The sequence below is a fragment of the Kangiella spongicola genome, from assembly GCF_003194565.2.
In the GTDB taxonomy this organism is placed as follows: Bacteria; Pseudomonadota; Gammaproteobacteria; order Enterobacterales; family Kangiellaceae; genus Kangiella; species Kangiella spongicola.
Window position 1 is genome coordinate 230686 of sequence record NZ_QICH01000001.1, and the last position, 57671, is coordinate 288356.

The 57671-nt window shown below is 44.4% G+C and carries 45 protein-coding genes (1 of these 45 running past the window's edge); 19 read left to right on the forward strand and 26 right to left on the reverse strand.

Annotation, left to right across the window (positions count from 1 at the left end; translation table 11 throughout):
* Positions 1 to 86: 86 nt before the first annotated feature.
* Positions 87 to 719 (forward strand): hypothetical protein, encoded by a 633-nt coding sequence (locus tag DL796_RS00975; protein ID WP_110199105.1) that lies wholly within the window; start codon positions 87 to 89, stop codon positions 717 to 719.
* 222 nt (positions 720 to 941) lie between these two features.
* Positions 942 to 1100, forward strand: coding sequence for a hypothetical protein (locus DL796_RS00980; protein WP_170114193.1), 159 nt, complete (start codon positions 942 to 944; stop codon positions 1098 to 1100).
* Positions 1101 to 1303: 203 nt separating this feature from the next.
* Here the strand turns inward: DL796_RS00980 and fadJ are convergent, their stop codons facing one another.
* The 8 genes from fadJ to DL796_RS01020 form a co-directional block, all read right to left on the reverse strand.
* Positions 1304 to 3454, reverse strand: coding sequence for a fatty acid oxidation complex subunit alpha FadJ (gene fadJ / locus DL796_RS00985; protein WP_110199107.1), 2151 nt, complete (start codon positions 3452 to 3454; stop codon positions 1304 to 1306).
* Positions 3454 to 4803 carry an acetyl-CoA C-acyltransferase FadI gene (gene fadI, locus DL796_RS00990; protein ID WP_110199109.1) on the reverse strand — a complete coding sequence of 450 codons (1350 nt, stop codon included), beginning with the start codon at positions 4801 to 4803 and terminating at the stop codon, positions 3454 to 3456. Before fadI ends, fadJ begins: the two co-directional genes overlap by 1 nt.
* A 319-nt stretch (positions 4804 to 5122) precedes the next feature.
* A complete protein-coding gene (locus DL796_RS00995) occupies positions 5123 to 6028 on the reverse strand; it encodes a Kiwa anti-phage protein KwaB-like domain-containing protein (RefSeq protein ID WP_110199113.1) in 906 nt (301 codons plus the stop codon).
* Positions 6029 to 6135: 107 nt separating this feature from the next.
* Positions 6136 to 6402 carry a hypothetical protein gene (locus DL796_RS01000; protein ID WP_146205061.1) on the reverse strand — a complete coding sequence of 89 codons (267 nt, stop codon included), beginning with the start codon at positions 6400 to 6402 and terminating at the stop codon, positions 6136 to 6138.
* Between the two features lie 167 nt (positions 6403 to 6569).
* Positions 6570 to 8552, reverse strand: a complete 1983-nt coding sequence (locus tag DL796_RS01005) for an N-6 DNA methylase (RefSeq protein ID WP_110199117.1) — start codon at positions 8550 to 8552, stop codon at positions 6570 to 6572.
* Between the two features lie 2 nt (positions 8553 to 8554).
* Positions 8555 to 10678 (reverse strand): GmrSD restriction endonuclease domain-containing protein, encoded by a 2124-nt coding sequence (locus DL796_RS01010; protein WP_110199119.1) that lies wholly within the window; start codon positions 10676 to 10678, stop codon positions 8555 to 8557.
* A gap of 2 nt (positions 10679 to 10680) precedes the next feature.
* Positions 10681 to 13068: an EcoAI/FtnUII family type I restriction enzme subunit R gene (hsdR, locus tag DL796_RS01015; protein ID WP_110199121.1), complete on the reverse strand. Its 2388-nt coding sequence runs from the start codon at positions 13066 to 13068 to the stop codon at positions 10681 to 10683.
* Positions 13069 to 13182: 114 nt separating this feature from the next.
* Complete coding sequence (locus DL796_RS01020) at positions 13183 to 13530, reverse strand: hypothetical protein (RefSeq protein ID WP_110199123.1); 348 nt, start codon at positions 13528 to 13530, stop codon at positions 13183 to 13185.
* A 556-nt stretch (positions 13531 to 14086) separates the two neighbouring features.
* Here DL796_RS01020 and DL796_RS01025 point away from each other — a divergent pair.
* The 7 genes from DL796_RS01025 to DL796_RS01055 all read left to right on the forward strand — a co-directional run bounded on the left by DL796_RS01025 (position 14087) and on the right by DL796_RS01055 (position 22006).
* A complete protein-coding gene (locus tag DL796_RS01025) occupies positions 14087 to 15046 on the forward strand; it encodes an AAA family ATPase (protein ID WP_110199125.1) in 960 nt (319 codons plus the stop codon).
* Between the two features lie 15 nt (positions 15047 to 15061).
* Positions 15062 to 16054 (forward strand): DUF58 domain-containing protein, encoded by a 993-nt coding sequence (locus tag DL796_RS01030; protein ID WP_110199127.1) that lies wholly within the window; start codon positions 15062 to 15064, stop codon positions 16052 to 16054.
* A complete protein-coding gene (locus tag DL796_RS01035) occupies positions 16055 to 16672 on the forward strand; it encodes a DUF4381 domain-containing protein (RefSeq protein WP_110199129.1) in 618 nt (205 codons plus the stop codon).
* Positions 16665 to 17675, forward strand: coding sequence for a vWA domain-containing protein (locus DL796_RS01040; RefSeq protein WP_110199131.1), 1011 nt, complete (start codon positions 16665 to 16667; stop codon positions 17673 to 17675). Before DL796_RS01035 ends, DL796_RS01040 begins: the two co-directional genes overlap by 8 nt.
* Positions 17668 to 19413, forward strand: coding sequence for a VWA domain-containing protein (locus DL796_RS01045; RefSeq protein ID WP_110199133.1), 1746 nt, complete (start codon positions 17668 to 17670; stop codon positions 19411 to 19413). The genes DL796_RS01040 and DL796_RS01045 overlap by 8 nt, the downstream gene beginning before the upstream one ends.
* A gap of 15 nt (positions 19414 to 19428) precedes the next feature.
* Complete coding sequence (locus tag DL796_RS01050; protein WP_170114194.1) at positions 19429 to 21171, forward strand: BatD family protein; 1743 nt, start codon at positions 19429 to 19431, stop codon at positions 21169 to 21171.
* Positions 21172 to 21247: 76 nt separating this feature from the next.
* The gene (locus DL796_RS01055) at positions 21248 to 22006 is read left to right on the forward strand and encodes an SDR family NAD(P)-dependent oxidoreductase (protein WP_110199137.1); all 759 of its coding nucleotides are present in this window, start codon (positions 21248 to 21250) and stop codon (positions 22004 to 22006) included.
* Between the two features lie 42 nt (positions 22007 to 22048).
* Here the strand turns inward: DL796_RS01055 and DL796_RS01060 are convergent, their stop codons facing one another.
* The 9 genes from DL796_RS01060 to DL796_RS01100 form a co-directional block, all read right to left on the reverse strand.
* Positions 22049 to 22216, reverse strand: a complete 168-nt coding sequence (locus DL796_RS01060) for a hypothetical protein (RefSeq protein ID WP_170114195.1) — start codon at positions 22214 to 22216, stop codon at positions 22049 to 22051.
* A 186-nt stretch (positions 22217 to 22402) separates the two neighbouring features.
* Entirely contained in the window at positions 22403 to 27208 is a 4806-nt protein-coding gene (locus tag DL796_RS01065; RefSeq protein ID WP_227592920.1) for an NAD-glutamate dehydrogenase, read from the reverse strand.
* A 177-nt stretch (positions 27209 to 27385) separates the two neighbouring features.
* Positions 27386 to 29998, reverse strand: coding sequence for an efflux RND transporter permease subunit (locus DL796_RS01070; protein ID WP_110199141.1), 2613 nt, complete (start codon positions 29996 to 29998; stop codon positions 27386 to 27388).
* A 12-nt stretch (positions 29999 to 30010) separates the two neighbouring features.
* Positions 30011 to 31024 carry a WD40/YVTN/BNR-like repeat-containing protein gene (locus DL796_RS01075; RefSeq protein WP_110199143.1) on the reverse strand — a complete coding sequence of 338 codons (1014 nt, stop codon included), beginning with the start codon at positions 31022 to 31024 and terminating at the stop codon, positions 30011 to 30013.
* Positions 31025 to 31087: 63 nt separating this feature from the next.
* Positions 31088 to 32464: a DUF1329 domain-containing protein gene (locus DL796_RS01080; protein ID WP_110199145.1), complete on the reverse strand. Its 1377-nt coding sequence runs from the start codon at positions 32462 to 32464 to the stop codon at positions 31088 to 31090.
* Positions 32465 to 32482: 18 nt separating this feature from the next.
* Positions 32483 to 34396, reverse strand: a complete 1914-nt coding sequence (locus DL796_RS01085) for a DUF1302 domain-containing protein (protein WP_110199146.1) — start codon at positions 34394 to 34396, stop codon at positions 32483 to 32485.
* A 489-nt stretch (positions 34397 to 34885) separates the two neighbouring features.
* Positions 34886 to 35845 (reverse strand): hypothetical protein, encoded by a 960-nt coding sequence (locus DL796_RS01090; protein ID WP_110199150.1) that lies wholly within the window; start codon positions 35843 to 35845, stop codon positions 34886 to 34888.
* The gene (locus tag DL796_RS01095) at positions 35842 to 36729 is read right to left on the reverse strand and encodes an ABC transporter ATP-binding protein (RefSeq protein WP_110199152.1); all 888 of its coding nucleotides are present in this window, start codon (positions 36727 to 36729) and stop codon (positions 35842 to 35844) included. Before DL796_RS01095 ends, DL796_RS01090 begins: the two co-directional genes overlap by 4 nt.
* Positions 36722 to 37096 (reverse strand): GntR family transcriptional regulator, encoded by a 375-nt coding sequence (locus tag DL796_RS01100; protein ID WP_110199154.1) that lies wholly within the window; start codon positions 37094 to 37096, stop codon positions 36722 to 36724. The genes DL796_RS01095 and DL796_RS01100 overlap by 8 nt, the downstream gene beginning before the upstream one ends.
* A 254-nt stretch (positions 37097 to 37350) precedes the next feature.
* On the opposite strand from DL796_RS01100, the gene DL796_RS01105 reads away from it, so the two are divergent.
* The 4 genes from DL796_RS01105 to DL796_RS01120 all read left to right on the forward strand — a co-directional run bounded on the left by DL796_RS01105 (position 37351) and on the right by DL796_RS01120 (position 40372).
* Entirely contained in the window at positions 37351 to 38295 is a 945-nt protein-coding gene (locus DL796_RS01105) for a YeiH family protein (RefSeq protein ID WP_110199156.1), read from the forward strand.
* A 17-nt stretch (positions 38296 to 38312) separates the two neighbouring features.
* Positions 38313 to 39239, forward strand: coding sequence for an NAD(+) diphosphatase (nudC, locus tag DL796_RS01110; protein ID WP_110199158.1), 927 nt, complete (start codon positions 38313 to 38315; stop codon positions 39237 to 39239).
* Positions 39240 to 39402: 163 nt separating this feature from the next.
* A complete protein-coding gene (locus tag DL796_RS01115) occupies positions 39403 to 39780 on the forward strand; it encodes a hypothetical protein (RefSeq protein ID WP_110199160.1) in 378 nt (125 codons plus the stop codon).
* A gap of 238 nt (positions 39781 to 40018) precedes the next feature.
* Positions 40019 to 40372, forward strand: a complete 354-nt coding sequence (locus tag DL796_RS01120) for a hypothetical protein (RefSeq protein WP_110199162.1) — start codon at positions 40019 to 40021, stop codon at positions 40370 to 40372.
* Positions 40373 to 40392: 20 nt separating this feature from the next.
* On the opposite strand, the gene epmA is transcribed toward DL796_RS01120, so the two are convergent.
* The 3 genes from epmA to efp all read right to left on the reverse strand — a co-directional run bounded on the left by epmA (position 40393) and on the right by efp (position 42568).
* Positions 40393 to 41346, reverse strand: coding sequence for an EF-P lysine aminoacylase EpmA (epmA, locus tag DL796_RS01125; RefSeq protein ID WP_110199164.1), 954 nt, complete (start codon positions 41344 to 41346; stop codon positions 40393 to 40395).
* Positions 41347 to 41361: 15 nt separating this feature from the next.
* Positions 41362 to 41784, reverse strand: a complete 423-nt coding sequence (locus tag DL796_RS01130) for a hypothetical protein (protein WP_110199166.1) — start codon at positions 41782 to 41784, stop codon at positions 41362 to 41364.
* A 220-nt stretch (positions 41785 to 42004) separates the two neighbouring features.
* The gene (efp, locus tag DL796_RS01135) at positions 42005 to 42568 is read right to left on the reverse strand and encodes an elongation factor P (protein ID WP_110199168.1); all 564 of its coding nucleotides are present in this window, start codon (positions 42566 to 42568) and stop codon (positions 42005 to 42007) included.
* A gap of 26 nt (positions 42569 to 42594) precedes the next feature.
* Between efp and epmB the strand changes: the two genes are divergently transcribed.
* The 3 genes from epmB (at position 42595) to DL796_RS01150 (ending at position 47714) form a co-directional block, all read left to right on the forward strand.
* On the forward strand, positions 42595 to 43635 hold the full coding sequence (gene epmB / locus DL796_RS01140; RefSeq protein WP_196597936.1) for an EF-P beta-lysylation protein EpmB: 1041 nt from the start codon (positions 42595 to 42597) through the stop codon (positions 43633 to 43635).
* Between the two features lie 84 nt (positions 43636 to 43719).
* The gene (locus DL796_RS01145) at positions 43720 to 45504 is read left to right on the forward strand and encodes a hypothetical protein (RefSeq protein ID WP_110199170.1); all 1785 of its coding nucleotides are present in this window, start codon (positions 43720 to 43722) and stop codon (positions 45502 to 45504) included.
* Between the two features lie 137 nt (positions 45505 to 45641).
* Positions 45642 to 47714 (forward strand): EAL domain-containing protein, encoded by a 2073-nt coding sequence (locus DL796_RS01150; protein WP_227592921.1) that lies wholly within the window; start codon positions 45642 to 45644, stop codon positions 47712 to 47714.
* Positions 47715 to 47768: 54 nt separating this feature from the next.
* Here the strand turns inward: DL796_RS01150 and serB are convergent, their stop codons facing one another.
* On the reverse strand, positions 47769 to 48701 hold the full coding sequence (gene serB / locus DL796_RS01155) for a phosphoserine phosphatase SerB (protein ID WP_110199174.1): 933 nt from the start codon (positions 48699 to 48701) through the stop codon (positions 47769 to 47771).
* A 124-nt stretch (positions 48702 to 48825) separates the two neighbouring features.
* Here serB and DL796_RS01160 point away from each other — a divergent pair, with 124 nt between their 5' ends.
* Positions 48826 to 49908: a hypothetical protein gene (locus DL796_RS01160; RefSeq protein ID WP_110199176.1), complete on the forward strand. Its 1083-nt coding sequence runs from the start codon at positions 48826 to 48828 to the stop codon at positions 49906 to 49908.
* A gap of 10 nt (positions 49909 to 49918) precedes the next feature.
* On the opposite strand, the gene parC is transcribed toward DL796_RS01160, so the two are convergent.
* The 5 genes from parC to DL796_RS01185 all read right to left on the reverse strand — a co-directional run bounded on the left by parC (position 49919) and on the right by DL796_RS01185 (position 56175).
* On the reverse strand, positions 49919 to 52177 hold the full coding sequence (gene parC, locus DL796_RS01165) for a DNA topoisomerase IV subunit A (RefSeq protein WP_265090334.1): 2259 nt from the start codon (positions 52175 to 52177) through the stop codon (positions 49919 to 49921).
* Between the two features lie 17 nt (positions 52178 to 52194).
* Positions 52195 to 54090 carry a DNA topoisomerase IV subunit B gene (gene parE, locus DL796_RS01170; RefSeq protein ID WP_110199178.1) on the reverse strand — a complete coding sequence of 632 codons (1896 nt, stop codon included), beginning with the start codon at positions 54088 to 54090 and terminating at the stop codon, positions 52195 to 52197.
* A 157-nt stretch (positions 54091 to 54247) separates the two neighbouring features.
* A complete protein-coding gene (gene cpdA / locus DL796_RS01175) occupies positions 54248 to 55072 on the reverse strand; it encodes a 3',5'-cyclic-AMP phosphodiesterase (protein WP_265090335.1) in 825 nt (274 codons plus the stop codon).
* A 42-nt stretch (positions 55073 to 55114) separates the two neighbouring features.
* Positions 55115 to 55570 (reverse strand): DUF1249 domain-containing protein, encoded by a 456-nt coding sequence (locus tag DL796_RS01180; protein WP_110199182.1) that lies wholly within the window; start codon positions 55568 to 55570, stop codon positions 55115 to 55117.
* 5 nt (positions 55571 to 55575) lie between these two features.
* The gene (locus DL796_RS01185; protein WP_110200675.1) at positions 55576 to 56175 is read right to left on the reverse strand and encodes an NUDIX domain-containing protein; all 600 of its coding nucleotides are present in this window, start codon (positions 56173 to 56175) and stop codon (positions 55576 to 55578) included.
* 206 nt (positions 56176 to 56381) lie between these two features.
* Here DL796_RS01185 and DL796_RS01190 point away from each other — a divergent pair, with 206 nt between their 5' ends.
* Together DL796_RS01190 and DL796_RS01195 are read left to right on the forward strand one after the other, a co-directional pair.
* The gene (locus DL796_RS01190; protein WP_110199184.1) at positions 56382 to 57050 is read left to right on the forward strand and encodes a protein-L-isoaspartate O-methyltransferase family protein; all 669 of its coding nucleotides are present in this window, start codon (positions 56382 to 56384) and stop codon (positions 57048 to 57050) included.
* A gap of 43 nt (positions 57051 to 57093) precedes the next feature.
* Positions 57094 to 57671, forward strand: partial view of a TolC family outer membrane protein gene (locus DL796_RS01195; protein ID WP_110199186.1) — the beginning only. 796 nt of this gene lie beyond the right edge of the window; 578 of the gene's 1374 nt are visible here — the first part of the coding sequence; its start codon is at positions 57094 to 57096; its stop codon lies off the right edge, out of view.

The window sequence follows — 57671 nt, forward strand, 5'->3', positions numbered from 1 at the left end:
AGGCTTTGTTAAAGCCTTAGTTTCTCAAGGGAAAGCTTTATAGTACACTAGCACAAATTTTAGGCATCAATCTAAGACAGACAACAATGAAAAAAACACTTATTTCTACAGCTGTGGCGCTAATGGCAATCACCACCACTTCAGCCCAAGCCAACGATAAAATTCGTTATGACTACGTAGACTTTGGCTATATTCACAGCGAAGGTGAACTGACTAGCGACAAAACTGGCTACAAGTTCAATATTTCGCAAGCCTTTGACGAAACTTGGTATGTCGCAGCGTCTTTACAGTCGCAATCTGCCGATGTCTGGGCTGCTGGCAATAAAGGCAATGTAACCGCTAAAGAATATTCGATGGCCCTTGGCTTTCACGTACCAACAACACGTACCGACGATTTCTTTATGGAAGCGGGTTACGTAAAGTTTGATGGTGACGGCATTATTGATCAATCGACTTACGGCAATGACGAAGACGGCTTTTTAGTCAATCTAGGTTTCCGTGGGCGTTTATCCACCAACTGGGAATACAAACTTTTCGCCGGTTACAAAGATTTCGACTATTCAGAGTATGTTGATGAAGCGAATCATGAAGATTCAGATTCAACAACTTACGGCATAGAAGGACGTTATTACTTGTCAAAAAACTGGTCGTTTGGGGTCAAAGCATCGCAAGAAATCACTGGCTTAACCTCAGGCTTCGATTTCCGCTACAACCTGTAAGGCAGCAATAAATCAAAGGGTTACATAGTTAGTTATGACTAACTTCGGTTTTTGAGTCGGCTTGTAAATAAAGCTGACGCTAAAGTTGCCCCTTTTGCAAACTTGTTCACACAATATCAAGGTTCTGTGAGACTTATGCCACAGAACCTTTTTTTGTAACTGTTAAAATTTCAGACAGTCATAAATAACACGTTCCAGTTGCAAAAGGTTGAGGTATAAATCATGAAATATGTGCTTGCTGTCATTCTTGCTGTGGTAGGCATTAAGTTTTTGTTAAACGAGCCAATGATATGGGAAGTTGCCCAGCAAAATAAAGAATTATTAGGTGCTGTCGTTTTAACAATTTTAGCGAAGCCTCTACTAAAAAGAATTTTTGAGTAATTCAGTTCTCCCTATAGAACTTTGAAGGTGGCTTTGCCACCTTTATTTTTGCCCGTCATTTACATCTGATAATTGGCGGTCATAAAAAAGCCCTGAAACCATACAGTTCCAGGGCTTTTTTGTTGCTTTAAGTTACCAATAAAGCGACTAGAGAGAACTTTCTAATGGTAAATCTCTAGTAGAAAGTCTCTAATGAAGAGCTTCTAATGAAAAGTCTCAGAGTTATCCTTCATCTTCACTAGAATCTCAGCTGGCGCAAAGCGATCACCATGTAACTTCTGGTAATACTCTAAACGCTCGACCACTTTATCGATACCGAGTTTATCCATATAGCGGAATGGGCCACCATGGAATGGTGGGAAGCCAATACCGAAAATAGCACCAATATCTCCATCACGCGCGCTACGAATAATGCCATCGTCTAAACAACGCGCCGCTTCGTTAGCCATGATTAATAAGCCACGCTCGGCAATTTCGTTAGCATCGATATGCTTGTCAGGGCTGACGCCAAGCACTGAATACACGCTTTCGTCGACTTCTTTGCCCTTAGACTTACCATCGTACTTATAGAAACCACGCTTATTCTTCTTACCCTTGCGGTTATCAGCTATCAGCTTCTCGAAGGCTTTTGGCGTCGACATACGCTCGCCAAAGGCATCTTCCAGAATTGGCGCCACTTTCGTCGCAACGTCGATACCCACCTGATCAAGTAAGCTAATTGGGCCAACAGGGAAGCCCGCTTTAACCATCGCTTTATCCAACTTCTCGATAGCCACGCCTTCGCTAAGCAAAATACCCGCTTCGTTAATGTAAGGCGCTAAAATACGGTTTACGTAGAAACCAGCACCATCATTAACCACGATAGGTGTTTTGCCCTGCTTCTTCGCCAGCTCAACACAAGTCGCCGTTACCCAGTCTTCGGTTTTTTCAGTCGTGATAATTTCGACCAATGGCATCTTCTCCACAGGCGAGAAGTAGTGCAAACCAATCACTTTCTCCGGCTGAGCAGCGCCTTCTGCAATCTTGGTAATTGGAATAGACGAAGTATTAGTGGCAAAGATAGTGTCTTTAGAACAGTGCTCTTCCACATCTTTAACCATCTGATGCTTAAGCTCTAAATCTTCAAACACCGCTTCAATAATAATGTCCGCGTCTTTGAAGCCCGAATAATCCGTGCTTCCCGTTAAGTGTGACATGGTATGACGTGCTTCTGAAGGACTGATAATACGCCTCTTCATCTTCTTAGAAATGATATTCCAAGAGTAATTCAAAGCACCGTTCACGCCCTCTGGCTTAACGTCTTTAATTCGTACTTGTTTCTTAGCCTTATCAACAGACACATAAGCAATGCCAGAGCCCATCAGGCCGCCACCAAGCACGCCCACTTTACGAATGTCAGCCGGCTCTGCGTCAGAATCCACGCCGTTGTCTTTCTTCAGCTCAGTGGTCGCGAAGAACACGCTGATTAACGCTTTAGCTTCATCAGACACCACCAACTGGCCGAAGTTACGCGCTTCAATCGCTAAGCCCGCTTCCATGCCTTGCGACATGCCTTTCTCGACACACTCGATAATTTTGTTTGGCGCCGGATAGTTACCTTTGGTTTTCTTAGCCACGGTTTTACGCGCCTGATCAAAGATAATATTGCGTCCAATTGGATTCGACTCTAAAACCAGCTTCTGGAAGCCTTTTGCACTGAAGTAACTACTGATTGGCGTTTTCTTCTCGACGCCTTTGCGTAATTCCTGAATTCGCTTTAAAGCGGCTTTCATCAAGTTAGCCTGTGGCACCACTTCGTCGACCAGTCCAAGCTTCTTAGCCTGTTTCGGGAATAATTGCTTACCCGTTAGCATCATGTCCAACGAAGGCGCGATACCGATTAAACGTGGTAAACGTTGAGTTCCACCACCGCCAGGCAAGACGCCAAGCTGTACTTCTGGTAAGCCAAGTTTGGTTTTAGGGCTATCTGAAATCACACGTCCGCTACAAGCGAGTGCTAACTCCAAACCACCGCCCAAGCAAGCGCCATGAATCGCTGCAACCACTGGCTTATTCAGCTTTTCTAAAGCATTGAAGAATTTGTGGCCAGTTAAAGAAAGTTGCTCAGCGTCTTCCGCCGTATCAACCTTGCCAAACATGGTAATGTCGGCGCCAGCAATAAAGCTGCCTTCTTTGCCACTTTTGATGATTAAGCCCTTGATAGAGCTATCATTTTTAATTTGTTCGACCACAGGCTCAAGCTCTGCGATGAACTCCATCTTGAGAACGTTCTGCGACTCATTCGGCAAATCGATTGAGATGACGGCAATACCATCGTCCTGCTGCTCAAATGTAAAGAATGTATTATCCGACATTATTCAACCTCCAAAATCATTGCAGCACCAATACCGCCTGCGGCACACGCCGTGGTTAAACCTAGGCCACCGCCACGACGTTTTAATTCGCGCAACGTCTGCGTAATCATTCGCGTACCAGTAGCGGCGAACGGATGACCATAAGCCAAGGAACCACCAAGCACGTTAAATTTATCCATATCAATTTCACCAATCTTAGTGCGCTGACCGAGCTTCTCTTTGGCAAACTGAGTCGATTCGAAGGCACGCATATTGGAAATGGTCTGCGCCGCAAAAGCTTCGTGCATATCAATCAGATCTAAATCTTTCAGCTTTAATTTCGCTTTTTTCAAGGCTAATGGCGTAGCGTATGAAGGCCCCATTAACATGTCATGATCCGCTTCAATCGCCGCGAATGCATAGCTTTTGATATAACCTAATGGCTCATAACCAAGCGCTTTAGCTTTTGATTCTTTCATCAAAATCACCGCAGAAGCACCATCGCTTAACGGCGTCGAGTTAGCGGCAGTAATAGTGCCGTACTTGCGATCGAAGGCTGGACGTAATTTCGCATAGCCCTCTAGCGTAGAATCAAAACGCACGATGTTGTCGCGCTGTAACGGCTCTTTGGTATAAGGCTCAGCATAAGCAGTCATCACTTCATCATCCAGCTTACCCTCTTCCCACGCCTTAGCAGCTAGAGTGTGCGAACGATGCGCGAGTTCGTCTTGCTCCTGACGAGTAATACCACGGTCGCGCGCCATTTGCTCAGCGTTTTGGCCCATGGTTAATCCCGTCGAATATTCCTTAATCGCAGGCGGAACTGGCGCTAAATCTTTAATTCGAAGTTTTTTCAGGATAGATAGCTTCTGCCCCATCGTTTTCGCTTTCTGCAAATCGACCAGCGCCAAAGACAACGCTTTACTAACGCCGATAGGCACAACCGAAGATGAATCAGCGCCACCAGCAATCCCCACTTCAACGTCACCGACCATAATCGACTCCGCCAAACTCGCCACACTCTGGAAACTCGTAGCACAAGCACGCGACACAGAATAAGCATCCGTGTGCACATTCATTGGCGTACCCAACACGATTTCACGGGCAATATTAGGCGCTTCAGGCAAAATCACCACCTGACCAAAAACAACACGCTCAATCAGCTTAGGATCAAGCTCAGTCTTTTGAATCAGCTCATTAACCACCATCTTGCCAAGCTCAATCGCATTAATGCCTCTGAAATGGCTCGCCTGCCTAGCAAACGGCGTTCTAAGCCCAGAAACGATAGCAACGCGATCTTGTTTCGTCGCGCGAGTGGCCTTCTTAGCTGTACTACTCTTCTCAGAATTGGAAGCAGTTGTCTCGCTCATGATAACTCCTAATAAAATGTTCTACCTTGATTCTACCGTAACACTAGGATATTTCAAACACTCGTTTGAATTTATGCAGTTTCCCGATAAAAGCAGTCCCTTAATAGACAGTTCCTTAATAAACAACCTTCCAATAAAAAAGGCGCCGAAGCGCCTTTGGTTTTATGAACTGGGGCATTGTCGAACATTTGCAGATTAATTTACTCTGACGCCATTAATTAAAGCTACCTAACGCCCAAAATAAAACTGCATAGCGTAACGGTGCAGCTTTATTTTGTCCGCGTGCAGCACTTTGTTATATGCCCTTTTCATCAGTGGCTCACAGGTACTGCTTGGAATTGGTGAGGCATTTTCGTTTGGTCAGCGGTGCGGTCACGTAGTCTTCGTCCAGGAAACGGATAAGTTCTTTCAGCTGCTTCTTGTCTTTCGGGATAACCAAATCGCCATCGTCGTTGACCGTGATAGCGATGTGGTGCTCTTGGGGAAGCTCGGCGTTAAAGTTGTTGGCAACGATTTGAATGTCGGTGACGGTGAGATTTTTCAAGACCTCATTCTTCTGCAAAAGGGCGATTTTCTTGCGGATAATGGAATCCGCTTGCTCCTTGAATCCGGCCTCATCTTCAAAGGCAAAGAGTTCGGTGGCGGCAAAATTGTCAAGATCGGTGTCAGTGGCTTCGCGGTAGTAGTCGGATAGATCTAGAAAGCGTTTGGTATTGTGGTACGAAGTGAAATATAAGATGCCGTTATGGAAGTGGGCAGTGAGCTTGTATTGCAGCATCAGACCCGGCTCTTCCAGTTTTTTGTAGGTGTCGCCGCTGCCGATCAGGGTATAACCGCGCTTTAGCAACTTACCGGAATCGAAAACCTGAAAATTGACTGCTTTGTTCGCTTCTGTCCAGGTGCCGCTAAACAAGGCCTTTATGCGGTGCGTTTCTGTATTAAGGTCCAGCACCTGACAAGTAAGCGGATTGCCAATAGCCTGGCCGATGGTGGGCGGTAATGGGTAATCGGCAATGGTAAAGATTTCACCTTCATCTACGTTATAGCTTCCCGTGAAAGCGATGGGCTGTCTGTCGTTAAGCAGTGTAGTCTGTTGTGCGACGAAGAGTTGTACTAGCTCTGTATTGAGCGCAGCGGTTAGTGGAATGCGACGAATGGGCGTATCTTCATCATCCACCAAAGCGAACAGATTAGTGGGATTGTTGTTATTTTGCATGGTTTGCATCCAGGATCATGTATTCAGTTAATTGCACCACCTGCGAGACAGCCTTGCAGTCGGTGATGTTCTGGCGGGTGATGAGCACATAGGTGATATCGCCCTCAATGGTCACCTCAAAGAAGTGATAACCGAACACCCCCCAGCAAGGGGTTGAAGTGGTAGGCGTGGGAGTTGTAAACGATAAAGAAGAAAATGACTGCCACAAACACCAGTACCGGCAGGCTGATGGTGTTTTGGCTCTGGTTGATCAGCGGCAGCAAGTAGACCAGTAAAAAGCCGACGATCTCCTTGTCAACGGTTTTGACCGATTTGATTTTGACTGGCAGGCGCTCTAGACCGTGGCGCGAAGCTGAGCCACACCAGACCGAAACACAGGCCACTCAAAACCAGCGCTGCCAACAGATAACCGCTGCCCGCCTGCCAGTGGGCGGCGAGATTGTCCGCAAACGGTAGGCTGCTTTGCCAAACACTGCTGACCTCGACAAACCATAGGGTCAGGCAGATGGGCGCTAGCGCCGTGGACACTAGCGACAGCTTAGCGAGCTTGTTAAGCATTATGTATCACATCCAAATCTAAGATCTCACCGAGAACAGCTCTTATCATCTCCTCAGAGTCGGCCATAGATTTCGCAAGTGTATTTCTGAGCTTCTCACACTTATCCATCAACATAACAAGCTGTTCTTGCTCTTCAATTGGCGGCAAAATAACTTTGACCTTTTTAAGGTTGCCTATGGATAAGGTCACATTTGCCATCCCTTTCATTAAAGGCACAACAACATCGTCTTTAAAGTTGTTTAGATAAAAGTATAAGTATTTTGCAGAAACAGACGCGCAATCGATTGGGGTGGCTGCCGCTAATATACTGCCCAACGCAAATTTACCGCTTTGATAATGGATCCTTTTGATTGAGGCGTGGCCATGCCCTGTTGAGGAGACCAAGGGAATGCAAACTGCTTCACAGTCGAACTGATATTCGGTGTGTGATCCTCTTTCTTCTCCAGTGGTAACCATCGGGTAGCTTCCCGGTACTGCCTTTTTTATTCCTGTCTGACCTTTCTCGATACTGCAAATACTCCCAAGCTCTACAACCTTGAACTCTGAAAGCCGGAAATATGAATTAAATATTTCCTTGACCTCGGAAGAAATCTCACTCAAATCATCGTTAATCGTCTCGATGTAGTCTTTAGCATTTTTATCATTATCGACTTTCAGTCGAGCTGGATTCTTTATATCTAGGTCAAAGTCTCTCCGGATGATCTCATCAATAGATGCCGACCATGAATAATCACTTTCTACTCGATTGTCCCACCAGTCCCTAACATCATCAAAGTCATCACTCTGAATTCGCTTTGTCTTCGAATAAGCCTTCACCCCGGGCGGGCAAAGTAGCTGGTAGTACCATATTCTTTTTGTCGGCTCACCCTTTGTAAAAAAGATAAGATTGGTCGCAACTGTAGCATAGGGCTTAAATACCGAGTTGGGTAATCGAATGATTGTGTGTACATTGCAATCTTCCAGCAGCTTCTGCCGAACTCGTTGTTTTACCCCGTCACCAGTGAGGGATCCATCGGGCAATACAATCGCGGCACGGCCGCCATCCTTGAGCAAGTGAATCATCAAGATCAAAAACAGGTCGGCAGATTCCTTAGTGCGGTAGGTCTGCGGGAAGTTATTTTCGTTGTTGTTGGAGACCACACCACCAAAGGGTGGGTTGGCGATGATCACATCAACCTGGTCTTTGTGGGTGTATTCACTCAATGGGCGTTGCAGCGAGTCGCCAAACTGGATGTCGGGGGTGGTGATGTCGTGCAGCACCAGATTTGTGTTGGCCAGCATATAGGGCAGCGGTTTGTATTCCCAGCCGCGTACGTTTTTGGCAATGGCCTCGCGCTGTTGCACACTGCTTGCGGTGGCTTTGAGGTGTTCGATGACGGCGGTTAGAAAGCCGCCGGTACCGCAGGCCGGGTCGAGCACAGTTTCGCCGTGTTCGGGGTTGACCATTTCGGTCATGAACTGGGTGACGGCACGCGGGGTATAGAATTCACCCAGGGTGCCGGCGCTTTGCAGCTCACTCAGGAAGGTTTCATAAATCTGGCCGAACAGGTGCAGGTCTTTACTGTTGTTGAAGTCGATTTCGTTGAGCTTGTTGATCACCTGACGCAGGTGAATACCCGACTTCATGTAATTGTAGTTGTTGGCAAACACCTCATGTACCAGCACGGCACGGCGGCTGCCACTGGAGAGGTCTATTTCCGATAGGGTCGGGAATAGCTTGCGGTCCACAAACTGCAACAGCTCGTCGCCGGTCATGCCTTCGTCATCACCAGCCCACTCATCCCAGTGCAGCTCAGAGGGAATGGGCGAGGTGTAATGGTCGTCCATCAGCTCCAACTCTTTGTCTTTATCGCTGAAAATTTTAAGAAACAGCATCCAACCCAGCTGCAATATGCGCAGCTCGTCGCTGCCGGTGCCGGTGTCTTGGCGCATGATTTTGCGAGCGGATTTTACGATGCCTGATACATTTGCCATGTTTAGTTATTGCTCCAATGTGATTTCTCGTAGGCGCTTTGCTCTTCTCTGCTTAGCGGTTGCGAGGAACAACCGCTGCGCACGAAGAAGTCTTCTCTGCCCTCATATTTGGTAAATACCGGTTTACCGCTTTTTGATATCTTGACTCGACATATTTGCGTGTCTTCAACAATAGGGAAACTGATTTTAACATGCGAGATCAATCCAGCACCGATGTATTTCTTGATAATTTCTATGAGGTGCAGTTCAAAGCCATCGATATTGGATTTTGACAAGGTGGTTATATCATCAACTAGGCCTAGTATGTTTTGGTTATCATCCACACCAATAAACAGGTTGCCGCCGTCACTGTTCATAAAGGCGGCAATTGTCTTGGCGATGACGTACTCGAGCTTCTTGTTGACCTCCTTGCTACGCAAGTCATAACGCAAGGTAGACTTGAATTCAACGGTATCGCTTTCACCCGCAAGGATCAGCTCTTGCACCTCCTCGTTGGCAGGCTCCTTGTGTCTGAGATCAATACGTGATTTCAGCTCCTGATAGATTAACTTCGCACGCGCCTGCAAAAAGGTCTCGTAATCGTTGCTTTCAATGCCAAAGCCTTCCAGATCGATAAAGTGGGTTTGCAGAGCTTTGTTGATCTGGCTGTTTTCGTCCTGAAAGTCCGCAATGTATTGCGATGGGGCTTTGGCACCAATCTTGCGCTTATTCAGGTGGTCGCTGACGAAGGTGATGTTTACCAGGCTATTACTATTGAGCACCGTTTTGTTTCTAAGGTAAGCCTTTGGGAAAAAATGATGATAATTTTTGCTGCTTGCTACCTTCAGCCAAGAGTTATCAAGAATGACCTTTCCGTTATCCTGGAAATCCTTCGGTTCTTGATAAGCAAGCAAGCACAGTACAGCCTTGCAATAACTGTTGCCGGCACTGAAGTTCGTATCAATTAATGTCTGAGCCGAATCTAGGTTAACCTTGATATCACTGTAATCGGGCCTTTGACCGCCAAGAATGAGGTCGATACGCTTGATGTCCTGCGCCAGTTTAGACTCCGTTGAACTAGAATAGCGAGATGACAACGAAATGCGCCAAAAGAACTCTTCAAGGTACTTGCGTTGGCTCCCGTCGGGCTTACCCTTGTTCACGTGGAAAAAATAAGCAAAAGGCACCAAAAGCGAGTCATAAGGAAGCAACTGGGAAACAGGAATGCGATAGGTTGTTCGGAAATAATCGATGCTGTCCTTGAGGGCTGAAATTACAGAATCCCAACTATCAATAATACTTTGCTTTTCCAGAGCGAGAATAGTTTTACGCTTGCATTCCTTGGTGCGACTTAACAACAGTGCCAATAAGCTCAGCACCACACTGCTGGATATACCTTCGTATTTAATTTCCTTAAGCTCATTGATGAAACCTTCCCACTTTACCTGCATATCGAAGTTCTGAGGCTCGTCGTAGGTCTTGGCAGACATGATTTCAAACAGGGTCAAAGTTTGTCCACCCGTGTTGATGCGGGTGAACACTTCGATTGCAGAGTCAATATCTTCCTTTCTCAATATGACGGTTGAAAAGTCATAGGTATCGAAGGCTCTGGAATATGCATGGATCTTCTTAAAATTCTCATCGGAGAACCGCTCCTTGATATCGGTCATTCTATCCATGAAATTCAGTACATCGGATAAAGATATAAAATTTTCACCCGTTGGTTCTTCGGTAATTACCTGCTCATCGTTATCATTGATATCAACATCAAGGTTTACCACGATGCAGCCATAGTCAGTAATTTTTTTCTCGCCAACCTTTTGGATGTGCGCCCCAAGATAGGCCGCAAACAGTGAGGTGATTCGCTGCTGCCCATCAAGAACATACTGAACTTTGACGCCGTCTGGGGTGTCGGGAATGTTCAGATTGCCAACGTTCTTTATGTCGTTGATACGTTCGTCTGTCTGCCAAAGAATAAACGTACCGATTGGATAGCCCTTTAAAATGCTGTCTAGCAACTTGGCTGTTTTATCGATGGTCCAGACAAAATCCCGCTGGAATTTCGGGATCTTGATGATGCCTTTCTGTATCTCATTAATGAGGTCAGAATATTTTTTTGAATCGGGTTTGGGCTGTTCAAAGTTCATGTTTATGCTGCCTGATATAGAGCTTGTTCCAGTTGGTTCAGAGCTTGCAAGTATTGTTGCTTGCCGCCAAAGAGTTTGATGATTTCTGTCGGTGTACCGAACCTGTCAAAGGGGTTGACCTTGAGTATCTTGATGTCTTCTATATTCTCGATACCTTCGTCAGCGTATTTATCCAATAGTGCTTCAAGCACCTTACGCGCCTGCTTACCATACTGGGTGAACACATCACGTTTTCTGACTTGCTTAGCACGTTCGGCACGGGCGAGTGGCGGTTGGTCAAAGGCTGTGTGGCAGATCATATCAAAGATATCCATCTCTTTGCCGATGGCTTCTTTCAGGTTTTCCAGCACGATGCCCTGCTCGGTCAGCTCGTCGATGATAGCCTGCTTTTTGTCGGCGCTATGCCATTTATTCAAAAAGTCATTCAGCGTTTGGTATTGCTCGCGCACTTTCTGGCGAGTGTAGTCCTTCAAGCTGCCCGTGATCAGCTTGCCGTTGCCGTCCATGTACTGGATGCGTTCGTTGAGAATGGCGACATTGACACCATTGACATAATACTTGGAGCGCGGTTCGCTGATGATCTCCCCGCCAGTGATAATTTCCGGGGGGTCATTCGGTGGCTCGAAGATGATTTCCTCGCCAGTTTCATCCGTGATGGTTTCGCCTTCAGCCAGTTCTTCTTCGGGTGTCTCAAAATCGTCATCCTCACCTAGTTCTTTGACGCGTACCGGGTCACCGTCGAAATCCGGATCGACAAACAGGTCGGTGACATTGCGAAAATCAAGAATAGTGAAAAAGGTCTTACCGAACTCTTCATTGATTCGAGTACCTCGCCCAATGATTTGTTTAAACTCCGTCATCGATCCGATGTTGCTGTCGAGTACAATTAGTTTGCAGGTTTGCGCATCAACGCCGGTAGTCATCAGCTTTGAGGTAGTCGCAATCACAGGATAGCGCTCTTCTGGATTAATAAAGTTGTCCAGCTCACGCTTACCCTCGTCGTTGTCGCCAGTTATTTGCATGACGTATTTGGGGTTCTGCGCCATAAGGTCACTGTTGGCATTGGCCAGTGCGGCTCGCATACGCTGGGCATGGTCAATATCCACGCAGAAGACGATGGCTTTGTCGAAGCGGTTAGTCTTGATCAAGTACTCGGTGATCTTGTTAGCTACGGCTTCGGTACGCTCGTCAATAACCAGACTCTTGTCATAATCCTTACGGTTATAGATGCGATCATCCACTAATTGGCCGCTCTTGTCGGTTTTACCTGCCTCTGGTCGCCAACCTTCCAGATCGACATTTAAGCCAACCCGCAGTACCTTGTACGGAGCAAGGAAGCCGTCCTGTATGCCTTGTTTGAGCGAGTAAGTATAAATGGGCTCGCCGAAATATTCAGTGCTGGAAACTGTTTCGGTTTCCTTGGGTGTTGCGGTTAGGCCAATGTGGGTGGCGTTTTTGAAATAATCCAGAATCTCGCGCCAGGCACTGTCTTCGGAAGCGCTGCCGCGGTGACACTCATCGATAACGATTAGATCGAAGAAATCCTGACTGAATTCGCGGTAGGCATCCTTGTCTTCATCGTAGTTGGTCAGCCCTTGATATAGTGCTAGATAGATTTCGTATGATTTGTCGATCTTCTTTTGCTTGATAACCGTCATTTTGTCTTTGAAATGGCGGAAGTCACCGCGCCTGGTCTGGTCGATCAAGGCATTTCGGTCGGCCAGAAACAGGATACGTTTCTTAGCCCCGGCCTTCCATAGGCGGTGGATGATCTGAAAGGCGGTATAGGTTTTACCAGTTCCTGTGGCCATAGTTAGCAGGATGCGTTGCTGACCTTTGGCAATAGCCTCTACAGTGCGGTTGATGGCAATCTGCTGGTAGTAACGCGGGCTACGGCTGGTACCATCAAAGAAGTAATCCTGACCACTGATACGCTCAGCTTCTGGCGTAGCGATGCCTTTGTAGCGTTTATAGCGCTCCCATAGTTGTTCTGGCGTTGGGAAGTCGTGTAGTGCAAGTTCGCGCTCGACACTGCCGCTGGCGGCGGTGCGGTCATGCTCATAGAAACCATCACCATTACTGCTGAACACTGTAGGGATGTCCAAAATAGTAGCGTAATCGAGCCCCTGCTGTATGCCTGCCATGACCGAATGCTCGTTGTCCTTGGCCTCAATGATGGCGACAGGGATATTAGGTTTGTAGTAAAGGATATAATCCGCCCGCTTGCGCTTACCACGGGTGGCGAGGTTGCCCTTTACATAGATACGGCCATCGGTGAAGCCAACTTCTTCACGAACCTGCTTCTGCATATCCCACCCCGCCTGTTCTAACGCCGGTGTAATAAACTTGGTACAGATGTCTCGTTCTGATAGATCTTTTTTATTCGTCATTCTAGGGTCGGGTTCCTTTGGACTTCACGGGCTGGTTTTCGCATATAAGCCCTCGCGCATGCGCGCGAACTCATGAGCGTCGCAGGGGGCACAGCCCCCGAATTACACGGATTGTTAGCTACCAACCTTACTCACCAGTAGCGTCAGTTGTTGAGCGCCAATTCCAATGGTAGCTTCCTTGCCGTAGGTAACAGTGAATGAAGGATTTATCGTGCTATCACCAACAGTAACCGCAGCAAACACGCCAGCTGTTTCGTCTTGATTTGGCTTAACTGTGAGGTTATAGCTAAAGCCATTATCAATCGTGATTGATGCCATTTTATCTGCTTCAACTACCATTGTTGGAGAAGCCAGCAGTTTGTCCTGGGAGTACACAGATGAAGATACTTGAAAAGTATCAGCCGCGAAGCATGAAGCCGATGCCAGTAAAGTAGTAACCAGTAAACTTGCCTTAATTTTCATTTTAATTTCCTTATGTAATGTGATGGTGAGAAACAGGTAACATAAGAACACACGAATTACCTTGTAACATCCTAATTCTAAAGAATATTTTTTACAAGTGCGTGTACTATTCGTTATTTACGGGATTAGCGGATCTCGGTATCCCTAGTCTAACTCTCAAGTGACCCCAATTAATCAATTAGTTAGGCTTAAATATCTAAAAAGCAAAGACGCTAGACCCTGAGTTTCGTCAGGCAGAATTGGTTCCTGACAAATTCTCTGCATTTCCTACACCTTGTAGATCAGATGACAAAATATGGAGGTTTGTTTCGAACGCAAACTTCTTCGGAGTAAAAAAAGAGATTGCCACGCTACGCTCGCAATGACGAAATAAGGAAGATTGCTTCGGTCGCAGGCTTCCTCGCAATGACGCAGAGTATTATGGCCTTGTAGTGAGGCTTTCAAGGGATTTTCTGTCAACGGGTAACAATTAGTTGCAACTTTTTATGGTTTTTTGATACAAAACTGCCTACAGATCTATTAAATTGAACACACTTTTTCGTGCACGAAGGCAATCATGAGTATAAAAGAACAATTTATTCAGCTTGATGAGTTTCTACAATCACGCATTATTGGCCAAGAGAGCTTGGTGCATAGGATGATTATCGCTACTTTGGCGGATGGTCATTTACTGGTGGAAGGTGCGCCGGGTTTGGCGAAAACTCGTGCCATTAAGGAGCTTTCAACGGCGATGGAAGGCAGTTTCCACCGCGTTCAGTTTACTCCAGATTTGTTACCGGCGGATTTAACCGGTACTGAGATTTATCGTCCTCAAGACGGCAGTTTCCACTTTCAAAAAGGTCCTCTTTTCCATAACTTCATTCTTGCCGATGAAATTAACCGTGCGCCGGCCAAAGTTCAGTCGGCTTTGTTAGAGGCTATGGCGGAACGTCAAATTACCGTGGGCCGCGAGAGTTTTGAGCTACCGCCGTTCTTCTTAGTAATGGCGACGCAGAACCCTATCGAGCAGGAAGGGACTTATCCGCTGCCTGAGGCGCAGTTAGATCGCTTCTTGATGCACGTTGAGGTGAATTACCCGAATCATGACGCTGAAGCTCAGATTTTAGCGGTAAATCGCCAAGAAGCGCTTTCTGGCGAGCCACCACAAGCCTTAAGCATTAGCCAAGAATCGCTATTCGCGGCGCGCAAAGAAGTCTTAACGGTTCACATGGCGCCGGAAGTCGAGCAGTATTTAATTCAGTTAATTATTGCCACTCGTGCTCCTGAGCAACATGCGCCTGAGCTTGCGAGCTATATTGAATATGGCGCTAGCCCGCGTGCCACTATTGCGCTTGACCGCTGTGCCCGCGCCCACGCTTGGCTCGACAACCGCGATTATGTGACGCCGAGCGATATTCAGGCGATCTTGCCGGAAATTCTGCGCCATCGTATTATTTTAAGTTACCAAGCTGAAGCCGAAGGCATCAGCACCAATGATGTCATCACTAAGCTTATTGATTTAGTTCCAACACCGTAAACGATTAGTGTGTCGATGACTGAATATAGTGTTACTGCCCAACAAGCACGCGAGCACAGCATTGAGCTGAGCTTGGAGCAGCTGATTGCCTGTCAGTATTGGGCTAAAGAAAGTATTCCATTACCGCATAAGAAAACGCGTGCGCACCTCGTCGGCGGGCACCTGTCGCCTTTTAAAGGTCGCGGTATGGAGTTTTCCGAAGTTCGCCAGTATCAGGCTGGCGACGACATTCGCACCATCGACTGGCGTGTGACAGCGCGTACGGGCAAGGTACACACCAAAATTTTCCAAGAAGAACGCGAGCGTCCGGTCTATATCGTCACGGATTTACAGGACACCATGTTCTTCGGCTCTAAAAACCGTTTTAAATCGACATTAGCCTGCTTACATTCGGCGCGGGCTTTTTGGGCGGCTTTTAATAGCGGTAATCGAGTTGCCGGATTATTCAGCACCGCCAATGATCATTTAGAGCTCAAGCCCTCGAATCGTCGCCAGAATGGTTTACGCTTGTTGCAACAAATGATGGAGTTGCATAATCAGCGTCTCGACGCTATTTATCAAGAACACTCCAGTTTTGAGGTCAACCAAAACGCCCTTCGCGATACTTTGTTGCGATTACGCCATTTGGTCAAAGGTGGAAGTCTGATTTATATCTTTAGTGATTTTATGAACCTAAATAGCGAGTGCCAACAGCATTTAACCTATTTAGCGCAACATAATGATATTTATGGCGTTATGATTGCCGATCCGCTCGAATCGACTATTCCTTTGCCTGGCCAATACACCTTAACCGACGGCTTAAGCCATATTCGTATTGATGCCGACAACCGCCGAGACATGCAGCGCCATAAAGAAAGCTTCGAGCAGCGCGTAGCGCAAGTTGCTAACTATTTTACGCAGGCGCAATCGGCTTTTAGACTCTGTAGCACCGAAGATTCGATTACCGATTTATCGCTCGATCCGGCTTTAAATAGCAAAGCGCCAAACAATAAAGCAGCGGGGCTATAAATGATGCTCACGCAATTATCATTACTCGCCACCAGCGCGCAAGAAACTCAAACGGCGCAGTTATTAAAACAGCTACGAGACATACACCAACCCGAGCCCGTTAGTTGGTGGCCACTGGCGCCGGGCTGGTGGATTATTATTGGCTTAGTGGTGTTAATAGCGGCGTTATTTATCATCAAGGCCATTCTTAAGAAACGTCACTATCGTTACGTTCGCTTGGCGGTGAAAGAGCTTAAACAGTTAAAGCAGGCCAATGAAGAAACTCGCTGGTTAGCGAGAAGTCATAATGTCATGCGTCGTTTAAGCTTGTGTTATGTACCAGAAGACAAAATCGGTAGTATGAACCAGCAGGAGTGGCAAGCGTTCTTGCAGGCGACCAGCAAACAGTCACTCAATAATCAGACACTCAGCGAGCAAACGATCAATGCGTTTGCCGACTTGCCTTACAAACCCGCGAATTACAGCGAAACGCTCGACAAAGATGCCATATTGAATGAAGTGACTCAGTGGGCCGAAGGTTTGCCTGAGCATGCCAAACAATGGCTTAACCAGCATCAAACACGATCTAACACCAAGGATACAGTCAAGAGCACGGTCAAGGAGAGCTCAGATGTTTGAGTTTCAGTGGCCTTGGTTGTTATTGCTGTTACCGCTCCCCTTGTTTATCTGGTGGCTTGAAGAACGCAAGCAACGTCGTCAAGCTCTGCGCGCGCCATTGTTTCTTTACTGGAAAATGCAGCGCGAGCAAGGCAAAAAAGTTAAAGGTAAATTTCCTTGGTATAACTTTTTACTGTGGACTCTTTTAGTCTTTGCCGTGGCGCGCCCTACTTGGGTTGGCGATCCCGTCGCGTTATCGAGTAGCGGTCGTGACTTAATGGTCAGCATCGATATCTCTGGCTCGATGGAGATGGAGGACATGGAGCTAAACAACCAAGCTGTCAATCGTTTGGTGGCTGTTAAAGCCATTATGAAAGAGTTTATTAAACGACGTGATGGCGACAGGTTAGGCTTGATACTCTTTGGTGAGCAGGCTTATCTACAAACGCCACTGACGTTTGATTTAAAAACAGTGCAAATCATGCTGGATGAAACCGAAATCGGTCTAGCGGGTTCCTCGAGAACCGCTATTGGCGACAGCATCGGCTTAGCGGTAAAACAGCTTAAAGATCGTAGCGCAAAAAATCGTGTGCTAATTTTGCTGACTGATGGGCAAAATAACACAGGCGTTCTCAATCCACTACAGGCTGCGGAACTTGCCGAGCACGCAGGCGTCACAATTTATACCATTGGTGTTGGTGCAGATAGAATGGTCGTTAGGAATAGCTTTTTTGGCGATCGTACGATAAACCCGTCAAAAGAATTAGATGAAGCGACCTTAACGGCGGTAGCCGAGAAAACGGGCGGCCAATATTTTCGTGCGCGCAACACCGAAGAGTTGGAAAAAATTTACGCCAAACTGGATGAATTAGAGCCAGTGGAAGATATGGATCAAAGTTATCGCCCAAGCAAAGCACTATTTTATATTCCGCTATTAATCGTATTGCTACTGAGCTTTGCGAAAGTTTTATATCAAATTTTGGTGTCACGTCTAGTCCAGCGGACGGAGGCTAATAATGCCTGATCTAAGTCTTTTCCACTTTATACGCCCCTGGGCACTATTATTAATTATTCCTGCACTACTTCTGTTTTGGTTCTATCGTAAGATCAGCCAACAGCGCCAAGGCTGGGCGGCGATTATCGATCCGCATCTACTCGAATGGATAATGCCCCGCTCCGATGTTGGTAAAGCGCGTAAACATTTACCATTTCTTCTGTTAGTGTTTTGGATTATCGCTTGCCTAGCTTTAGCAGGCCCTACTTGGAAGAAAACCCCACAACCGGTTTTTTCGAGTAAAGCCACGCAAGTTATATTGCTCGATATGTCCTACTCGATGGATGCCGACGATATAAAACCGAGTCGCTTAGAGCGCGCGAAATATAAAATTAAAGATTACTTAAAGCTACACAACGAAGGGCTAACGGGATTAGTGGTTTATGCTGGCGATGGCTTTATTTTAAGCCCACTCACGAGCGACAAAGATACCATTGAAAACCTTTTAGGCGCCCTATCGACAAACATTATGCCGCTGCTTGGTAGCCGCCCTGAATTAGGTTTTGAAAAGGCTATCGACTTATTAGACAGCACTGGGTTAGCCCAAGGAAAAATCCTCTGGTTTACCGATGGTGCGGAAGAAGAAAACCTTGAGGCCATTACCGAGCAGTTAGAAGGTACGCCGTATCAAGTTACCGTGTTAGCGCTAGGAACCGAAGAAGGTGCCCCGATAAAACTCTCAAACGAGAAAGGCTTTCTCAAAGATCGAAACGGCAATGTGGTCATCCCTCAGCTCGACTACTCCAAGCTAGAAGCCTTTGCGCGTGAAAATGATGCCTTGTTGACTCCAGTTACTGCCGGTAACAGCGATGTGCAACTAATGGTTGAGGCGACCAGCACTAACACTGACTCCGAGCAACAAGAAAACAAGTTTGCTGACGACTGGTTTGATCTTGGTTATTGGTTAATTATTTTATTGTTACCTTTAGCTTTATTGAGCTTTAAACACCGTGCTTTGCTTGGCTGTCTATGTCTATTCAGCTTCATGGGGTTGACCACACCAACTGCGCAAGCAAATCCTCTAGAGAAGCTCTTCCTTAACGATAACCAGCAAGCTAAAAAGCTACTTGATAAAGATAACCCAGAAGAAGCTTATAGTAAGTTTAAAGACCCTCGTTGGAAAGCCCAAGCGGCATACCGCATGGGCAGTTATGATGCGGCTGAAAGATTATTAAAGCAGTTACCCGAAGATGTTCTACAGGCTGATGATTGGTATAACAAAGGTAATGCCCTCGCCCTTCAAGGCGAGTACGAGCAAGCAATCGAAGCTTATGAGCAAGCATTAGCGCAAGATCCTGATCATCAAGACGCAGAGTATAATAAAGGCGTTGTCGAACAAGCGAAGCAACAACAAGAGCAGCAACAGGAACAGCAAAACCAGAATCAAGATGGTGACGCTGAGCAGAATGATCAGCAGCAAGACTCCGAGCAACAACAGTCGGATCAAGAAAACGATCAAGAGTCAGATCAAGACAGCGAACAACAGCAACAAGATTCTGAGCAGCAACAAAGACAAGAGCAAGAACAGCAAAAGCCCGAGTTAACTGAAGAGCAGCTCAAAGAGCAGTTTAAAGAAGAAGAGAAAGATCAAGAGATGGAGCAGTGGTTGCGTCGCCTGCCTGATGATCCAGGTGGCTTATTGAGACGTAAAATGTACCGTGAGTACCAACGCCGTGGACGCAATCAGCATGTCGAAAAGAATTGGTAAGAGTATATGAGTACAATGAATAGAATTCTAAGTTCTTTATTGATTTTACTGTCACTGCTAGTGTTTGCAGGGACGGCTTTCGCCAAAATAACCCTAACACTCGATCGCTCGGAAATACGAGCACACGAAACGTTTTTTCTACGGGTACAAGTTGAAGATCCTGCTACCTTAAACGCCGGCATTAACCTAGATTTTCTACCTAACGACATCCAAGTTCGAGCTCGCCAAGAGTTTAATAACAGCATTATTATCAACGGCCAATATCGCTCACAAATGGGTTGGGATTTTGAGTTGTTGGCTGAGAACGCTGGAACTTTTACCATTCCAGCGTTAAGTATTGGTGCTGAACGCTCTAAACCTTTCACTATTCGCATCCTGCCTGAGGAATCTGGTTTTGATAATCCGGACAGCGCTAAAATTAAACTTAGAGCGAACCTCAGTGACGAAGAAGTTTACGTTCAGCAACAGCTGATTTTTACAGTGCGTATTTATCGCTCTGTGGTCACTAGGAATCAAAACATCACCCCTATTCGCGTGACCAATGCGTTAGTTGAGCAACTAGGGGATAATAAAACTTTTAACTTTATTAAAAACGATAAAAGTTTCCGTGTTATCGAACAACGCTACGCGATTTTCCCACAACAAAGTGGCGATATGGTGATTGAGCCAATCACTTATAGCGCAACGATCTTGGACGATAGTAATAACAGCTCGCCTTGGCAGCGCTCACAATTAAAGCCGATTAGTTTAAGCACTCAGAAATATACGGTAAAAGTTAAGCCGAAGCCTGAAGGTGCTGCCGAGCCTTGGCTTCCAGCTTCTAGCCTAGAGCTCACTGCAGAATGGCAACCGAATAATCAAACCTTTACCGTCGGTGAGCCAGCACAGTTAGACTTTATCATTAAAGGCTCTGGCTTACTCAAAACTCAGCTGCCTACAGTGACCTTTCCTATGCAAGACGGTATTACTATTTATCGAGATACTCCACAATATCACCAACGTTTTAATCGATTTGGCGTAAACAGTTACCACTTGGAAAAAGTGGTGGTTATACCAAGTAAGGCTGGTGAAGTTAGCTTGCCAGAGATTAAAATACCTTGGTGGAACGTGGAAACAGACCAGCAAGAGTTCGCTACATTAGAAGCGAAAACGATCCAGGTCGCTAGAAGTCAAAAACAGGTTACGCAAAATACTCAACAAGCCGTAGTTCCAGAGCAACAGAAACCCGCTATCGAACAGGCTAAAAAGCAAGAAGATAAACAACAGCCTGTTACTACAGATTCTTCAGAAGGTCATGATTACTGGAAATATGCTAGCATCATTCTCGCCGTGATCTGGTTGATGACGCTTCTCCTGTGGTTTATCAAGCGTAATCGAAAAGCAGTAGCAAACGATCTAAGCTCGCAGAACTCACATACACGCGCTATCGATGAGACACCGTCCCACCTTAAAAGCATTATAAAAAGTGCAGCTGCCAATAATGCTAAGTCGACGGAAAAGCGCTTAAACAACTGGTTAAAAAGTCAGGCAAATTTAAGCCATGTAACAAACATTGTCCAACTTGAGAAGTATTGCCGCCAAACTGAGCAAGATCCACTCGCTAATGAACTTCAAGACCTTCAGCAGGCTCTTTATTCAGCCGACTACCAAAAGCCTTGGAACGGTCAGGACTTGGCCCGACTATTGCCAACGCTAGAGCTGGATAAAAATATTGATAAAAGCCAAGGCTTACCCGGGCTTTACGAGTCCCGCGATTAAGCGCGGATTGGCATGTTTGGCAAGGGTTGGTACAATGCCAACCTAAAATTTCGACCATCAGAACATAGGTATTACTATGGATTTCTCACAAGCTAAAGCTTTAATTAGTGGCGGCGCTTCTGGGCTAGGTTTAGCCACAGCAAAGCACGTTATCGCCAACGGCGGAAAAGTTGCACTTCTAGATATCAATGAAGAACAAGGTAACAACGTAGCCAAAGAACTTGGCGACAACGCTATTTTCATCAAAACAGATATCAGTAAAGAACAAGATGTAGACAGTGCCGCCGACAAAGCCGCTGAGTTTATGGGTGGGATTAATCTTGCTGTCAGCTGTGCTGGTGTATTAGGTGCTGGCTTGATTCATAGCAAAAAAGGCCCAATGCCTGCCGACTATTTTCAAAAAGTTGTCGATATCAATCTAGTGGGGAGCTTCTTGTTAACTCGCGCTGCTTCGCGCCATATGCAAGAGAATGATGAAGTGAATGGTGAACGTGGTGTTATTATCCATACCGCTTCTATCGCCGCTTACGAAGGTCAGATAGGCCAGACAGCTTATTCAGCGACTAAGTCAGCCATTGTGGGTATGGTATTACCGTTGGCACGTGAGTTTGCTCGCATCAAGGTTCGTGTTATGGCTGTGGCGCCAGGTGTATTCGAAACGCCGATGATGGAAAAGATTACGCCGGAAGTGTGCGAACAAATTGCTGCGGGTATTCCTAACCCATCACGCTTCGGTACTACTGAAGAGTACGCGAAGCTGGTTCAGCATATTACTGAGAATGCTTACCTTAACGGCACAACTATTCGTTTAGATGCTGCCGCTAGGCTTCAATAGCGCCCGTTAGTTTTAGCGCTATTGCACTAAAAAAGCACCAACTTAAAGTTCGGTGCTTTTTTTTACCATGCTCAAAAACGAGCGGTCTTGAACACGTTCCTCAGCTACGATTTCCGCACGTTCCTTCTGCTGATCTTTCATGTAGTTTTCAAATACTTGAGCGTACTCTTTCGATTGTTTCATTTCATCCGGTACTATCAAAACGCACATTGCTAACTCCTGTTAATGTTCTATATCTTTTGTATGAGTCTAGTAGAACAAAGGATTCTGAAGTTGCAATGAATAAATTGTGGCGAATTATGGCAATTGCAACTTTTGAGGGGATAGCGCTAGGATTGGGTTACGAAAAAGGCCCGAACTTGTCGGGCCTTTAAGTTTTTATAGCTTTAAAATCAATTACTTAATCAAACGCTGACTACGTTGCACTAGAATCTGCAATTCACGTAATGCCACCGAGAATTTAGCAAACTCATGGCTATTGCTTTGTTTGAAGTCAGTAACCATTTCACGCCAGCGTAACAACAGATCTTCATGCTCCGATAGGAAGTGCTTGATTCGCTTCTCAGGCGTTTTGAATTTAGCGGTTAATGGTAATACCGCCTCAATCAAGTCGCGCTGCTGGTTATCAAGCTCTTCACGGAAAGCCGAACGAGCAAATGCTTGCCAGTGATTACCCACCGGTTGAGCAATAATCTGGTTCAAGAACCAGTGCAATTCGATTTCTGCGCCCAGTTTATAATAAACTTCAGCTACCGTTAGAATTGGCAGCTTGAACTGGGTTGCAAGCTCAATAATGTCCATAGCTGAGAACATAGTACTTAGGTAGCTAACTTGTCTCGCAAGCTTCTCAGGAACGCCCTGCTCAACCAGCTCTTGTACTTCCTTCTCGATGCCTTTAGCTTCTTTAGCTTCAAGCGTCTTATGAACGTTCTTTTGTAGCTCAGCAACACCTTTGCTGAAGAACTCCACAACTTCTTCAATCGACTGATCTTTACTGCGATTACGTACAAACCAGCGAGTCGCACGACGCACAATACGACGAGCTTGGAACATCATGTTGGTCTGAACATTAGCTGGAACTTTATTATCCAACGCTTCAATGCTTTCGAATAAGTCAGTCAGGTGGAAGGTTTCCTTAGCCATCACATAGCACTGCGCAACCTCACCAATATTCGCACCCACTTCATCGATAACACGGAACACAAAGTTAGTACCCATGAGGTTAACCATCTCGTTCGCTAAACACATAGAGATGATTTCATCTTTTAGCGGATGCTTCAGCATGTGCTCAAGATACTTCTTACGCAATGGCTTAGGGAAATACTCTACCAAATAGCTTTCGAAGTAACTGTTTTCGGTTACGGCTGGAATACACAATGCATCTTTAAGCTCCATTTTGCCGTAAGCCAACAGTACCGCTAACTCAGCACGAGTTAAGCCCTTACCGTTCGCTTCTCTTTCGATTAGCTCTTCGTCCGTTGGCAAATACTCAAGCGCACGATCTAAACCAATCGATTTCTCTAAACCGTGGATAAAGCGCATATGCTCTTTAACCATGGTTGCTGCACGAGTTTCGGTCACGCTAATTGACTGTGCCTGACGATAATTGTCTTTAATAACGATATCAGCAACTTCATCCGTCATGCGGGCTAATAAGTTATTTCGACGTGCCTGCGTTAGGTCGCCGTTAGTCACCACGCCATTTAGCAAGATCTTAATGTTAACTTCGTTATCCGAGCAGTTCACACCACCAGCGTTATCGATAAAGTCGGCGTTAGCACGGCCACCGTGTTGCATATATTCGATTCGGCCTAAGTGAGTACAACCTAAGTTACCACCTTCACCAATAACTTTTACCTGCATGTCTTTACCGTCAACACGCACAGCGTCATTCGCTTTATCGCCAACTTGGAGATGTGTCTCTTTGCTCGATTTAACGTAAGTACCGATACCACCGTTCCAGAATAAGTCCGCCTTCATTTTCAGGGCAGCATGAATAAACTCTGTTGGTGATAGCGATTTAGCTTTAACGCCAAGCATTTCTTGCATCTCAGGCGTTAAATCAATCTTTTTTGCACTTTTCTCAAAGACACCGCCGCCTTTTGAGATTAGTTCTGGGTTGTAATCATTCCAACCCGAGCGTGGTAGATTAAATAAACGTTCACGCTCTTTATAACTGGTCGCAGCATCCGGATTAGGATCGACGAAGATGTGCATGTGGTTAAAGGCAACTTGCAGTCGAATATGCTTCGATAGCAACATACCGTTACCGAATACGTCACCTGACATGTCGCCACAAGCTACTACCGTAAAGTCTTCGTTCTGACAGTCGATGCCAATTTCACGGAAGTGCCTTTTCACTGACTCCCAAGCACCACGAGCAGTAATACCCATGCCTTTATGGTCATAACCATTACTACCACCTGATGCAAAAGCATCACCTAACCAGTGGCCATACTCTTCTGAGATACCGTTTGCGATATCAGAGAACGTAGCTGTACCTTTATCTGCAGCAACAACTAAATATGGGTCCGCGTCATCATGGATAACCACGTCTCTTGGATGAACTAGCTTGTCGTTGACATAGTTATCTGTAATGTCGAGTAATGCACGGATAAAGATTTTATAGCACTCAACACCTTCGGCGAAGAAAGCTTCACGTCCGCCAGTAGTCGGAAGTTGTTTACAGACAAATCCGCCTTTAGCACCGACAGGAACGATGACTGAGTTCTTAACTTGCTGAGCTTTTACCAAGCCTAGAACTTCTGTGCGGTAATCTTCACGACGATCTGACCAACGCAAACCACCACGAGCCACTTTACCGCCACGTAGATGAACACCCTCGATACGAGGTGAGTAAACAAAGATTTCGTACATCAAGACAGGCTTTGGCATGTCCGTGATGACGCTAGGGTTCAGCTTGAACGAGATGTAACTCTTATCCTTACCATTTTCATCGGCTTGGTAGAAGTTTGTTCTAAGTGTTGCCTCAATAACCTCAATATATTTATTGATGATTTTGTCTTGATCTAGGCTTTCAACATTCTGCACATCTTTCAGAAGCTGGCTTTTCTTAAGTGCATACTTGCGCTGGCTAAACTCTTCAGCTGGGTTGAACTTTAAGTCGAATAATTCATACAAACCTGTCGCCAATTCTGGGTATTGGGAAAGAGTCTGTTCGATATAAACCTGACTGAAGGTAAAGTTAATTTGCCACATGTACTTGGCATACGCGCGCAACACAGCAACCTGACGCCAGTCTAAGCCCGCAGCAAGAATTAAGCGGTTAAACCCATCGTTTTCACTTTGCTTATACCAAGCTTTGGCAAAGGCTTTGTGGAAGTTGGCTCGCACCTCTTCAACATCAATTTCTGCTGCGTCGTAGCGAACATCAAAGTCGAGAATTCGGTATTCACCCAGTAACTCAGACGACACCTCATAAGGTGTTTCATCAATTACCGTGAGCCCCATGTTCTCTAACATTGGCATTACCGCTGACAACGGCATTGGCGTGTCTTTATGGTATAGCTTGAAACGTAACGACTGATCGTCACCGGAGCGATACAAGAACATACCTAGCGGCCAATCGTCGCTTAAGTTCTCGATATTCTCGATATCGATCATGGCTGAGTTGACGCTTTGCTGATTCTGGAAGCTTGGCGCGAATGCTTGGCGATACTTTCTCAGTAATACCGCAGCTTCTTCACCATCATATCGCTTGTTAATTTCATCAGTCAGCATCTCTTCCCAAGTCAGCGTCGCTTCTTCTAACTTTTCCTGTAACTTATCGAGGTCGTATTCAATCGACTCTGTATTCTCCACAGGTACGCGGAAGTGAGTTCGCACTAGGTTTGATTCAGAGAAATAAGTGGTAAACTCAATTTCACCTTTACTATCAAAGGTTTCTGACAAGATGTCTGTCATCTTCAAGCGAATACGCGTGTTATAGGTATCACGCGGCACGAATGTCAAAACCGAGAAGTAGCGGCCGAAAGGATCCCGGCGTACAAAAGCTCTAACCTGACGTCGTTCTTGAATATGTAAAATTCCAAGCACTATGTCTAGAAGCTTTAATGTAGGAATTTGGAATAACTCATCTCGTGGATAAGTTTCCAAAATGTTTCTTAACGCTTTGTAGTCATGGCCACCCGGCTTAAGTTTCGACTCGGTAAGAACATTGTTAATTTTCTTACGAAGAACCGGAATGTTTTGTGGGTCCATGTTGTACGCGGCTGACGTGAACAAGCCAAAGAAACGATGCTCACCAATCACTTCGCCTTTATCGTTAAAGCGCTTCACACCGATATAATCAATGTGGCTCGAGCGATGAACCGTCGATAAAGTACTGGTTTTGGTCAGCACTAAAAGATGCTCGTTCGATAAGGCCAGCTTTTGTGCGCCTTTTGGTGAGCGTGATAAATAGTATTCAGCATATTTGCGCTCGTCGCCCAAAATACCAAGGCCAGAGCCTTTAACTGATTTTAAATAATATTCATTATCTTTATTTTTCTTCAGATCGTAGGTGCGAGCGCCCATCATCACGAAATGGTTCTCTTTTACCCACTGTAAAAAGTTTACGGTTTCTTCGATACGATCTTCTCGCAAAGGTGGCGGGTTATTTTCAAGCTCAGCAATAACATCAACCATCTTTTGGCGCATCGGCTTCCAATCAGAAACTGTTGCTCTGACATCACCTAAGATTCGAACCAAATTTTTCTCAATACGCTGCATTTCTTCAGCATCGATCAGGCGATCAACTTCAAGGTACATCGGCGTTTCGATGTTTTCGCCTTCTGAGCTGCACTTATCATAAGACACGTCGACTTTAGAGATACGACCTGTTTTTGTACGCTTAATGAACATCGGAACATGGATGTGTAAATGTACATCAATTCCATGTCGATTCAGTTCCATACGAATCGAGTCAACTAAGAACGGAATATCACGGTGGTTTATCTCAATAATGGTATAGCGCGACTCCCAACCGTCTTCTTTCTTGTCGGGATTAAAAACTCTTACTTTGCTGGCTCCATCGAAATCCTGGATAAAGTTCCATAGACTCGATATGGAGTTAAAAAACTGTGTGGGACTACGCTCACTAAACTCGTCTTCAGAGACACTTGAGTAAATTAATGAGGAGAATTGTTTAACAAGCTCAGCTTGTTGCTTTGAATAATGCTTTTCAGAGAGTTGTTGGACCATCTCCAACAAATTTGAAGAGTTATTTACACCGGCCATTGTCCTGTCCAAGAATAAAAAAGTATGGGTTAAATAACGTTTTTTAACGTTACCCAATTCTAGGACATTTGAGTAAGAAATGGCACCTTAATTTGCATTAAGATGCCTTTTTTTCAACTGCTTCTACCAGTTAGGATGACTTTATCTTCTGTACAATAAACAGGCTAATGCAGGTAATAAGAAAATTGCACCTAACATATTCACTAAGAACATGAAGGTTAGCATGATTCCCATGTCTGCTTGGTATTGTAAAGCTGATAAAATCCAAGTACTTACGCCAATCGCTAAGGTTAAACCTGTAAATAATACAGCGTTACCGGTTAACTTTAAGGTCTCGAAGTAAGCCTCAGAGACCGAGCGGCCTTCACGAATGAAGCCGACCATGCGCGAGAAGATATAAATACCATAATCCACACCAATACCCACACCTAACGCAATAACAGGTAATGTAGCGACTGTTAGGCCGATTTCGAGCCACGTCATCAGCGCTTGTGCCAGTAAAGAAACCACGACTAGTGGTAAAACTACGCAAATAGTGCCACGAACAGAGCGGAAACTGATTAAGCACAATAACGTTACCGCTAAGTAGACCCAGATCATCATGGGTACTTGGGCTGCTTCAACCGCTTCGTTGGTTGCTGCCATTACGCCAACCGCACCTGTAGCTAAACGGAACTTAACGGGTTTAAAGCCACTTTCAGGTAACTCAGCTTCAAGCGCCGATGTCACAGTATTTAGCTGAGAAGCTTCAATATCGCCTGATTCAGCTAACTTTTCATCTAAGAATGCCACTAACGTCGGGCGCTCAGAATTCTCGCCATAATCGAGCTCACTGTACTCGTTTAGTAACGGATCGAGTACTTGCTGTAACGGCTCAAGCTCTTCTTCAGAAACTGCGCCTGCTACAATGTCGTACACGGCTGCTTTTTCTTTGGCTAGGTAATCCGCTTGGAAGCTTTTCGCCGACTCTACGACACGCTCGATAGTTTCTGCTTTGTGGTCATTTAGGAAGACCATGACTGGCATTACGCTACAGCCAGAATTAAGCAGACCGGTGCTAGTTTCGACTCGTGCAATAGTATAAGGCAGTACCGCTTCGTCTTTCGGCAATACTTTCCACTTTAGATTACCTTCGCTTAACAGACCATTCACAACTTTTGAGACCTGTGGCAAGCTTATTGTGGACTGCACACCTTGTACATTCGCTAGCTGCCATTGGAAGTCATCAATGGTTTCCATAATGTTGTAATAGGTACAACCGTCAGTTTGTGTTTCGGCTAAGATAGAAATCACATCAGTGCCGATCGAGTATTCCTCTGTCACAAACTTTGTATCGAGGTTATAAGTCGAGTTTTGCTTCAGGGCAGGTGCGCCAGCATGAAGATCGCCCACCTTCATGTTTTGTGAGCCCCAGTAACCTACTAAACCAAGCAGAATACCAACTATTACCACGATTAACGCCATTGGACGTTTAGCAAACACGCTTAACTTATGCCACAACACTTCGTGTGACTTTTCACGCTTCTGTACGCCTTTAACGAAAGAGTCTGAAAAGCTGGTGTAAGAAATCAGAAGCGGCAATAAAATCAGGTTGGTTAGAATTAGTACCGCAACACCAATACTTGCTGTAATAGCTAGCTCGCGAATAATGTCGATTTCGATTAATTGTAAAGTTAAGAAACCGATGGTGTCACTTAATAGCGCCACACCGCCTGGAACGATCAGGCCAGCACAGGCTGCTATCGCAGCATCATATACTTTGAAACCTAAGCCGACATTGTGCTGCACGCCGTTAATCATCTGAACGCCATGGCTAACACCAATCGCGAAGATTAAGAAAGGTATAAGGATCGACATAGGATCGATACCATAACCAAGCGCAGTCAAAATTCCTAACTGCCACACTACTGCAACGCTGGATGTTAATAGTGGCAATAGAGTGAGTTTAATCGAACGCGAATACCAGAAGACCAGTAATGCTGTGATTAGGAATGCAATCAGGAAAAAGAAGATAACATTGCCTGCACCATCGCTGACATCACCAATCATTTTCGCAAAACCAATAATATGGACTTCGACGTTTGGATATTCCGCTTCAATATCGCGGCGTAGTTCTTCAAGCTGATCCGCGACTTCTACATAGTTGGTCTGCACCATTTGCGAGATGGCTTGGCCGTCAGCGTCTAGCTTCAATTCTGCTTTAGGATCGTTATATTCGGAAAATAACTGTGCCGAGATCATTGCCGACTTAAAGTTATTAGAAACTAATCGACCACGAATGCCTGCTTTTAAAATATTTTCTTTTACTTTGTCGAAAGCTTCAGTTTTATCTGCCTGTTCAAATTCAGGTGGAATAACTGGCCCACCCTCTAGGCCTTGCTCGCTCGCTTCAATATAGCGTACTGAAGGTGAATAAAGTGATTGAACTTGCGATTGGTTAACGCCTTCAATTCCTTCTACGCGGTCATCAGCGACTCTTAGAGCTTCAAAAAACTCTTCGGTAAATATCTCGCCATCCTTAGATTCTAATGCGACAAAAACTCGGTTTGCACCGCCAAATTCTTCCTGATACTCAAGATAAGTCTGCATGTACTCATGCTTTAGAGGAATATTTTTTTCAAAACTCGCATCAATTCTCAGCTGAGACATGAAATAAGCCATAATAGCGGTAACTATGGCGAACAAAGCGACCCACAGACCGCGCTTTGAAAAAAGCAAAGACTTTACTAAAGGCTCTAATTTATTTTTTGACATTATATTAACCTTCTACTGTTGTGCTTTGGTTTCAGCTTTCGACGATGACCTTACACCACCCTCGCCAACAATAATAAACTGTTCGTTCGCAACCTCGATAAGTGCAGCGCGTCCTTTAAGATCGGAGCGTTTGCTTACTTTTGCTGCTTTGTTATTTTTAGCCGACTTCTCAACCATGACACCACCAGTACCCACTAACACCAGGTTGCCAGCAGCAGTTATTATCATGTCGTGTAAACCAGCTTGCACGCCTAATGGAACCTTTGCCCAGTTGGCTCCGCCGTCTTTGGAGTGGAATAAGTTACCACGTAAGCCATAGACATAAATGTCATTCGCTTTTACAGTAATTCCAAAGAAAGACCCCTCATAAGGCGAGTATACTTTTTCCCAAGTACGACCTGCGTCTTTGGTGACAGCAATCATGCCTTTACTAAATTCATCGCCATAGTCATCGGCTTCGGCAATATATTTTTCACCGGCGATATACCAAGTATCCGCATTTAGCTTTTCGATGTCATAGAAGTGGCTAAAGCCATCATAAACGTCGCTCAGGCTGTCTATTTGGCGATTTTCCCAGGTTGCACCGCCATCTTTAGTTTCTAAATAAAGTCCATAAGATCCAACGGCGGTGATAGTGTCTTTCGAGTTATAGATGACGCTAAATAATGCTGGCTGCAAGTTGGACACTTCTTGATGGCTAACGGTCCAAGTTTCGCCTGCATCTTCTGTTAGGAGAACTGTTTGGTCAAAACCAACTGCAACACCATGATTCTCATCCAGAAAATCTACAGCTGTTAAATTAACATTAACTGGCACTTCTACTTGTCGCCAGTTTTGGCCTTGATCTTCCGAGATCAGGATATGACCTCGCTGGCCAACGGTAAGTAACCTTTGTTCACTTACTTTTACGATATCAAGCAATAAGGATTCTACCGCTTTAGGTGCGATTACAGCAGGCTCACCATAAGATATAGGTGCCGCTAGAATGATGAAACTAATTATTAGAGTTTGAAGGACATTTTTCATTGTTTTGATATTTCTAGACGTTTAAGGCAAAGCGGCCGGTGAGCCCGGCCGCAGATGGATGTTTTATCGACGACCAATACGTCGTAACGCCGAAGGCGTAAAGTGAGAAGCGTTGTACTTGACTTCGAAGTCATACATTTCTTCTTGGTTGTCTAAACCAATTACTAGATAACGACCTGATGGTAAGTCGTAGTATGTTTCCAAAGTTGACCATAGAGTCGGTACTTCGTAGTAATTAATCGGGTAAGCTTGCGCTACACGCCATAATTCACCGCGTTGATCGTACATTTCTTCAGCGACGATTTGGTAGCTGTCTTCATCAATATAGAACACACGCTTAGCGTACTGGTGACGCGTATCGTCTTTAATATCCGCTTCTAGAACCCATACACGGTGCTTTTCGTAACGCACTAGGTCTGAGTTGATAACGCCTGGTTTGATGATTTCATCATACTCAAGTTCGTCAGAGTGAAGTTTATAGTTGTTGTATGGAATATAAACTTCTTTCTTGCCATTGATGGTCCAGTTGTAACGATCTGGAGCACCGTTGAACATATCGAAGTCATCGGTAGTTCTTAGACCATCAGAAGCCGTACCTGGAGCATCATAAGCTACGTTTGGTGCACGACGAACACGGCGCTGACCTGGGTTATAAGTCCAAGCTTTACGAGGCTCTTTAACCTGATCCATTGTTTCGTGTACCAACAACGCGGTACCAGCTAATCGTGCTGGCGCGCTTACTGTTTGACGGAACAAGAATAGAACGTTGCCTTCTTCCAACTTTTCTGGTGTCATGCCAGGTTCGTTGTAGATATGGTGCAACTGATCTTCAAGTTTAACCAAAACGAAGTCACCGTCAGGTAGTGGTGCTGCCTGAGCAACATTACGCATAACAGAAACACCACGGTAACGTGTCAATGAGTTCCAAATCAGCTCAAGCCCACTTTGTGGGAAAGGGAATGGAACACCGATTGAAGCTCCTTTAATACCGTTACCACCCTGCACTAGCTCAGCTTTTGAAGCATTCGCTTTAATCGCATCATAAACGTGTTGTGGGAATGATGCTGAACGTCGCGTTGGGTAAACGTGCATTTTGAAGTTTTCAGGATACGTTTTAAACAGTGCAACCTGACCTACCGTGAGGAAATCTTCATATTCTTTATAGTTTGAAGCGGTGATGGTAAATAAAATCTCATCATCCGCAAAAGGATCTGGATGATGGTCACCAACTTCATAGCCTTCTGGCAATTCTTGGATACCGCCAGTCCAAGCTGGGATAGAGCCGTCTTCATTACCAGCGCGCTCAGAACCCATAGGAGTGTATACGTCACCTCCAAGCTCTGCCGCCTTTTCTTGTGAAACTTTTGCAGTTGCCACACCAGAAAAGAGTACCGAAGCGACTGCGCTCGCTAATAACCATTTATTCATTATCTTAGCCATAAACTGTTAATACCCTTATTAGAATGAGTAACTTAGTGCTGCTGAAACATAATCACGGTCAGCAATTAAGTTTCTTTTTCCAGCGCCAAAGAATGCGTTGTATGCGAAATCAACTTTCCAACGACTTTGATAATCAAAGCTCGTACCTATGGCAAGAGACTTACGATCTTCCAAGAAGTTCGAAATTGGCGCAGGAGTATTACCTTTCACATCATGCTGGAATACCAAACGTGGCTTCATGTTCCAGCCTGCAAATGCATCGTTATATTCCCAACGCATCGCTAGACGGTAACCCCAAGAGAAGTCATCAGCAAAACCTGTTGAGTTGCCTTCACACTCGGTCGTTACACGTTGTCCGTTGCTAGGATTTGTAAATCCACACGGCGTGCTACCAGGAGGTGCTAATTCGAACATACCACCAACAGTACCATTGCCATTCGCATCGACAGCTCGATCTGGGTTGCCTGAACGGAAAGTACCTTCCGCTTCATAGCGCAAGACGCTCTTATCGGGCATGTCTAAAATTTGGTTTAAACCAACTTCTAGTAGGAATACGGTTTGATCCGAGCCCCACATTGAACCTAATAAGTTCGTAAAGGTCATTTGCGCCTGAATAGTGTCATGCAGACGGTAACCTGAAATTTCATCACCTAAACCATGGCCATTCGCAACCTGACTCGTGCCGCTTGGAATTTGACCAATCGGTTCTAGAGTCGCAAACAAGAGTTCGACATCATCAACTTGAAGTGGTTCATCGATACGGTAAGAGATTTCACCGGCAACTGAAACACCACCGTCTGTCGCAGTGTTAAAGCTCATACCGAGCATTTGAATGTCTTCTGGATATTCCAAGAAACCATAAACTGTACCCGTATTATCAGCTGCGTTAGCAGAGATAATCGGACGACGGTTGTGGTAATTCATGTAATAGAAACCTAGTTCGGTGCCCATTTCCGTGAAATAACCAAACTTCACACCATACTGGCCATCGTCGTCAGCAGTGCGAGAATCTTTACGGATAGCCACAGTGCCTGGTTGGCCTTCTGGGAACTGCGCGAAACCTAGGTGTACTTCTGAGCCTTTCAAGCCTAAGAAGTCACGAGTCGCAAAATAGGTTCCTGGCTCGTCTGTACGAACTGGCTCCCACTCAAACTGATAAAAGCCTTCTAGAGTCCAGCTGTTACCCGCTTCGCCAATCCACTCAGCAGAAGCCCACAACATTTTTGAAGGAATGAAAGCTTCTTTTAATTCTGCGCCTGGATTTCTTAGCGTTCTTAAATCAACCGCGTTTGCTTCTGACAAGCTGTGCTGAATGAAAGTACTTTCACCCCAGCTAACAACCTGCTCACCTAAACGTGCTTGAACTACGCTGGTGTCGCTTGGATACCAAGTGCTCCACACATAAGCGTCAAGCATACGCGCGTCGTAACCCTGCTCTTTTCTACTAGTTGTTTCGCCAGCAGCATAAGCGCCGTTAGGATAGGTATCTAAATCACGGAAGCGCATTTCTTTGTCCATTAGGACTCGGTCGTAATACCATAGGCCACGAGCAAAAATACCGTAGTCGCCATCTTTGTGGCGCATATCGAATTCGTGCGTACCTTTGATAACTTGAGAGAAGAAATCGCCTTTATTAAAGTTTAGATTACCGTCATCAGAGTTATTCGACCAAGCACCGTCTGGAACGATTCCTGAGCCGTATAAAGTAGTCACCGACTGGCCTGTTTCTTGCTGATAAAGATTTGCTTTACCAACGAGCGCACGATCACGCTCTTCAACACGCATACTGGCGCCGACTGAGATAGTTGTGTCTAAGTTATACTCAAAATTTTCACTGTCCCACCCCACAGCATTAGATGCAGTGGCGGCTAACGCTAAAGATACGCCAACGGCAATCTTAGATAAGGTCATAATAGATTTATTACTATTCATACAATTCCTTCCCCCATCGACAGGAATTAACTGTTTATTACATTATTCGGAAGCGGCTTTCCATAAGACGTCATACCACTTGTTAATTGGCATACTATCAATAATTTCTACTTTTAAGCAAGAAATATAACATTGATTCATTTTTTGCAGGTTATTCTTAGCGTTACTCGGATATTAAAACGCTTTAAGTTGGAGTGGGCCTAGCTTGATTGAGGGTATTGAAAAGAAGAAGGTTCCAAGCAGAAACGCTTGGAACCCATGGAGCTTAATCAATGGTTGCAACAAAAATCCCTTTAATACTTTTTTGTATGGTTTGTACCGTTTCTAGAGAGTTCAGAACTCCTAGTTCAGGCGTCACCTGATGCATCTTTATGGCCAAAGTATAACCAATTACTATCAAAGCTATATAGAGACAAACTCTAGTAACCTGTTTACTTGATTTTCTGTTATAAGTCATAAAACCTCCTGTTGCGGTTGCTCAACCCGTTCTTAAAACGCTTCGTCACGGAAGCGACGGATATAAATTGCGGCTGCAATCATTGCCGCACCAAGGATCAATCCTGTCCAAAAGCCCGTATCCTGAAACTGCTGGCCAAAGGTTAGGAATTCAAACTCATCAAAGATTGGCAAGTCATCCTCAATTTCAGCTCTCTTTTGTGAGAACTCTCTGGCCAGAGTATTAAATGGTGCTACTAATGCCTGCACCACACCGAACATTTTTTCACCGAAAAATGTTGCGACGCTGGCAGTTTTAAAAATCATACCTTCCGCGATAATGACCAACACCGGAGGTACAGTCGCCACCAAAAACGGAACCTTTTTTGTCCAGCTTGATATCAGTAGCAAATATCCAACAAATGGAATAGCCCAAAGCATTGCCATGTATAGGGCGGCAAACTGATACATCGCAACCTTAAAGAAGCCTGAGTTTGCCCACAAGGCACTCCAAGCGTCCACGCCAGATAGCCATGCAAACACAGTTCCAATGATTAGCATCAACAAGTTAGTTCCGATGATAATTAACCAATATATAAAGGGTGCAACCAATGTTACTGAGGCGAGCTTCGACAGCACTGTTTGTGAGTCAGAAACTGGCATCGACTTCCAGAACAAAATACTTTTGTCTTTGCGGTCGTCGTATAAAGCACCTAAGCAGTAGAAAAAACCGACAATCGCTAACACCATGTAGTAGCTATAAACGCCTGAATAGAGTGCGCTTTGGGTGGCGAAGGCCTTTACATCTGCGTCTACCGAAACGTCATACAATTTAAATAAGTTGCCTAAATCATGTGACCCAAACTCAGCAGTTTGAATACTGCCTGTGGAGGCTATAATCAATCCTAGCAATGCTGTAAACACTGAAATCCCTGTGATGACAAGTGGCACCCATAAAAAGCTGGTTTTGCTTTCCCAATATTCACGTTTTAATAAAGTTATGAATGTATTCATGCCACTTCTCCTTCCGCAGCCGTCTGGCTTTTAGCTTCGCCCCTCATTTTGGCAACAAATAAGTCCGCTACGCTTGGCTTTCTCACTTTCCCCATCTCTTCTAACTTGGCTCGCTCAACGCCATTAAATAAACACACTTTTTGGCCAAACACTTCGCGTACATTCATAGGGTTTAGCGCCAATGCGGCTTCTTCAAATTCTTTTTCTACCATGACTTCAAAGTATGACTGGCCTACCGCGTCCATACTGTCATCAAGTACGATCTGACCATCTTGTATAAAGACTAAATCGCTTAAAATATGCTCGATTTCCTCGACTTGGTGCGTGGTGATGATTATGGTTCTTTCGGAATCGAAATAATCATTCAGTAGCGTCTCGTAAAACGACTTTCTGTATAAAATATCGAGGCCTAGCGTCGGCTCATCCAGAATCAATAAATCCGCATCGATAGCCATAATCAAAGCCAAGTGTAGCTGCGCGACCATACCTTTCGATAATGCTTTGACCTTGCTCTCGCGCTTAATTTTGGTTTCCGACAGGTATTTTTCGCACAGCTCACGGTTGAACTTAGGGTGCACTCCTTCGACAAAATCAATCGCCTGACTCACCTTTATCCAACGTGGTAATACTGCAACGTCAGCCACGAAGCAGACTCGCTTCATTAACTCGTCGCGTTGTTTATGCGGATCTAAACCCAGAACTTTTAAGTCACCAGAGTAAGTGGTTAACCCTAATACTGCTTTTAGCAGCGTGGTTTTACCGGCGCCATTTGGCCCAATCAAACCAAGAATTCGACCTTTTCCGAGCTCAAAATTTACATTGCTCAACGCTTTAAAGTTGCCGTAAGACTTATTAACGTTGTTAGCAGAAATCACATTAGTCATTTTCAGACTCCCCTTTATCGAGTGCTTCCAGCAACTCTTCTTTTGTAATGTGTAAACGTTTTAATTTTCTTAGAAGCGCAGGTAATTCTGTTGTTAGAAACACTTCGCGCTCCTGCTGCAATAACTTTTCTTTTGCTCCATCGACCACAAACATACCCAATCCTCGCTTTTTCACCGCCAACTGATCATCTACTAATAGTTGATAAGCTTTAGAGACGGTAATTGGATTCAGCTGGTATTCTGCCGACACCGTTCTTACCGAAGGCAAAGCTTCACCTTCTACTAAATTCCCTTCGAGAATCATGTTCTGTACACGATCTCTCAGTTGGAGGTAGATTGGCTGTGAGTCATCCCACTGTATTTGCATACCATCGTTACCTTTTCATCTCAGCCAAACTCCCTTCTTAAGGGATTTCAGCCTGTCTAAGTGTCAGTACAACGCTGTATCACTACAGTAATCTAGCACTGTGTCATACCGATATGGTGTTATACTTACATATAACACCTAAGCAGTAAAGCATTTTTTGTATTATTTTTACTCAGCAGAGCATTTAGAGGATGAATATCCAGTAACAGAAGCGTAAACTGTGCGCCTAAGTTTAAGAGTTTCTAATATAAGTAATGAGCCTACACAGTAATAAACACTTACGATACACCGCTAACTTGATATTGCTTTCACTAACCGTGTTATGCGTCGTTGGATTATTGCCAGCGAGTTACGCTCTCGCTGCAGGCCTAGTGTGGGGTTGGTTCTTTTCTGGAGCCCGCAAGCTACCCGTGGGCTCATGGGCCGGCTTATTACTCAAAATCGCCATTGTCTTGCTCGGCTTTACCCTGCCCTTTGGCGATCTTGTGAGCAATGCTGGTGATAGCTTCTGGCTCACCGTGAGCGTTATTGCCACAGCTATTATCGTTGGCTTATTACTCGGCAGACTGTTTAAGCTCGATAACCACCAAAGCTGGCTTATCAGCTCAGGAACCGCAATCTGTGGTGGTAGCGCAATTGCAGCCGTCGGCTCGTCAATCAAGGCCGATCAAAAACAAATGGTCATTTCGCTAGCCGTAGTCTTTCTATTAAACGCGGTAGCTCTGTTTATCTATCCTGCGATAGGTCAGTGGCTTGAATTAAGTCAGCAACAATTCGGCATTTGGGCAGCGCTTGGTATCCATGACACCAGCAGTGTTGTCGGTGCAGCATCGGTCTATGGCGAAGAGGCTCTTGAGGTCGCCACCACCGCGAAACTGGCGCGCGCTTTGTGGATTATTCCGGTCGCTATAATCGCGTCTTTCGCCGTCAGCTCAGGCAAATTCAAACTAGCCATCCCACTATTTATCGTATTCTTTTTATTGGCTAGCGCCATTGGTAGCTTTATACCCCTAGAAACCGCAGCACCCTACATCAAGGATGCAGCCAAGAATCTATTTGCATTAAGCCTGCTATGGATGGGCACTAGCCTCAATAAAGCCGCAATAAAGGCTATCCCTATTAAAGCCATGCTACTTGGTTTAATCTTATGGCTATTATTATCCATTGCGACCCTGTTGGTGGTTTTTTACTTCTTCTAAAGGATTAACCCTAGACTATGTTTGCTTTTCAAGTGAATCCACTGAATCGGCATGGCGATATCCGCCACCAAGATTCTTTTATTGAGCACATTTGGCAGAGTGAGCAGGCGCATTACTTGCCCGTTTATAAACAAAGCATAGCCACTCGGACCAATGCTTCGACTTATGCTCCTCATTGGCAAAGCTATAGCGAGCTAACCGACCTAGTTCAGTCAGTTGATAAAAAACACCTGATATACCTAGGTGAAAAGAATGGTGAGCACTTCTTTACGTACCGCCTAAAAAACTTATCGACATTAGATAAACTACAAAAAGCAACACCAGAGTCAGAGATTGAATTATTAGGACTACGAGAGCTTTTCAAGTGCCTTTCAGCCGAAGATTCGTATTTGTGTAATGTTGCGATAGCCATGGAGCATTGGCACAACACCCACCAATATTGTGGTTTTTGTGGCAGCGAAACCTTTTCACACAAAGCAGGATTCGTTCGAACCTGCTCAGACAGTAAATGCCAACAAGAGCACTTCCCTCGCACTGACAGCGCAGTTATTTGCGCCATTACAAACAACGACAAAATTCTTTTGGGCCGACAAACGACATGGCCAGAAAAGCGCTACTCCGTCATTGCTGGCTTTGTCGAACCAGGCGAAACCTTAGAGCAAGCGGTAGCTAGAGAAGCTTTTGAAGAAACCGGCTTAAGACTGAGCAATATCAAGTATTACCAATCCCAACCTTGGCCTTTCCCACAATCCCTCATGGTGGGTTTTACAGCGGAAACAGATGACCACGAGATTCAATTACGAGATCAAGAGTTAGAAACAGCAAAATGGTTTAGCCGCGACGATATCAAGAATCTAATAGAGCGTAGTGAACTAGAGCTCCCTTCTGCTTTTTCAATCTCCAGAGAGCTAGTAGATCAATGGCTTAGAAGCAGCCCAAAGTAAAATTTACATTTATGAGACGCAAAAACTTGAATTGCGTCACACTTTGGAGTAAGACTATAAGTAATGGTTAAAAAATATACAATAAAACCAAGCAGCTGAAGGGATTATTCTCACTTTTCGTTTAAAAGTGAACTTGATGTAAAACGTAGAAAAGGAAACAGCTATGGCCAAGATCACGATCTTAGCAGGAGATTTTCCAAGAGGAACCGGATATTTTACATTCCGAAACTTGACTCTTCCTGGAGACGAGAATCATTACTTGTGCGAAACCGTAAGCATCAATCAAATTGAGTTCATTAATACTGCAAATCCCAAAATGGCATTGCTTTTAAATAAAGACAAAGCGTTGGCCGAGGAAATTCAGTTAGAGCTTGAAGAAAAAATTCGTCTCGCCGATGAAAATGATGTCATATTCATGGTTCGATTATCGGACGAAAGGCGCTTTATCGCAGAGGCTGATAGTGCCACTTTCCATAAAATTAAAAGTTCGGTTGCTAATCTAAAAAATACAAACTCGTCATATATAGGTAATAGCGCTTAATCGAGCTAATGCATAAACGCTTTAAATATCAATTATTTAAGGCGTTTTAATAAGTCATATTTGCAAAAAGTTATAACCTCGTCTCATTCCCCACTTTTTGAGTGTGTTTTCGTTTGACTGATATTTTTCACTCCGCTAAAACAAAAAGGTAAGCCCCTGAACCACCGTGATATTTTAATTAATGATAATAAATTGGGTTCAGGGATTTTTATTACTGAAGGATTGATGAGGTTAAAATATGTCAAAATTTTCTGTCATAGCTGGAAGCTTTCCCACTGGTGCAGGACGCTTTACTATCCGAAACTTCACATTACCTGGTGACGACAATCATTACCTGTGTGAAACCGTATCTGCGCAACAGATTGATCTTATCAGTAACCGACAAAGTCACTACCAGCCAATTCTTGAAGCTGAAGCAAACGCAGAAGCATTACCGAAACTGTCTGATAAGAACCAAGCCATATTCTTAGCTCGTCTAAAAGATGGTAGAAGTTTTGTTGCCGCTTCAGATCATGCAACCTTTCATAAAATTCTAAAAGCTTTAGAGCAGCAGACTGATGTGGCGCTAGAAATATCCTCGTCAGCCGCTTAAGATCAGCTACTTAGATAAAGCTAAGCGCGATCTGAAGGGAAAGTTAGAACATCCTTAATTTCTGGCAGTTCTAGTAGAATCATGACCAAGCGATCAACTCCTAGCGCCACACCCGAGCACTCAGGAAGCCCCTGCTCTAGCGCTACTATGAAGTTCGAATCGATAGACATTAATGGCTTACCATCTTGTTGACGGCAGGCGTTATCTTTTTTAAAGCGTTCATACTGCTCAGCAGGATCGGTAAGCTCATAAAAGCCATTAGCTAACTCAACCCCATGCCAATATACCTCGAAACGGCAAGCCGTGCGTGGGTCGCTAGGATCTAACTTCGCCAGTGCCGCCTGACTTGCTGGATAGCCATGAATGAAGCAAACTTCCTGCCCAAGCCCTAATTTTGGCTCGATCTGATCTTCAAACAATAAAGCTAGATAGTCATCACGCTCTAAATCTTCCGGCAGCTCCCCTAAAAGCTCATGACTCAGCTTTGAAAGCTTTGAATTTTCTATGGTTAAAGGGTCAATCTGCAAGTACTGCTCAAACGCCTCTTGATAACTTAGCTTGACTGGCGTTAACTCTTTTTCCGACAAAGTATCCATTAAATCAAACACTTGTGTCATTAATTGGTGATGGTCATAGCCCTCGACGTACCACTCCAACATGGTGAACTCTGGATTATGCCGCGAACCAAACTCATCCTGCCGGAAGGTTTTGCAGATCTGATAAATTGAACCGGAGCCTGCCGCCAACAAACGCTTCATGGCATACTCAGGTGATGTCTGGAGATACCCCTCGCTTCCCATGTAATCGTTTACTTTAAACGACTTCATAAAGCGATCAGTCACGCCATAACGGCTTAACAAAGGGGTTTCTACTTCTAAGATATCCCGCTCAGCAAAAAACTCCCGCACTCGCGCCATTATTTTAGCGCGCGCTTTTAAGGTTTCGATTGAAGCAGTTGGATTCCAGTTAGACATTTATTTACTTTCTTTTTACTCAGGCTTATAGCAAAACTCTTTAACTTCTCCTTGTTCATTTATAACTCTAACCCCTTTATCAACATGTAGTATAAGTCCGATATCTGATTGGGGTTTAAAAACACCAAAAGCCATCACACTATTCCCTGAGCATGCTTTCAGTTCCTCACTCTCCTCTAAGTTATTCGTTGCAAGATATACAACAGACTCAGTAAAAGGGTCACTTGAACTTTCTTCGTCAAGATATAGCGAAGTAGACGGAGTATGCTCATGAAAATATGCATACCCAACAGTCTCTATCCTTTGCTCGATATAGGGCTTAGGGTTCTCCATTAAATCCTCTAGAGGAACCATTTGGTTGTAATCATTGCTTCCTTTCGTACAACCGAAAAGAGCAAGAGTTAAGCAGAAACAATTAAGTCTATAACCTGTTTTCATCAAAAAACTCCGAGCCAAACCAGCGTCCCTAATGGAGATAAAATTTACTTGGACGAGGCATCAGATTTGATTAGACACAAAGCCAGACCCAGCATACCCCTCTAGCACCGGAAAATTCTTGCTAGACAAGGCTTGTTGCTTTTTGAAACGCGGAGCTTAGATCAGCTAAGTGAGCATTTTCAAAAAGCAACGTAACGCAGTATAGCGAGAATTTAACAAGCTAGGCGCGTGAAACGTACTCACCCGAGCGCGTATCAATTTTTAGCTTATCACCAATATTCACAAACAAAGGCACTTTAACGACCGCACCTGTGTGCATGGTCGCTGGCTTTGAGCCACCGCTTGAAGTGTCGCCGCGCAAGCCTGGGTCTGTGTCTGTTACTTCTAGGACGACGAAGTTTGGCGGCGTTACTGAGATTGGGCTGCCGTTCCAAAGCGTTACTTGGCATTTATCTTGCTCAATCAAGTAATTTTTGGCTTCGCCAACCGCATTGCCGTCTGCTTGCACTTGCTCGAATGTGTTTGCATCCATGAAGTACCAAAACTCACCATCGTTATAGATATATTCCATTTCTGTATCGATGACGTCGGCGGTTTCGATGCTTTCGCCTGATTTAAAAGTTTTCTCAACAGTTCGCCCAGTTAGTAAGTATAATACCTTGGTTTTACTAAATGCTTGGCCTTTACCTGGTCGAACAAACTGGTTATCAACAACCGTGCATGGTTCGCCATCGAGTATCAGTTTGGTACCATTGCGTAGGTCGTTTGTAGTAATTGTTCCCATGAGTTCCTCTAAAAACTTGATATATTATGATTCAAAACGTGAAGATTTTAACGCGAAACGACTCTTATTGGCAGGACAATGAGTGGAAAAAGTTACTTTCTAGTGCTTTTTCGTCGCCAAAAGAGCTACTTAGGCACTTAAATATCGATTTCGACACTATGTCTGAGTCGGTTTTGCTCGATCACGCTTTCGCACAGCGTGTTCCCCTTCCGTTTGTCGAGCGTATGCAAGCTGGTAATCCTGACGATCCTTTGCTAAGACAAGTGCTGCCTGTTGCAGAAGAAAACTCTCAAGTCGCCGGTTATAACAAAGATCCCCTTGGCGAGCATGACAGCGCCTTGCCCGGACTGCTTCATAAATATAAAAGCCGCGTTTTGGTCATGTTGGCTACCGCTTGTGCCATTAACTGCCGTTACTGTTTTCGGCGCGAGTTTCCCTACGCTGATAACCAACTCGGCAAAGCGGGTTGGAAAGATATATTTGAATACCTGTCGCAACATCCTGAAATTAACGAGGTTATTTTAAGTGGCGGCGACCCTTTAGCGGTAACAGACAGCTATTTGCATGACTTTATCAGCATGCTAGAGGATATTAAGCACATAAAAAGGCTAAGAATTCACACTCGCTTACCCATCGTAATTCCACAACGAGTGACTTCTAAGCTGGTCAACACCCTAAGCCAAAGCCGTTTTCAGTGCGTTCTAGTTACACACATTAATCACCCTAACGAAATTGATGATATGGTTAGCCTCGCCATGCAACGTCTTCACTCCGCTGGTATTACCCTACTTAACCAATCCGTATTATTGCGACATATCAACGATAATAGCGACACGTTAGCCGAACTTAGTGAAAAATTATTCAAAAGCAATATCCTGCCCTATTACCTGCATTTATTAGACAAAGTTCAAGGGGCACAACACTTCGATTCTGACGAGAGCCATGCAATTCAGATCATGCAGCAACTTCAAGCCAAGTTAGCTGGGTTCTTGGTGCCGAAATTAGTTCGCGAAGAAGCCGGCAAGCCAAATAAATCATGGATTGATATAAGCAATACGAATCAATAACTTAAGACAAAAACCACTAGCGCCATGAGTTGCTTTTCGCTAAGATGAAGTATCAGTCGGATGCCATATTTAAAGGAGACGACAATGGCGCTAACGAAAGGACAGTTGGGGTTAACCGTTAGGGTTAAAAACGATGTTATGGTTGCTGATATCCCAGCAACGGTCAAGACAGCTAAACAGTGGATGGAAAATCTACCGGTCGCAGATATCGGCGAAACCGCTTCGAAAATTTTTCACTACCTTTACGATCTGAATCAATCGCCACTCCCCCCGAAAACCCGACTGCAAATTTTAGAAGCTTTGAAGCCTTCTTGCCTAAACACCTTAAATTCCTTGGCTACTGTCTATATTCACAGCCCTTTAAAATATTCGCAGAAATTACAATCAGCTTCCGAGTTAGTTCACGCTATAGCCTCTGAGACAATTTTTGGCTTCAACACCATTATCGAAGACTTGCAGGCTGATGTTACTGCACTGGAAAAATATAAAACCACTATTTTACCCGCAGCTTGCGCTAACAGTCTTCAATTCCAAGGTTTTATCCAGTTACAGCGTTATCAGTTATATAAGACTGTCGGTGCTAAACTTTGGGTTCAACAAAACATTATTTATAAGCTAGCAGAGAAGCACGGCTTGCTTGAACACAAACTCAAAAAAGACTCGGCCCCACTAGGAACAATTAAAAAGCAATTGCTGATTAACCTAATATTGCCGGTCTCTAATCCATATCAACTTAAGCATGGCGAAATCAACGATATTTATAATGAAATAGAGGATCTCGCTGATCTCGCTGAGTTGCAGCCCGAAGATACAGAAGGTTGTTTATTCGCTTACTTGCCAGACAGTGATATTCCACCCCAACCTATCAACTCCATAGAACACAAAGGTCAGCGAGTAGTAGGCATTAACTTAAAAGGCCCAACTGAAGCTCTAGAGCGCCACCTCAACAATGAGTCAGGCGGGTTCTTTAGTCGGTTTACGAAAAAGGCTACTAGTTTTGAACTAGATCAAGAGCTTACTGAACATTTGATTACTCACTGGAGTAAGCAATTAAATCGAAACTTTATCCGTATGAACTCGCAAGCCAGCACAGAAGTTTGCGTTGGGTTAGCGGCGTCTCACCACTTCCTAGTTGAAAAGTTAGGCTCAGAGGTTCATCAAAGGTTCTTCGGACAGAATAAACGCAAACCGTTGAGCATTGAGTCCGACTCTTTGCAGCTAGAACAGGAAGACGATAGCCAGCACAGTTTTGTATGGAAAAGCCGCTCTAGCAGCTCTAATTTAAGCTTAAATATGGGGCATGAAAAGACTCAAGATGCCTTTGCTTCGATATACAAGCCTCTTAGCAAAGAAGATAAGAAGCATCAAAAAGAAGACAAGCCATTCAAGGAAATTAAGGCAAAACCTCGCTATCAATGGACTTCTGGGATGGTTCGAGATGTCAGTCCTGCCGGTTTCTGTTTAGGCTTTGAAAAAGCACCTTCGACTTATGCCGAAGCCAACGAACTCATTACCATAAAAAATGTAAAAGGAACTGAAGAACAATATAACCTGGGAATGATCCGTTGGAATCGTTGGCATAAAAACTCTGTATTTCTTATTGGCGCCGAAATCATAGCTCCAGAAGCGACGCCAGTTCGAGCCACGTTAGATTGGGATTATGCTAAACCAGCTTATCATCATAATGGTTTATATTTGCCAGATATGCCTAACGTAGGAGTGGATGCCACCATTATACTGCCGCCTCTCGGTTACCGTTCAGGCCAAACAGTTGCCATCATGACTCCTAGCGACGAATTTAAGATCGAATTGAACAAAAAGATTATTGAAACGGACAACTTTATACAGTTCCAATTTAGCCGTAAATAGATTGTCTTACCCGTTAACTGGGCTTGCAGATTCAACAGGGGTTTATTATTGTAGAAGTTGTGGCTCAGTTACAGTAACTTAGTAGGAATCGCGTTAGAATATCTCTACTAATACTAATAAATAACGAATAGACGGCAATGATGAAAGAAAAGGTTAAGAAGTCTCCTATAAACATGCTCATTTTTTCCTCTTCGCCCAACGACAGCGAACAGGTATCAAGTCATTTAAAAAACATGGGCATCCCAATTCGGCATCTTGTAATTTCCGATAGCGAACAACTCAAAGACGCTACTAATCTAAAACAGTGGCAGCAGGCATTGTTCATTGATGAGCTGGATAACCTGCCAATTAAACAGGCGCTCAAACAACTCAAAAATCAACCAATAGCAGTGCCTTCAGTTCTTCTAACAAATGATTACAGCGAAGAAAAGCGCTTTGAAATGCTAGCACTAGGCTTGAAAGACTGCATTCCAGCAACGTCTTTAGACCTACTCGCTATGATAGTAAAGCGTGATCAAAAATTAGTGGAGTCATTACAATCTCTTGAGCAAGCTAACAAGATTGTTTACGAAACCAATAAGCGTAACGAACTCTTACTTGATAGCTCGAAAGATGCGATCGCATATATCCATGAAGGAATGCACATCTATACCAACCCGTCGTATATTAAAAGATTCGGTTATGAGGAAGATGAAATTATCGTCATGACCATTATGGATATTGTCGCTGATGATGAGAAAGATAATATTCGCGCATTATTAAAGCGCCAAGCTCAGGAAGGAACTGAGGTTAGCCAGTTAATTAAAGGAAAAACCTCATCTGGGGAAGAGTTTGAAGCTGACTTTATCATTAGCTCTGCAATCTATGACGATGAGGAGTGTGTACAGCTACTCGTGCGTGATGTAGGCGATCAGCAGGAGCTGATGCAGAAGCTAAAAGAAATGAGTCAAATCGATCAAGTTACCGGTGCTCTGAATAGACCTGCATTGATGGATCAACTCAATGAAACCGTTGAAGTAGCAAGGAAAGACGATCTTAACTCAATTCTATATTTCCTAGAAATTGACAACTTTACTAGTTATCGAAATCAATTCGGTATCGCAGACTGCGATACCCTGCTAAAAGATGTCTCACACTGGCTTCATGATAAATGTGAAAGCACAAGCATCATTGGCCGTATTAGTGATAGCAGCTTTGCTATATTAGTCAGGGACACCGATAGAGCGCCGACTGAGTTACCTAAGCAGTTGATTCAAGAGATTGAAAAACACTTATTTGAGATCTCAGGTCAGACTTTAAAAGTAACATTAAGCATCGGCGGCGTGCCATGTACCGGCCATGATCTGGAGCCTGGAAAAGTTCTATTACACGCCACAACTGTAGCGCATAACTTGCAAGAAAAAGGCGGCAATAACTACCAAATATTTAACCCTTCAATAGATAGTTTACTTACTGAAGATGAGCGCAAGATTTTTGAAGAGTTCACTAATGCTCGTGATGAAAGCAAGATGACCTTGTTCTTCCAGCCAATGATGAGCCTCAAAGGTAGCTCAAGCAAGCAGTACATGTGCTACTTCCGTTACCAACTTAGTGATGGAAGCTGGGGGTTAGGTGAGCAGATATTCCCAATATTTGAGAAAGTAGGAATGGATGCTGATATCGATAAGGTCACTTTAAAGCACGCCCTTAAAGTCCTAGTAAAAGATAAAGAGTCTGGCAATGATAACAAGCTCTTCCTAGCCTTAAGCCCTAATACTTTATTAAGGGAAGGTCTAGAGGATTGGTTAGAAAAGCTAGTCAGCGCCTCAGGAATTGAGAGTGGCAACCTAGTCATGACAATCAAGGGGCATATGGCACAAACCTATTACAAAAAAGTATTAGAGTTACGCCAAGCTTTAAAGAAAACAGGAATTCCTTTATGCCTGTCAGGAGTTGAGATTGATAATACAGAACTTGTGAAGTCAATCGCGCCTGAGTATGTAGCAATGGCACCAAACTTTATCGATACGCTAAAAGAGCATGGCACTGATAAAGTACAAGCTATCGTTAGAGCGTCTGCAGAAACTGAAGCAAAGACCATTATTTCAAACCTAGAGGATGCTTCAACACTGGCACAAATCTGGCCACTAGGCGTTGATTTTGTGATGGGCAACTATGTCTCGAAGCCAATTCCGAAGTTGAACTATGATTTTGCGGATAGTGACTTCTAAGCTATAAAGTAAGTGAAAAATTTAAAGCCCCAGCATGACTGGGGCTTTTTTTAGTTATTCGGACACGGTTTTGAGAATATCGATTAAGCCATCCATCTCAGAATACTGAAGAACGCAATCAGCTCGATTTCTTAAATATGGCTTTGCTTTGTAGGCTACACCAAAACCAGCATTTTTTAGCATTAGCCAGTCATTAGCCCCATCCCCTACAGCTAATGTTTCACTAAGTTTCACCCCTCTATCTTGCGCCCACTCTGTTAATATTTGAGCTTTTATCTCGGCATTGACTATAGGGAGCTCTGCGATACCAGTAAGCTCGTCTTTATCATTAAAATTCAACGTGTTAGCTTTAATTTCATGGGCATTAATATGCTGTGCAACGTAACGCGCAAAGTCCTTAAAGCCTCCCGAAGCAATACCAATTTCAGCCCCTATGTCGGCTAGGTATGATGTTAGTTCTGCGACACCTGGGTTAAGTTTTATTCGCTCTAACACCTTTTCTACCGCTTCTCTTGGCATTCCCGCCAATAGGGCCAAACGTTTCTCAAAGCTTTGATTGAAGTCTAACTCACCGCGCATTGCTTCTTCAGTAATTTGAGAAACTTTATCCTTTACTCCAAACTCAGCTGCCAGCTCATCAATCACTTCCATTGGTATCAGCGTGGAATCCATATCGAACACCGCGAGCTTAGGCTTGAAATTAAGTTTTTCATCGCTGAGTAAGCAGTAGTCGGCTTCAATTTCATTGGCAAAGGCATCAAACGCCTCTCGCCAACTAAGCGCCCCAAAATCTCTGTTATCGCTTATCAGGGTAACCCGAAAACAGGACGAGTATGACTTTAGATTATCAGCTTGTATCTCTACTATTGAGGATAGCTCAGCTTGCGGGGTCAATTTATTCTGACCGTTATAGGCGTGTTCTATCAGCTCGTTATCCTTTCGTGATATTAAAAACAATAACGCTGTGCAGCTTTTCTCAATTAACATCTATTAACCCTACAGTGTGATATGGCAGGATTGCTTTTAAGCAGTCCAATCTATGATATATTAGCAGTAAATTAGTGCCCACAATATTCTAGTGAAGACCGATAACAATAAACATAGCGCAACAATGCGAAACGCCAAATTCCCTATCGCTATATCTACCGCTATAGTGATTATGGCCCTTTGCTTTATGGTGTATTCGTGGACCTTATCTGTTAAAAAGCACCAAGCCCAACAATTCGCCATAGAATACAGTCAAGGCTTGGCAAATGCTAGCGCCTCATTTATGGGCCATCTAATAGAAGATGAAGACACCGACACCCTCGCCACCGTAGGGCAGCAATTACTATCAAACAAGACCATTACTCAACTTTCTATCTATCGTCGCAATGGTGAGCTAATCTATCAGTCAGGCGAAACTGTTAATGAACCTAGTCAACCCGTTATCGCTAACATCGCTTACGACGAAAGCTATAATGGCTATCTCATTATTTATTTCTCTAATAATCAAGTCATGGCATTAGACGATCAGGCTTACTGGCTCCTGCCTGAGCTTATTTGGTTTTTTGGTGCGGTAATTTGGTTAGCTTTAGTTGTTTTGCTATATGCGAAACGGTGGTTTTCTAGCTCGCAAAGACAATCGAAACAGCAGGTTTCCGAGACCAAGTCGACTGAAACCAATGTGCAACTGATAAAAAATTTACTGCGCAGAAAAAAAGACGATGAAAACAGCGAAGCCGTTAGCTCCTTGATTATAAAAGCACAATGGTCTGCATTAAATGACAAGTCTGCTAATATTCTGCTTCGAGTGCTTAATCGCTGGTTACCTCAGAATGGATTTTTCGTAACCCAATTCGATCAAAAGTTATTAACCTTAGGCTTAAAGCGCGAATATTCGCCAATGAATCAAAACCCTCTTTACGCATTACAGCACTGTCTTCATCAATTACAGCTAGAGCCTAAAATAATAGTTCATCGACTCAACTTCGGCGAAGAAATTTATCAAACTTTCTTTGACATTATTGACTCTGGGATCTGGTTTGAAAAACACTTAGTTGAGACTGGAAGTGATTATAACTGGACGGCCGAAAGGGTAATTGATATCGAACTCGAAGACGGTGAAATTGTGGAACTTTGTAGGCTTAAAGCCCCTGACGCCGAACAAAAAAGCGTGATCGAGCGTCAGGTTCGTTTTTTAAGTGATGATTAATTTCTGATTCTTAGCCCTGTGACTCTTTTTCTTCTACCTCCATAGAGTCAACACGCTGGAAGCCACGTGGTAACTTACTTCCTCGGCGTCCGCGCTCTCCGCGATAATGCTCTAAATCTCTTGGCTTCAAGGTTAAATGACGTTTCCCTGAGTAAATAACTAAACTTTCGTCGGCCGCAACTACAGCTACAGAAACGACGAACTCCTCACGGCTTTTCGCTCTAGCTGCAGGGATACTGATAATCTTGTTACCCTTACCTTTAGCTAACTCTGGCAAGTCTTCAAGCTTGAAGACCAGCATCCGACCCTCGTTAGATACTGCTACACAGTACAGCTCGTCCGCTTGTGGGATTCGCTTTGGCTTTAGTACCTTAGCTCCAGACGGTAAGTTTAAAAATGCCTTACCGTTTTTGGTTTTCGATACCAGATCGCTAAATTTGGCAATAAAACCGTAGCCAGCATCAGAAGCAAATAAAAACTTATCGTCATCTTCGCCCATGATAGTGGCTAAGAACTCAGCCCCTGCAATCGGGTTTACACGTCCTGTAACAGGCTCTCCTAACCCTCTCGCCGAAGGTAGCGTGTTCGCAAGCAGTGAGAAGCTTCTACCGGTAGAATCCAAGAATACTGCGTACTGGTTACTTTTACCTTGTGAAGCATCGAGGAATGAGTCTCCTGAGCGATAATTCATCGCTGTGGCATCAATGTCATGCCCTTTAGCACAGCGTACCCAGCCTTTTTCAGACAACACCACCGTCACTGGCTCGGTTGGCATAAGATCTGTCTCTGATAGAGCTTTGGCTTCCTCGCGCTCAACAATAGGCGAACGACGCTCATCGCCATGCTCGTCGATAACTTCTTGCAGCTCTTTCTTGACCACAGTTTTCATTCGTTGCTTTGAACCAAGAGTCATCTGTAACCAGTCGGCTTCATCTTCTAGTTCGTTCTGCTCACCTCGAATTTTCATTTCTTCAAGTTTAGCTAAATGACGTAACTTAAGCTCTAGAATCGCTTCTGCTTGAGTTTCTGTAATCTTGAAGCGCTCCATCAATTTAGGCTTTGGCTTATCTTCTGTTCTGATGATATGAATCACTTCATCAATATTGAGATAAGCAATTAATAAACCGTCTAAAATATGCAAACGGTCCATTACTTTGTCTAAGCGATACTGTAGTCGACGACGTACCGTTTCGAGACGATAATCAAGCCATTCTTTGACGAACATCTGCAGATTTTTAACCTGTGGACGACCATCAAGACCAATCATGTTCATATTGACCCGATAAGTTTTCTCAAGATCCGTGGTTGCGAATAAATGCTTCATCAACTCGTCAGTATCAACACGGTTAGAGCGAGGCACAACCACTAACCGCGTAGGGTTTTCATGGTCGGACTCATCACGAAGATCGCTGACCATTGGCAACTTTTTAGCCTGCATTTGGCTCGCTATTTGCTCTAGAATTTTTGAGCCTGAAGCTTGATGTGGCAGTGCTGTGATAACAATTTCACCGTCTTCTTTTTCAAAATGAGCACGCATTCGAATTGAACCGCGCCCCTTTTGATACATTTCTAAAATATCGGCTTTCGAAGTAATAATCTCGGCATCGGTTGGGTAGTCTGGACCTTCGACAAACTCCATCAGATCTTCAACCGTAGCCTTTGGGTTCTCCAGCATATGGATACAGGCATTAGCCACTTCAGTTAAGTTGTGAGGAGGAACATCCGTGGCCATTCCCACAGCAATACCGGTAGTGCCGTTTAACAGCAAGTTAGGCACTCTGGCCGGTAAAACCTTGGGCTCCTTCATGGTTCCATCAAAGTTAGGAATCCAATCTACAGTCCCCTGCGACACCTCATGCAATAACACTTCGGCGTACTTTGCTAAACGTGACTCGGTATAACGCATGGCAGCAAAGGACTTAGGATCGTCTGGCGCACCCCAGTTACCCTGCCCATCAACCAATGGATAGCGGTATGAGAAAGGCTGTGCCATTAAAACCATAGCTTCGTAACAAGCGGAATCACCATGCGGGTGAAACTTACCAAGCACATCACCCACAGTACGTGCTGATTTTTTATATTTTGAAGTGGCTTTTAAGCCTAACTCGCTCATCGCATAGACAATTCGTCGTTGCACCGGCTTTAAGCCATCGCCGATATGTGGCAATGCGCGATCCATAATGACGTACATGGAGTAGTTTAAGTACGCCTCTTCGGTGAATTCTGCTAAAGACTTTTGCTCAATGCCTTCGTAATCTATTTCTTCCACGTTAATTCACTACCCGTTTAAACTTCGATTTCGGCTTTATTGCCTTTTTCTTCCAGCCAGCTCTTTCGGTCGGCGGAACGCTTTTTGGATAACAACATATCCATGACCTGCTCAGAATTATCACCACTATCAATGGTTAACTGGATCAGGCGGCGAGTTTCTGGAGCCATAGTCGTTTCTCGCAACTGCTTAGGGTTCATCTCACCCAAACCTTTAAAGCGCGTCACCTGAATCTTGCCACGTTTCTTTTCAGCCTGTATGCGATCTACTATCCCCTGCTTTTCATCCTCATCGAGTGCGTAAAAAACCTCTTTACCAATATCGATGCGGTAGAGTGGCGGCATTGCCACATAAACGTGACCGGCTTTGACTAGCGGCTTAAAGTGACGAACAAACAAAGCGCACAGTAATGTCGCGATATGCAAACCATCGGAGTCAGCATCCGCTAGAATACAAATTTTGCCGTAGCGTAATTTGGATAAATCATCAGTGTTTGGATCTAAGCCGATTGCAACGGAAATATCATGGACTTCTTGTGAGCCTAGAATTTGCTCCGGCTCGACTTCCCAAGTATTAAGAATTTTACCGCGCAGCGGCATGATTGCCTGAAATTCTTTATCGCGAGCCTGCTTGGCTGATCCTCCGGCCGAGTCACCCTCCACCAGAAACAGCTCGCCGCGCATACTATCTTGTCCCACACAATCCGCTAATTTGCCAGGTAATGCGGGGCCTTGAGTAACTTTTTTGCGCACCACTTTTTTGCTGGCTCGCATTCTTTTATGAGCGTTACTAATCGCTCGCTCAGCTAAAGCATCACCGACTACTGAATGCTGGTTTAACCATAGACTAAAGGCATCTTTGACCACGCCAGCTACAAAGGTCGCACACTGGCGCGAAGATAGGCGCTCTTTCGTTTGGCCAGAAAACTGGGGATCATCCAATTTGACAGAAAGAACGTAACTAATGCGGTCCCAAATATCATCGGCAGTTAGTTTTACGCCACGTGGTAAAAGGTTTCGGAACTCACAAAACTCACGCATCGCCTCAAGCAGGCCGTTACGCATACCATTGACGTGTGTGCCGCCTTGGGCTGTAGGGATGAGGTTAACGTAGCTCTCGGCTAAACATTCACCACCTTCCGGCATCCAGAAGAAAGCCCAATCAACAGCTTCAGTTTCACCTGCAAAAGATCCAACAAAAGGCTCTTCTGGTAATTTCTCATGATCGACAGCCTGCTCTAAAAGATAGTCAGTCAGGCCATCTTCATAATGCCACTCGACTTTTTCTTTAGTCGCTTTGTTTTCAAAAACCACCTTTAAGCCGGGACATAGAATCGCTTTGGCTTTTAATAAGTGTTTAAGCTTCGTTACAGAAAACTTAGCGCTATCAAAGTAAGTTTCGTCCGGCCAAAATTTCACCATGGTACCGGTGTTACGCTTACCAACTTCACCTACAACTTCGAGGTCGGATACTTTAAGGCCATTTTCAAAGGCCATAGCATACTGCTTAGAATCTCGCTTAACGGTGACCTCGATACGTTTCGATAGCGCATTGACGACCGAGATACCTACACCGTGCAAACCACCTGAAAATTGATAGTTTTTATTTGAGAATTTACCACCAGCGTGCAGTTTGCTCATGATAAGTTCCACACCAGGGATCCCTTCTTCTGGGTGAATATCCACTGGCATGCCGCGTCCGTCATCACTAATTTCTAGTGAGTTATCTTCATGCAACACTACTTGGATGAGTTTGGCGTGCCCCGCCAAAGCTTCATCCACACTATTATCAATCACCTCTTGCCCTAAGTGATTCGGGCGAGAAGTATCGGTGTACATGCCTGGTCGCTTTTTAACAGGATCTAAGCCGCTAAGGACTTCAATATCATCAGCGGTATACTTATTATTTGCCATAGAGGTTCTTTGCCATAAGCTCGTTAATTCTTTTTAGTTTTGAATTGGGTGAATCTATAATTATTATCTCGCCTTATCCTATAAAGCGTGATCTGATTGTGCAAGTAAAATGTTGAAATGCTGAATTGGAGGTGTTTTTAAGCTTACCAGCGGTTATTTAATAACCAGATATCGCCATATTGACCGATGGTAAATAACTGTCGGCACGGAAGCTTTCTACTTCAATTTGACCATTATCTGAGCAGTGATAAAGGTTATAACCAGGCTTTTCATGGCTCGCACTAAAATCTGCAGAATGTTTCTTGAATTGAACACAGGTAGATGGCACTGAACGATACCAAACATTTTTGTGGAGCGTATCGCTTAATTGATGAACGTGTCCGAATGCACATTGCTTCACCTGCGTGTGCCTTGATAGCAGTTCGACCAATTGCTGGCCGTTTTCAATGCCGATTTTATCGAGCCAATCACAGCCCACTGGTACCGGATGATGATGTGTGAAAATCATGGTCGGCAGATCGCTGTTCTCTATCAAACAGGACTCGAGCCACTGCAATTCTGCGTCACTAATATGCCCGTGAACTTTGCCAGGGACATGGCTGTTGAGCATTAGTAGTTGCCAATTTTCTGTTATGAGTTGCTCGGTTGTAGAAAACGGTTTGCTTGACAGAAACCGTTTGAGCTTAGGTTTTTCGTCATGATTACCCGCTAAACTCAGTACAGGCTTGTTAAAAGCTGATAAATAATCGACAAACTTTTGATACGACTCTGGCGTGTAATCTTGGGAAATATCACCTGTTACGATAATGAGGTCTGGGTTAATTTGGCGTTGTTTTACATCGCTCAAAACTGCCTGCAAGCTTTCTTCGGTGTTAACGCCGAGCAGGGTCGAGGACTCATCCGCAAACAGATGAGGATCTGAAATATGCAATACTTTCATAGTGTTTCGCCCTATAAAAAGACGAGATTGCTCTTTATTCAAAACATCCCCCGATTAATGACTCTACCTATTATGACGCCTATTCTAATTAAAAAACACCAATTGTGTCCTATCTAAACTGTGAGGTTGCCCAAATTCTAAACAAAAACTTAACCATTCAGACAAAAACCGGTTCAACTGAATTTTTTCATCGGGTTGCTTCATTAAATTATTGGGATAGGGATAAACGGGTGGCAACATTCCTTGATTTAACCCCGACAACACCTCCGCTACTTTGGCATCATGGTACATCCGCACCAAGTATTGACGTTTTAAGCTAATATCTTTTTCATCTTGGAGCAGTTTATAGGTCGCGGTGTGTTTGCTTTTCTGCTCCAGAGAGATTAATAAGTTAGGCTGCTTATCGATCTCAAGGTTAAAACCCTGACCAACCTCAAGCTCAACAGAATCCACCAGACGAGAAAGCTTGGCATAGTTGCTCGCACACAGCGCCATAAACTCTTTCAGATCTGGGATGTATTTCTTTCGGATTCTATTCATAAGCTTTAAAGGGTTAGTTTTGCCTCATTAATCAAAAACCATTGTATCGCAATCAAGGCCATAGCGTTATTGATGCGGCCACTTTGCAATAAATTCAAGAGTTCGCTGCGTTTAACCACTAAAACCTTAATATCTTCATGCTCGGTTTCGAGCCCTGCGAACTCTGCTACGTTATCACTATCCACTAATCCTAAAAATAAATCCACATACTCGGTGGTTCCGCCGGGGCTGACCCAATAGCTAGGCATAGGGATTAGCTGCGTTAACTCACAGCCAGCTTCTTCTTGCACTTCACGATAGGCGACATCAGAAGCACTCTCCCCTTCTTCAACCATTCCCGCAACTATTTCTAACAGCCAAGGGGACTTTTCGCCGACCAAAGCTCCGGGGCGACACTGCTCGACCAATACGAAGCTATCTTTCTTTTTATCGTAAAGCAACACTCCGACAGCATTGCCACGCTCGAAAACTTCACGCTCCACCACAGGACTCCAATCACCTTGATACCGTCGGTGCTGGTAGCGGTATTTTTTCATTGAGAAAAACCCTTCGTAGAGGGACTTTTCCTCTAAAAACTTCACATCACTTTTGCTGAACTCAGACATACCTTTTATCATCCTCAGGGACTTTACCTATTCTTTACAGTAGCTTAATACTTTTTGAGATTACAGCCTTTCATAATCTGTTACACTTAGATTGTTGTTTGAAATATAAGAAATGACTATTCTTTGCACTATTCTTGATTAAAATTCACTTGTTTGCCGATAAAGCCGAAGCTAAGTGTTTTTAATCTTTATGAAGAGAGGGAATCATGAGAGAAGCGACAACCGATTTAGAGCAAGCTCGACATAATATGGTTGAACAACAGATCAGGCCTTGGAATGTCCTTGATCAGCGCGTTCTAGATAAAATTCACGGTTTAGCTCGTGATCGCTTCGTTCCCAAGGACTATAAGTCGATAGCCTACGCCGACACTCAAATAGACATTGGCCACAGCCAGATCATGATGACGCCGAAAGAAGAAGCTCGGATGTTACAAGCTTTGGCCATTAAACCGACCGATACAGCGCTTGAAATCGGCACAGGAACTGGCTACTGCACAGCACTAATGGCGAGTTTAGCTAAAAAAGTGTATAGCGTTGATATTATTGAAGAATTCATTGAATCCGCTAGCAAAATCACAAACAAGCTAGGACTCACAAACATTGAGTTTGAAGAGGGAGACGCGGCTAATGGTTGGCCCCATCACAAACCCTATGATGCTATCGCGATTACAGGCAGTTGTTATCAACTACCGGAGCAGTATTTGAATCATTTAACCATTGGTGGGCGATTATTTTGTGTGACAGGTACCGAGCCAGCGATGCAGGCTCAGCTAATCACTCGAACTGGCGAAAACGAATGGCATACTCAAAGCCTTTATGAAACCGTTATTCCAAGCCTAATCAACAGCAAGCCCAAGCCGCAGTTTGATTTTTAATCGGGCAACAACAGATATTTAAACAAAGACGAGACAATTTCTGATGAAATTAAGAAACATCCACACTTTACTAGCAGCCACTTTATTTTGCGGGCTAGCCAACGTCAGCTACGCCGCCACAGACCTGATGGACGTCTACCAGGACGCCTTAAACAATGATTCACAGTACAAAATCAGTGAAGCATCGCTTAAAGCGACCGAGCAAGACTACCGAATTTCTAGATCAAGCTTGTTGCCGCAAATCAACGGCAGTATCAGTCGCTCACGCTCAGACACCGATAGCGAAGGTCAAGGCTTGGATGGAAGTCCATCAGATCCTTTCAGCAGTGAAGTTAATACAACCACTTATGCAGTACAACTTGATCAGGTGTTATTCGACTGGGGTCAATGGATCGCGCTAGAACAGTCCGAAATGCGCGTTCGTGCGGCTGAACTTACCCATGGTGCAAACTTACAGAGTTTAATGCTTCGCACGACCCAAGCCTACTTTAATGTGCTATCGGCACAAGAAACCTTGGCTATTACCCGTAATGAAAAGCAAGCGTTACAGCAACAGCTTGACCTTACTCGCGAACAGTATGAATCAGGGCTTGCAAACGCCACTGACTTTCTGAACGCACA

Bases quoted from the DNA above. Each gene is read 5' to 3' on its own strand.
- DL796_RS01055 (WP_110199137.1), top strand. From the start codon at position 21,248: ATGGATTTCTCACAAGCTAAAGCTTTAATTAGTGGCGGCGCTTCTGGG.
- DL796_RS01085 (WP_110199146.1), bottom strand. From the start codon at position 34,396: ATGAATAGTAATAAATCTATTATGACCTTATCTAAGATTGCCGTTGGC.
- efp (WP_110199168.1), bottom strand. From the start codon at position 42,568: ATGGGAACAATTACTACAAACGACCTACGCAATGGTACCAAACTGATA.
- hsdR (WP_110199121.1), bottom strand. From the start codon at position 13,068: ATGACGAATAAAAAAGATCTATCAGAACGAGACATCTGTACCAAGTTT.
- DL796_RS01160 (WP_110199176.1), top strand. From the start codon at position 48,826: ATGCGAAACGCCAAATTCCCTATCGCTATATCTACCGCTATAGTGATT.
- DL796_RS01020 (WP_110199123.1), bottom strand. From the start codon at position 13,530: ATGAAAATTAAGGCAAGTTTACTGGTTACTACTTTACTGGCATCGGCT.
- DL796_RS01090 (WP_110199150.1), bottom strand. From the start codon at position 35,845: ATGAATACATTCATAACTTTATTAAAACGTGAATATTGGGAAAGCAAA.
- DL796_RS00980 (WP_170114193.1), top strand. From the start codon at position 942: ATGAAATATGTGCTTGCTGTCATTCTTGCTGTGGTAGGCATTAAGTTT.
- DL796_RS01030 (WP_110199127.1), top strand. From the start codon at position 15,062: ATGACTGAATATAGTGTTACTGCCCAACAAGCACGCGAGCACAGCATT.
- DL796_RS00995 (WP_110199113.1), bottom strand. From the start codon at position 6,028: ATGCAAACCATGCAAAATAACAACAATCCCACTAATCTGTTCGCTTTG.
- fadI (WP_110199109.1), bottom strand. From the start codon at position 4,803: ATGAGCGAGACAACTGCTTCCAATTCTGAGAAGAGTAGTACAGCTAAG.
- DL796_RS01050 (WP_170114194.1), top strand. From the start codon at position 19,429: ATGAATAGAATTCTAAGTTCTTTATTGATTTTACTGTCACTGCTAGTG.
- DL796_RS01095 (WP_110199152.1), bottom strand. From the start codon at position 36,729: ATGACTAATGTGATTTCTGCTAACAACGTTAATAAGTCTTACGGCAAC.
- DL796_RS01040 (WP_110199131.1), top strand. From the start codon at position 16,665: ATGTTTGAGTTTCAGTGGCCTTGGTTGTTATTGCTGTTACCGCTCCCC.
- DL796_RS01115 (WP_110199160.1), top strand. From the start codon at position 39,403: ATGGCCAAGATCACGATCTTAGCAGGAGATTTTCCAAGAGGAACCGGA.
- DL796_RS01100 (WP_110199154.1), bottom strand. From the start codon at position 37,096: ATGCAAATACAGTGGGATGACTCACAGCCAATCTACCTCCAACTGAGA.
- nudC (WP_110199158.1), top strand. From the start codon at position 38,313: ATGTTTGCTTTTCAAGTGAATCCACTGAATCGGCATGGCGATATCCGC.
- epmB (WP_196597936.1), top strand. From the start codon at position 42,595: ATGATTCAAAACGTGAAGATTTTAACGCGAAACGACTCTTATTGGCAG.
- DL796_RS01045 (WP_110199133.1), top strand. From the start codon at position 17,668: ATGCCTGATCTAAGTCTTTTCCACTTTATACGCCCCTGGGCACTATTA.
- DL796_RS01145 (WP_110199170.1), top strand. From the start codon at position 43,720: ATGGCGCTAACGAAAGGACAGTTGGGGTTAACCGTTAGGGTTAAAAAC.
- DL796_RS01080 (WP_110199145.1), bottom strand. From the start codon at position 32,464: ATGGCTAAGATAATGAATAAATGGTTATTAGCGAGCGCAGTCGCTTCG.
- DL796_RS01120 (WP_110199162.1), top strand. From the start codon at position 40,019: ATGTCAAAATTTTCTGTCATAGCTGGAAGCTTTCCCACTGGTGCAGGA.
- parE (WP_110199178.1), bottom strand. From the start codon at position 54,090: ATGGCAAATAATAAGTATACCGCTGATGATATTGAAGTCCTTAGCGGC.
- DL796_RS01025 (WP_110199125.1), top strand. From the start codon at position 14,087: ATGAGTATAAAAGAACAATTTATTCAGCTTGATGAGTTTCTACAATCA.
- DL796_RS01005 (WP_110199117.1), bottom strand. From the start codon at position 8,552: ATGGCAAATGTATCAGGCATCGTAAAATCCGCTCGCAAAATCATGCGC.
- DL796_RS01065 (WP_227592920.1), bottom strand. From the start codon at position 27,208: ATGGTCCAACAACTCTCTGAAAAGCATTATTCAAAGCAACAAGCTGAG.
- DL796_RS01105 (WP_110199156.1), top strand. From the start codon at position 37,351: ATGAGCCTACACAGTAATAAACACTTACGATACACCGCTAACTTGATA.
- DL796_RS01190 (WP_110199184.1), top strand. From the start codon at position 56,382: ATGAGAGAAGCGACAACCGATTTAGAGCAAGCTCGACATAATATGGTT.
- fadJ (WP_110199107.1), bottom strand. From the start codon at position 3,454: ATGTCGGATAATACATTCTTTACATTTGAGCAGCAGGACGATGGTATT.
- DL796_RS01180 (WP_110199182.1), bottom strand. From the start codon at position 55,570: ATGAATAGAATCCGAAAGAAATACATCCCAGATCTGAAAGAGTTTATG.
- DL796_RS01130 (WP_110199166.1), bottom strand. From the start codon at position 41,784: ATGAAAACAGGTTATAGACTTAATTGTTTCTGCTTAACTCTTGCTCTT.
- DL796_RS01035 (WP_110199129.1), top strand. From the start codon at position 16,055: ATGATGCTCACGCAATTATCATTACTCGCCACCAGCGCGCAAGAAACT.
- DL796_RS01070 (WP_110199141.1), bottom strand. From the start codon at position 29,998: ATGTCAAAAAATAAATTAGAGCCTTTAGTAAAGTCTTTGCTTTTTTCA.
- DL796_RS00975 (WP_110199105.1), top strand. From the start codon at position 87: ATGAAAAAAACACTTATTTCTACAGCTGTGGCGCTAATGGCAATCACC.
- DL796_RS01075 (WP_110199143.1), bottom strand. From the start codon at position 31,024: ATGAAAAATGTCCTTCAAACTCTAATAATTAGTTTCATCATTCTAGCG.
- serB (WP_110199174.1), bottom strand. From the start codon at position 48,701: ATGTTAATTGAGAAAAGCTGCACAGCGTTATTGTTTTTAATATCACGA.
- DL796_RS01185 (WP_110200675.1), bottom strand. From the start codon at position 56,175: ATGTCTGAGTTCAGCAAAAGTGATGTGAAGTTTTTAGAGGAAAAGTCC.
- DL796_RS01150 (WP_227592921.1), top strand. From the start codon at position 45,642: ATGATGAAAGAAAAGGTTAAGAAGTCTCCTATAAACATGCTCATTTTT.
- DL796_RS01060 (WP_170114195.1), bottom strand. From the start codon at position 22,216: ATGTGCGTTTTGATAGTACCGGATGAAATGAAACAATCGAAAGAGTAC.
- DL796_RS01010 (WP_110199119.1), bottom strand. From the start codon at position 10,678: ATGAACTTTGAACAGCCCAAACCCGATTCAAAAAAATATTCTGACCTC.
- epmA (WP_110199164.1), bottom strand. From the start codon at position 41,346: ATGTCTAACTGGAATCCAACTGCTTCAATCGAAACCTTAAAAGCGCGC.